Genomic DNA, 56,721 nt, shown 5'->3' on the forward strand with positions numbered 1-56,721 from the left:
CGGCCACGTTCGACGCGACGGAGGACCCGAGGTCGGTGGCCTGCTGCACGGCCTCGGTCGAGCAGCCGGTGAGTCCGGCCAGGGCGATGCCGGCAGCGACGGCGGCGATCAGCGGGGTACGGAGGGAACGCATGGCGTGACCGTAACGGACGAGCCGGGAGGCGCGGCGCGAGTTGGCTGTGAACGTGCCGTCCCCGGGGCGGTCACCTGCGCGGCGGGGCCGCCCCGGGCCTCCGTGCCGACGGACGGTTCAGGCGACGTAGGCGCGCGTCGCCGCCACCAGGGCGTCGACACCCACCGGGATCGCCGTCTCGGCCTGCGGCGCGTAGAACGGCGAGTGGTTGCTCGGGATCTCCTCGCCACGGCGGAAGCGCTCCGGGTCGGTGATGCCCGTGAACCAGTACACGAGCGGCGCGCCGGCGGCGGTGGCCAGCTGTCCGACGTCCTCCGACGCCATGGCGAGCCCGATCTCCAGGTCGCGAGCACCCGGCACCTCGGCACGGATGGCGTCGAGCACGGTGGCGGCGGCCTCGGCGTCGTTCACGGTGACCTCGGCGCCCGGAGCACGGATGATCGTCGGCTCGGACAGCCCACCGGCCGCGCTCTCGGCACGGACGATGCGTTCGATCGAGGCGATGATGCGCTGGCGGGTCTCCTCGTTGCGGGCACGGGTCGAGATCTCGATCACGGCCTCGTCGGGGATGATGTTCGCCCGTGTGCCGGCGTGGAAGCTGCCGACGGTGACGACACCCGCGTCGCTCGGCGAGACCTCGCGCGCGACGACGGTCTGCAGCCGCACGACGGCCGACGCCGCGGTGACGACCGGGTCGAGCGAGGCCTGCGGCGCCGAGCCGTGCGCCCCGCGGCCGTTGAACGTCACCGTCAGCCGGTCGCTCGACGCCATCACCGGGCCGGTGCCGACGGCGACGATGCCGACCGGTGCGGGCGCGGAGTGCTGCCCGAGCACGACGTCCGGCTTCGGGAACCGCTCGACCAGGCCGTCCTCGACCATCGCGCGTGCGCCGGAGATGACCTCTTCAGCAGGCTGGAAGACGGCGACGACCGTGCCGCGCCAGTCCCCCGTGGTCGCGACGAGGCGCTCGAGGGTGCCGAGCAGCCACGTGACGTGGATGTCGTGGCCGCAGGCGTGCATGGTCGGGACGTCCCGGCCCTCGTCGTCGGTGCCGACGTGCTCGCTGGCGTACGACAGGCCGGTGCGCTCCTGCACCGGCAGGCCGTCCATGTCGGCGCGGAGCCACACCACGGGGCCCTCGCCGTTCGCGACGACACCGACGACGCCGGTGCCGCCGACGCCCGTCGTCACGTCGATCCCCCCGATCTCGGCGAGCTTCGCGGCGATGACACCGGCGGTGCGGTGCTCCTGGAAGCCGAGCTCCGGGTGGGCGTGCAGGTCCTGGTAGATCGAGAGCAGGTCGAGAGTCACGCTGACCACGGTACAACCGCGAACGGCCCGACCACCTGTTGCAGGTGACCGGGCCGTCGGACGGAGGACGGGCCTCCGAGGGTGTTGCTCGTGCTGGTGCTTACGCGTCCTGGCGCTTCAGGCGGGCGTACGAGCGCTGGCGGGCCTGCGCGTCGAGCTCCACCTTGCGGATGCGGACGACGGCCGGGGTGACCTCGACGCACTCGTCCTCGCGCGCGAACTCCAGGCACTCCTCGAGCGAGAGTTGGCGCGACGGCGTCATCGACTCGAAGGAGTCGGCGTTCGCCGAACGCATGTTCGTGAGCTTCTTCTCCTTCGTGATGTTGACGTCCATGTCGTCGGCGCGCGAGTTCTCGCCGATGACCATGCCCTCGTAGACCTCTTCGGTCGGGTTGACGAAGAAGGTCATCCGCTCCTGGAGGTTCGTGATGGCGAACGGCGTGACGACACCCGAACGGTCGGACACGATCGAGCCGTTGATGCGGGTCTGGATCGGGCCGGCCCACTCGTCGTAGCCGTGCGAGATCGCGTTGGCGATGCCGGTGCCGCGGGTCTCGGTCAGGAACGACGTGCGGAAGCCGATCAGGCCACGCGACGGGACGATGAACTCCATGCGCACCCAGCCGGTGCCGTGGTTCGTCATGTTCTCCATGCGGCCCTTGCGAGCGGCCATGAGCTGCGTGATCGCGCCGAGGTACTCCTCCGGCGTGTCGATCGTCATGTGCTCGTACGGCTCCTGCAGCTTGCCGTTCTCGTCACGCTTGGTGACGACCTGCGGCTTGCCGACGGTGAGCTCGAAGCCCTCACGACGCATCTGCTCGACGAGGATGGCCAGTGCGAGCTCGCCGCGACCCTGGACCTCCCACGCGTCCGGACGACCGATGTCGAGGACCTTGAGCGAGACGTTGCCGATGAGCTCGCGGTCGAGGCGCTCCTTGACCATGCGGGCGGTCAGCTTGTGGCCCTTGACCTTGCCGACGAGCGGGCTGGTGTTCGTGCCGATCGTCATCGAGATCGCCGGGTCGTCGACCGTGATGGTCGGCAGCGGGCGGACGTCCTCGGGGTCGGACAGGGTCTCACCGATGGTGATCGTGTCGAACCCGGCGACGGCGACGATGTCACCGGGGCCGGCCGACTCGGCCGGGTAGCGCTCGAGCGCCTTGGTGATGAGGAGCTCGGTGATGCGGGCGTTGACGACGGTGCCGTCGTGCTTGACCCACGCGACCGTCTGGCCCTTCTTCATCGTGCCGTGGAAGATGCGCAGCAGCGCGAGACGACCGAGGAACGGCGACGCGTCGAGGTTGGTGACGTGGGCCTGCAGCGGGTGCTGGTCGTCGTACTTCGGCGCCGGGACGTGCTGCAGGATGGCCTCGAACAGGGGCTCGAGGTCGTCGTTGTCGGGCAGCTCGCCGTCGTTCGGCTTGTTGCGCGACGCGGCACCGTTGCGGCCCGAGGCGTAGACCACCGGGACGTCGAGGATCGCGTCGAGGTCGAGGTCGTCGACCTCGTCCGACAGGTCGGAGGCCAGGCCGAGCAGCAGGTCCTGCGACTCGGAGACGACCTCGTCGATGCGGGAGTCGGGGCGGTCCGTCTTGTTGACGAGCAGGATCACCGGGAGCTTCGCGGCGAGCGCCTTGCGGAGCACGAAGCGGGTCTGGGGCAGCGGGCCCTCGGACGCGTCGACCAGCAGGACGACACCGTCGACCATGGACAGACCGCGCTCGACCTCGCCGCCGAAGTCGGCGTGACCCGGGGTGTCGATCACGTTGATGGTGATGGGGCCGTCCGAGCCGAACTCGGTCGCGTGCTTGCCGTTGTAGAGCACCGACGTGTTCTTCGCGAGGATCGTGATGCCCTTCTCGCGCTCGAGGTCGTTCGAGTCCATCATGCGGTCTTCGCCCTCGAAGTGGGCGTCGAACGAGTTGGTCTGCGTGAGCATCGCGTCGACGAGGGTGGTCTTGCCGTGGTCGACGTGTGCCACGATGGCGACGTTGCGCAGGTCGGACCGGGTGGCGAGCGCCATACAGGACATCCTTCAATTTCTGGGAGAGTGTCGGGCCAGTGTCTTCACAGCACCGCACCCGCGGGCAGAACGCCCGACACGCCAGTCTACCGGTAGTTCGCAACAGACAGGAGTACTGACGATGAGCCGTCGGCGAACGTGGGTCGAGATCACCATCGTCCTGCTGCTCTCGCTCGGCGCCAGCGCCCTGTACTCGATCCTGCAGATCATCGACGACCTGTCGCAGACGACGCCGCTCGGCGAGCAGTCGACGGCCCTGAACACCTCGTCGACGACGGTGCAGTACGTCGACCTCGCCCGGCAGCTCCTGGGCATCGCGGTGGACCTGGCCCCGGTGGCACTCGTCTGCTCCCTGCTGTGGAGCACCTCGCGACCGCACCTCGGCCGGCTCGGCATCGACCGGTTCCGGGCGAAGCCGGACCTGGGCGGCCCGGCCCTGATCGCGCTCTGCATCGGGATCCCGGGGCTCGCGCTGTACTTCGCCGGACGTGCGCTCGGCATCACGGTCGCCGTCGACCCCGCCGCACTGAACTCGTACTGGTGGACGATCCCGGTCCTGCTGCTGTCCGCGATCCGCTCGGGGCTGCAGGAGGAGGTGATCGTGATCGGGTACCTCTACGCCCGGCTCGGTGACCTCGGGTGGGGCCGCTGGCAGATGATCCTGTCGACCGCCCTGCTGCGTGGCAGCTACCACCTGTACCAGGGCTTCGGGGCGTTCATCGGCAACGCGGTGATGGGCGTCGTGTTCGGCTGGATCTACACGAAGTGGGGTCGGCTGCTGCCGCTCGTGATCACGCACGCCCTGCTCGACGCGGTGGTCTTCGTCGGGTACCCCTGGGTGGCGCACGCGTTCCCGCAGTTGTTCGCGTAGGCCGCGGGGCCGCTGGCGGAACGCCGCGTCGCGGGGCCGCCGGCTCGCTGGCCCGTCGGCCGTTCAGCGCGCCACCGGGCGCATCCACAACCCCAGCACAGCGCGCCGAGGTCCGAGGGCCGAACCGCAGCCCTACGGTGAGCGCATGAGCATCCCCGCGATCGGCGAGTCCGCACCGTCGTTCACCCTGCCGGGGATGGTCGTGCGCCGTGGCGTCCGCTCCGACGACGAGTACGACCTGTCCGCCGAGATCGGCCGCACGGTCGTGCTGGCCTTCTACCCGGGCGACGCGACGGCGATCTGCACGGCCCAGCTCTGCAGCTACCAGGCCGAACTCGACGAGTTCACCGACCTCGGTGCCACGGTGTGGGGCATCAGCCCCCAGGCACTCGACTCGCACGAGGAGTTTGCCCGCGGCTCCTCGCTCGCGTTCCCCCTGCTCAGCGACACCGCGGGCTCGGTCATCCGCGCCTACGGCGTCCAGGCACCGGGGATCGGCCTGCGACGATCCGTGTTCGTGATCGGCCCCGACGGCGTGCTCCGATGGCGCCACATCGGCCTGGTCGGCCTGCGGTTCCCGAAGGCCGAGACGATCCGCGAACAGATCGAACTGCTCGTTTCGTAGCCCCGGCGTGGGAGTCCGCTGAGCTCGTCGAAACGGGGTGTTGACACCCCAACCGGGGGCGACGACCATGGACGGCACGAGGGTCCGTCAAGGATCTGCCTCCCCGGGGAATCGGGTCGTCCGGAGATACGCGCCGGTGTGTCACACCCGCTCCCCGGGCGTCTCCGGGGAGGCATCTCGTACCCTCGTCCGGTGCACACCACCATCGTCGCCCCGGGCCTGCGCGCCCTCGCCCTCGTCCTCTGGGTCGTGGCCGTCGTGCTCGTCCCGCTGGCCCTGATCGGCGGCGGAACCCCGTGGCTCGTGCCGATCCCGACCATCGCCGTCGCCTTCGTCGCGTGGGCGGTGCTGTGGCGGCCGCGGTTCGAGCTGACGCCCGAGCACCTGCGCATCGTCGACGTCCGGCGCACCAGCACCTACACCTGGTCGCGCGTCAGCGAGGTGCGCACGAAGTACGGCATCGAGGTGGTCACCAGCGAGGGCGTTCGCCGCGTCTGGATCGCGACCCGCCCGACGGCGCGTCTCGCCGCGCACACCGGTGACCGGCCAGGAGGCCCGGATCGCCTGGACGTCGACGCTGCGGCCGCGCTGATGCTGACCCACGTGCCCGCTCCGGTGACGCAGGACGGCCCGCCCCCGTCGTCCGTGACGGCTGCGCCGATCACGCACCGCACCCACGGCTGGACGATCCTGGCGCTCGTGGTCCTCGGGTTCGCCGCGTCGCTCGCGGCGGCACAGTTCTGACTCGCCCGGACGCAGAACGACACCCCCGGCGTCGTGCGACGTCGGGGGTGTCGTTCGTGTGCGGTGTCGTTCTCGTGCGGTGTGGCTACTTCTTGTAGCCGACGTCCTGCCACTTGACCGACGACTGCTGGAACTGCGCCGGACCGTAGTTCACCAGGTCCTTGCGAACGCCCCAGGCGTACGGCTCGGCGAACAGCGGGATGGTGCCGGCGACCGCGACGATCTTCTTGCCGATGGCCTGCGCGTCCTTGATGCGGGCATCCGCGTCGAGTTCGCCGTTCGCCTTGTCCCAGGCGGCGCCGAGCGAGTCGTCCGTCACGCCGCTGTAGTTCTGGCCGGCGTCGGCGGGGTAGTAGATCGACTTCAGCGACGAGATCGGGAACGGGGTGCCCTGCCATGCGAAGTACGTGGCGTCGAAGTCACGCGTCGACGTGGTGACGTACTTCGTGAAGAAGTCGTCGGTCGGGACGGTGTCGATGGTGACCTTGAAGCCGGCGAGCTTCGTCTGCTGCTGCACGAGCTGCGCGACGTTCGCCGAGTTCGGGTTGTCCGAGGGGATCACGAAGCGGACGTCGAGTTCCTTGCCGCCCTTGGTCGCGTATCCGTCCGAACCGATCTTCCAGCCGGCGTCCTCGAGCTTCGACTTCGCCTTGTCCGTGCTGTAGCCGTAGACGCTCGACGCGTCGTCCTCGTAGCCCTGCTGACCGGGCAGGTAGACGAGGTTGTTGAGCACGTCGCCCGGGCTCTTCACCGGCGACAGGATCGCCTGGGCGACGACCTTGCGGTTGATGGCCTGTGCGAACGCCTGGCGCACGTCCTGGTCCTTGAAGACGTCCGAGGTGCCGTTCAGCGTGATCTGACGCTGCGTGGTGCCGAGCGAGCGCTCGATCTTCGAGTCGGACCGCGAGTTCGCCGTCTTGAGGTTGTCGGCGCTGCCGTTCAGGTTGAACGCGTCGAGCTCCTTGTTGCCGTACGCCTGGGCGACGCCGTCACGCGAGACCGTCTTGAAGACGATCGTGTCGAGCTTGCCCGGGTCGCCCCACCACTTGGAGTTCTTCTCGAAGGTCACGACGCCACCGTTGGCGTCGAAGGACTTCAGGATGTACGGACCACCGGAGACGTAGGTCTTGCCGTCGGCGGCGTACGGACCCTTGGCCCAGGCCTTGTTGAAGTGGTCCGGGGTGTCGACGGCCCAGTACGGGTAGATCGCGCCGAGGACGCTCGCCCAGTCGGCGTTGGTCTTCGAGAACGTCATGATGACGTCACGCTCGTCGGAGCCCTGCTTGACCGAGTCCACGTCCTCCCACACGTTGGTGGCGAGGGGCGCGAAGGCCTTGTTCGTGCCGTTCAGCGCCTTCCAGTTCGCGATGACGTCCTTCGCGCTGATCGGGGTGCCGTCCGACCACACGGCCTTCGGGTTGATCTTGATCTCGACGGTCTGGGGCGAGTCCTTGGTCAGCTCGACGGAGGTCGCGTAGTCCTTGTTCGCCTCCCACTCGCCGTTCTCCTTGAACTGGATGAACCCCGGCAGGTAGGTCTGCGAGATCGTCGTGTCGTCGACCGTCCCCGAGTCAAGGTTGGCCAGCTGCCAGTTCGCCGGAGCTGTGTCGATCGGCAGGGTGATCGACCCGCCGTCCTTGACGTCGGCGCGGTCCGCGACGGTCCAGCCGGTCGACTTCAGCGACGATTCGGCGACCGCGGAGTTGTCGCCGCCCGCTTCTCCGCCGCCGGAGCAGCCCGCCAGCACGACGGCAGCTGCCGCAGCGGTGGCCAGGACCGCGATGCCCTTGATCCTCTTTCGCATGGCGAGGATTCCCTTTCGTTGTGGTTCGCGCAGTTCGCGCTGGACCGCGGCGGCCCCGCCGTCGCGTCTGTTGGTTGAGAACCCTAGCCACATCCGAAGGCTGCACAAGGGTCTCTGCGAGGAATCGAAACACGCTCGTAACGAATGTTGCATAACGTCACTTCCGTTGTCCCACCCCGCCGTCCGGACCGGCTAGCCTGTCGCCACCGACAACGCCGTCCGGACGGACGGCCGCACCCAGAGGTCACCAACCACATGCTCGCCTTCATCGCAAAGCGGATCGTCAACTACATCGTCCTGACGATCGTGGCGACCACGCTCGGGTACATCCTCGCCAGCACGACGCTCAACCCGGCCGCCCGGTTCCTCGGGCGCAACCCGGCCGTGCCGCAGGGCACCATCGACGCGTCGCTCCGCAAGCTCGGCGCCGATCCGAACACCCCCATCCTCGTCCGCACCTGGGACTGGTGGGTCGGCCTGGTCACGCACGGGTCGCTCGGCATGAGTTCGCGCGGCACCGAGGTGACGGCCGACATCATCGCCCGGTCCGGGACGAGCCTGCGACTGCTCGTGATCGGCACGCTGCTCGGTGCGCTCTTCGGCGTGCTGCTCGGCGTCTGGAACGCGGTCCGGCAGTACAAGGTGTCCGACCAGGTCTCGACCTACGCGTCGTTCACGGTGCTCGCGACCCCGCCGTTCGTGATCGCGGTCGTGCTGATGATCCTGGCGACCTCCCTCAACCAGGGCGTCGGCGCACAGGTGATCAGCTTCACCGGTGAGTACACGCCGGGGGTGAGCGGGTTCTTCCCGGTGCTCGGCGACCGACTCGTGCACCTGTTGTTACCCACGATCTCGCTGACGGTCGGCGCCGTCGCGTCGTACTCGCGCTACCAGCGCTCCGCGATGCTCGACGTCCTGTCGAACGACTTCATCCGGACCGCCCGGTCGAAGGGCCGCACGCGCGGATCGGCGATCATGCGCCACGGCGTGCGGGTCGCCCTCATCCCGATGTCGACCTTCTTCGCCTACTCGTTCGGGTTGATCCTGACGGGTGCGAGCATCACCGAGCTGGTCTTCAGCTGGCACGGCATGGGTGAGTACTTCATCCAGAGCATCACGAACAACGACATCAACGCGGCAGCGGGCACGATCCTCTTCACGGCGATCCTCGTGCTCATCGCAGGGACCCTCGCGGACCTGCTGTACGCCGCGCTCGACCCGCGAGTGAGGGTGTGACCCGTGTCTGTTCTCGACCCCACGACCACGACCACCGCCGGTGACCCCGGCGACGGCAACGCCGGGACGCCGGCGCACGTCATCGAGGTGAAGGGCGGCCGCACCCCGCTCTGGCGCAAGGTGTTCGGCACCTGGCGCGCGCGCATCGGCGGCGGTGCGCTGCTGCTCATCATCCTCTGGGCGTTCGTCGGCCCGCACCTGTACCACTGGAACGCCTCCGACTCCGACGGGCTCGCGTTCGGCATGCCGCCGAGCGCCGCGCACTGGTTCGGCACGAACGACATCGGCCAGGACATCTACGCGCAGACCCTGGTCGGCCTGCAGAAGTCGCTGCTCATCGGACTCATCGCCGGACCGGCCGCGACCCTCATCGCCGGCATCGTCGGCGCGGTCGCCGGGTACTTCGGTGGGTTCGTCGACCGTGCGCTCGTCTGGGGCATCGACCTGCTCCTGGTGATCCCGTCGTTCTACGCGCTCGTGCTCCTCAGCCCGCTGTTCAAGAACCTCAGCTGGCTCGCACTCATCGTGGGGCTGGCGATCTTCGGCTGGATGATCATGGCCCGGGTGATCCGGGGGCAGACGATGTCCCTGCGCGAGCGCGACTACGTCAAGGCCGCCCGGTTCATGGGTGTGCCCTCGTTCACCATCATCCGACGGCACATCCTGCCCAACGTGGCATCGCTGCTCATCATCGACGCGACGCTGGGTGTCGGGGCGATGATCCTCTCCGAGAGCGCCCTCAGCTACTTCGGCTTCGGCATCCAGATCCCCGACGTCTCGCTCGGCACCCTGCTCGCCGCCGGCAGCCAGTCGGCCGTCACCCGCCCGTGGCTCTTCGTCCTGCCCGCAGCGACCCTCGTCGCGACCGTGCTCTCGACCAGCCTGCTCGGCGACGCCCTGCGCGACGCCATCGACCCCACCTCCGGAGCCAACCGTGACTGAGCCGCTGCTCACCGTGTCCGACCTGTCGGTCACGTTCAACCCGAAGACCAAGCCCGTCTACGCGGTCCGGGGTGTCGACTACTCGGTCGCCCCCGGCGAGTTCCTCGGGATCGTCGGTGAATCGGGGTCCGGCAAGTCGGTGTCCTCGATGGCCGTGATGGGCCTGCTGCCGTCGTCCGCCCAGGTGCAGGGCAGCATCCGCTTCGACGGGCAGGAGCTCGTCGGCAAGAACGACCGTGAGATGTCGGCGCTGCGCGGTCGTGACATCGCGATGGTGTTCCAGGACCCGCTGTCCGCCCTGACGCCGGTGTACACGATCGGGCAGCAGATCGTCGAGGGCCTGCGCCTGCACGACCGGTCGCTGACCGCACACGCCGCGCGCACCCGCGCCGAGGAACTGCTGCGCATCGTCGGCATCCCGAACCCGGCGCGACGGCTCGACGCGTTCCCGCACGAGTTCTCCGGCGGCATGCGGCAGCGCGCGATGATCGCGATCGCCATCGCGAACGACCCGAAGCTGATCATCGCCGACGAGCCGACCACCGCCCTCGACGTAACGATCCAGGCGCAGATCCTCGACGTGCTGCAGACCGCGAAGGACATGACCGGTGCGGCCGTCGTGCTCATCACGCACGACCTGGGCGTCGTCGCCGGCAACGCCGACCGCGTCGCCGTGATGTACGCCGGCCGGATCGTCGAGACGGCACCGGTCCTGCCGCTGTTCCGCGAGCCGGTGATGCCGTACACGATCGGGCTGCTCCGCTCGATGCCGAACATGACGTCCGCCCGCACCGAGCGGCTCGTCCCGCTCGACGGCCGCCCGCCCCTGCTGACGCAGAAGCCGACGGGCTGCCCGTTCGCCGACCGCTGCCCCGCCGTCCTCGACGCCTGCCGCGACGGCGAACCCGCCCTCGTCGCGACGACGGTGCCGCAGAGCGCCGACAACCCGGTCATGACCGGCGCCGTGCAGACGATCGGCAACGGCACCCTGCTCGACGAGCACACCGCCGCGTGCATCCGCCGCGACGAGATCGCCGCGGGCACCCTCGAGCGCTCGGAGATCTTCCCCCGCCCCGAGGACGTCCCCGAGGCCAGCGTCGACCACGGCGACGACGTCGTGCTCGAACTGGACGACGTGGTCAAGACGTTCCCGCTCACCAAGGGCGCACTGTTCCGCCGGCAGATCGGCGAGGTGCACGCGGTGGACGGCATCTCCCTGACGCTCAAGCGCGGGCAGGTGCTCGGCCTGGTCGGCGAGTCCGGCTGCGGCAAGACGACGACGATCATGGAGATCCTCGAACTCGCCGGCGCCCAGCACGGCACCATCCGGGTGAACGGCGTCGACACCGCCTCGCTCTCCAAGAAGGACCGTCTGGCCCTGCGCCGCGACATCCAGGTGGTCTTCCAGGACCCGATGGCGTCGATCGACCCGCGCCTCGACATCGGTTCGGTGATCGGCGAACCCCTCACGGTGCACGGCGTCGCGAAGGACGAGATCCGTCGGCGCGTGCGCGAGGTGCTCGAGCTGGTCGGCCTCGAGCCGACCTACATCGACCGGTACCCGCACGAGTTCTCGGGCGGCCAGCGGCAGCGCATCGGCATCGCCCGTGCGCTGATCGTGGAGCCGAAGATCCTGGTGCTCGACGAGCCGGTGTCCGCACTCGACGTCTCGGTGCAGGCCGGTGTGATCAACCTGCTCGAGGACCTCAAGCACCGTCTCGGCCTGTCCTACCTGTTCGTGGCGCACGACCTGTCCGTCGTCCGGCACATCGCCGACGACGTCGCCGTCATGTACCTCGGCCGCATCGTCGAGTACGGCGACGGGGACGCGGTCTTCTCGGACCCGCAGCACCCGTACACGCGGGCCCTGCTGTCGGCTGTCCCGGTGCCGGACCCGATGGCCGAGGCCGCCCGCGGGCGCATCCTGCTCGAGGGCGACCTGCCCTCCCCCACGGAGCGCATCGACGGCTGCCGGTTCCGCACGCGCTGCCCGCTCTACCAGCTCCTCGACGAGGGCCGGCAGGAGCAGTGCCGCACCATCGACCCGGGCCTCGAGCCCGTGCACGGCCGTGGCGTCGCCTGCATCCAGACCGACCAGGAGCACCTGCTCACCGAGCGGGTCGGCGCGGTCGTCTGACGACGACGGTCACGTCGTGGACGTGACCAGCAGACGGACGGGAGGCCCGGTACCAGCTGGTACCGGGCCTCCCGTCCGTCGTGTGGTCGCGATCGCGAGCCGCGTCAGGCTCCCAGCCACAGGCTGAGCAGCGAGGCGGCGAGCAGCGCCAGCGCAGCGGCGCCGACCGCCAGTGCCGGCGCGTCCCAGCCGCGCACGGCATCACCGGTGCCGGTCGCCGCGCGGCGCTCAGACCATCGGTCGAGCAGGACCGTCATCTCGTCGGGCTGGCGCATCACGGCACGCTCGCCGCGTCGGGCGGGTTTCGGCCGCGGCAGCGACGGGCCGCCCCAGCACTGGACCTTGCGTCCGGCGACCGTCTCGATCACGATCTGCCAGCGGAGCCGGACGTCGGCGACCGCGTGCCACGGCACCACGGTGCGGCGGAGCGGGTTGAGCACCGTGACCGCACGGTCGTCGATGACGATGCACGGGCGGAAGGTCAGGACCCAGAGCGCCCAGACGAGCACGGCGATCGGGCCGGCGGCGCGGAGCACGACGTCCCAGCTCCCCCGGAACGCGGCGTCGCCCAGCAGGAAGACGCCCAGGACGGCGACGAGGCCGGCCGCCACCGCGCCCCCGCGACCAGCGCGGAGGACGAGGGGGCGTCCGGCCTCGTTCGTGTCCAGGGGGATCAGCGTCCGAACTCGAACCCGGCGCCGGGGATGGCGGCCAGGAGGTCCTTCGTGTACTGCTCCTTCGGGGCGGCGAAGACCTCGTCGGTCGTCGCCTTCTCGACGATCTGCCCACGACGCATGACGCACACGTTGTCCGCGACGAGGCGGACGACCGCGAGGTCGTGCGTGATGAACAGGTACGTCAGGCCGAGCTCGGTCTGCAGCTCGGTGAGCAGGTCGAGGATCTGGCCCTGCACGAGCACGTCGAGCGCGGAGACGGCCTCGTCGAGGACGATGACCTCCGGCTTGAGCGCCAGCGCGCGAGCGACGGCGATGCGCTGTCGCTGACCACCGGACAGCTCGTTCGGGTAGCGGTTCACCATCGACTTCGGGAGCGCGACCTGGTCGAGGAGCTCGAGCACCCGGGCACGGCGCGAGGCCTTGTCGCCCACCTTGTGCGTGGCGAGCGGCTCGGCGATCGTGTTCCCGACGTTGTACATCGGGTCCAGGGAGCCGTACGGGTCCTGGAACACCGGCTGCACACGGCGGCGGAAGTCGAAGAGGTCCTTGCCCTTCAGCGCGCCGATGTCGATGCCGTCGAACTGCACGGTGCCGCTCGTGATGCTCTCGAGCTGCAGGACGAGCTTCGCGACGGTCGACTTGCCCGAACCGGACTCGCCGACGAGCGCCGTGGTGGTGCCCTTCTGGATCGAGAACGACACGTCGTCGACGGCCTTGAGCTCCCGCGTGGCGAGGCTCTTGCCGCGCAGCTTGTAGACCTTCTCGAGGTTCTTCACCACGATGAGGTCCTCGGCTGGACGGTGCTCGCGCTCCTGGGCGCGGGCGATGAGCTCGGCGTCGTCACTGCCGGTGTCGGCGATGTCGATCCGCTGGTGCTGCACCTTCGACTGGATGCGACGGCTGGCCAGCGAGGGGGCCGCCGCGACGAGGCGCTGCGTGTACGGGTGCTGCGGGTTGGCCAGGATCTCCTTGGAGGGGCCGGCCTCGACGACCTGTCCCTTGTACATCACGACGAGCTTCTCGGCCCGCTCGGCAGCGAGGCCGAGGTCGTGCGTGATGAACAGCACCGAGGTGCCGAAGTCGCGGGTCAGGGTCTCGAGGTGGTCGAGGATGACGCGCTGGACCGTGACGTCGAGCGCACTCGTCGGCTCGTCGGCGATGAGCAGCTGCGGGCGGCTCGACAGACCGATGCCGATGAGCACACGCTGCCGCATGCCGCCGGAGAACTCGTGCGGGTACTGCTTCAGGCGGGTCGACGCGTCGCCGAGGCCGGCTTCCTGCAGGACCTCGACCGCGCGGGCGCGGACGGCGGCCTTGCCGGTCGCCATGCCGTTCGCACGGATGGCCTCTTCGACCTGGAAGCCGATCGACCACAGCGGGTTGAGGTTCGACATCGGGTCCTGGGGGACGTAGCCGATCTCCTTCCCGCGGATCTCCGACATCTCCTTGTCGCTCAGCCCGACGAGCTCGCGCCCGTTGAACTTGATCGAGCCGCCGGTGACCTCACCGGTGCCGGGGAGCAGCTTGATGATCGCCTGGGCGCTCGTCGACTTGCCGGAACCGGACTCGCCGACGATGGCCAGGCGCTCGCCCTGTTCGAGGGTGAGGTTCACGCCGCGGACGGCCTGCACGAGGCCGCTCTGGGTCTTGAAGCCGACCTGCAGGTCGGTGATCTCGAGCAGCGGGGCGCCGGAGCCGCCGGTACGGCGGCTGTTCGGCTGGGTCAGTGTCTCGCTCATCGGCGGGCCCTCGCCTTCGGGTCGAGCGCATCGCGCACCACGTCACCGAGGAGCAGGAACGCGAGCACGGTGATGGACAGGGCTGCCGACGGCCAGAAGATCGTCGACGGTGCCGTTCGGATCGAGACCTGCGCGGTCCCGATGTCGAGGCCCCAGCTGAGCGCTGAGTCCGGGAGCCCGATACCGAGGAACGACAGGGTCGCCTCGGCCACGATGAACGTGCCGAGCGACACGGTCGACACGACGATGACCGGCGCCACCGAGTTCGGGATCACGTGCCGGACCAGCGTCTTGAAGCGACTGACGCCGAGCGCGGCCGAGGCCATGACGTAGTCGGACTGCTTCGCGCTGAGCACGGCACCACGCATGATGCGAGCGATCTGCGGCCAAGCGAACGCCGCGAGGACCAACGCCACGGTGATCGCGTTCCGCGCCGGGATGACCGACATGATCACGATCGCGCCGAGCACGGTGGGGATGGAGAAGAAGATGTCCGCGATGCGGGACACGATCGTGTCGAGCCATCCGCCGTAGAAGCCGGCGAGAGCGCCGATGATGACACCGACGATCGTGACCAGCACGGTGGCGACGATGCCGACGATCAGCGAGTTCCGTGCACCCCAGATCACGCGTGAGTACACGTCGTACCCCTGGCGGTTGTACCCGAAGATGTGGCCGGCTTCCGGGCCCTCGTTGCTCTTCGCGAGGATCGCCTTCCTCGGGTCGATGTGCGTGAAGAGACCCGGGAACAGCGCCACGACGACGATGAGCAGGATGAGCACGGCGGACACCCAGAACATCGGGCGGACACGCATGGAGTCCCAGGCATCGGTCCAGGTGGACCGGGTCTTCTCGTTCTCGTCGACCTGGTCGACCGCTTGGAGCGGGGTCTCCTCGATCGGAGCGACGTAGTGCGTCGCCGAGCGGGATGCGGCGTTACTTGGCATAGCGGATCCTCGGGTCCAGGACGGCGTAGAGCAGGTCGACCAGGAGGTTGGCGAGCATGAAGATGATGACCATCACGGCGACGAACGACACGACGGTCGGACCCTCGCCGAGCTTGACGGCCTGGAACACCGTGCCACCCACACCGTGGATGTTGAAGATGCCCTCGGTCACCACGGCGCCGACCATCAGGTTGCCGATGTCGACACCCAGGTACGTCACCACGGGGATGAGCGAGTTGCGGAAGATGTGCACCCCGATCACCCGACGACGCGGAAGACCCTTGGCCGTCGCGGTGCGGACGAAGTCCGCGCTCATGTTCTCGGCCACGCTCGCGCGCGTCAGACGCACGATGTACGCGAACGACACCGAGGCGAGCACGATCGCGGGCAGCACGAGTTCGTCCCACGGCGCTTCGCCCGACACCGTCACCCGGAACAGGCCGAGGTTGATGCCGAAGACGTACTGCAGCAGGAACCCGACGACGAAGGTCGGGACCGAGATGAGCAGCAGCGACACGACGAGTGCGGTGGCGTCGAACAGCTTGCCCTTGCGCAGACCAGCGATGACACCGACGACGATGCCGGCGACCGACTCGAACAGCAGCGCCAGGATCGCCAGGCGGGCGGTGATCGGGAACGCCGAGGCGAGCTGTGAGCTGACCGGCAGGCCCGAGTACGTCACGCCGAGGTCGCCGCGGAACACGCCGCCGATCCAGAGCAGGTACTGGACGATGAACGGCTTGTCGAGGTTGTACTGCTGTCGCAGCTGCTCGATCACCTGCGGCGTCGGCTGACGGTCGCCGAACAGCGCGGCGATCGGGTCGCCGGGCAGCGAGAAGACCATGAAGTAGATGAGGAACGTGGCCCCGAAGAACACGGGGATGAGTTGCAGGAGGCGCTTGCCGAGGTACCAGAGCATCAGATCACTGCCCGGTCCGGAGCGATGTCGATCAGGTTCATTGTGGTGAGGGGTGGACGGTCCGAGGGTCGGCACGGAAGTCCGGTGCGGGAGGGCGCCCGCAGTGTGGGGGAAGGTCTTGCCGCCGCGGTACGGGGGTTCGGGGACCGTGTGGTCCCCGAACCCCCGTCCGGTGGTCGCGAGGCAGGATACCTGCTCGCGGGGTGGTCTCTACGAGACCAGGGTCAGTTCTTGACCTCGACGTCGTAGTACAGCGGCACCGAGTTCCAGCCGAACTTGACGTTCGACACCGTGTCGGCGTTCCAGACGCCGGTCACGTTGGAGTACCAGAGCGGGATCTCGGGCAGGTCCTTGAACAGGAGTTCCTGGGCCTGGTCGAAGATCTTGTTGCCCTCTTCGACGGTGGCTGCCGAACGGCCCTTGGCGAGCAGCTCGTTGTACTCAGCCGAGTCGTAGCGCGCGTAGTTGCTCGACGAGCCCTTGCCCATGGTCGGGCCGAGGAAGTTGTACAGCGACGGGTAGTCGGCCTGCCAACCGGTACGGCTGCCGCCCGTGAGCTTGTCGTTCGTCTGCAGGTCCAGGGCTTCCTGGAACGTCGGGATCGCGTTGCCCTCGGCCTTGATGCCGAGCGTGCTCGAGATCGAGTTCGTGACCGCGGTCACCCACGCCTGGTGGCCACCATCGGCGTTGTACGTGATGGTGAGGGTGTCGTTGTACTTCGAGATCTTGTCGGCCTCGGCCCAGAGCTTCTTGGCCTCGGACTTGTTGTAGTCCAGGACCTCGGAGCCCTCGAGGTCGTCGTTCCAGCCGGCGATCACCGGCGAGGTGAAGTCCTTGGCCGGGGTGCGGGTGCCGTCGAAGATCTTGTCGGTGATCTCCTTGCGGTTGATCGCCATCGAGACGGCCTCGCGACGCAGCTTGCCTTCCTCGCCCTTCCAGTGGTCGAGGTAGTAGGGCAGGTAGATGCCCTGGAAGATCGCGGCCGGCTGGTTGACGTTCGAGTCCGGGAAGTCCGACTTGTACGTCTGGAAGTTCGCGTCCGGCACGGCGTCGAGGACGTCGAGGTTGCCGCCCTGCGCGTCGGCGTAGGCGGTGTCCTGCGAGGTGTAGAACGTGATCGTCAGACCACCGTTCTTCGGCTTGCGCTTGCCCTCGTAGTCCTTGTTGGCGACGAGCTTGATGGACTGGTTGTGCGTCCAGGCCTTCTTGCCGTCGAACTTGTACGGACCGTTGCCGATCGGGTTCTCACCGAAGGCCTTGGTGTCGTCGTAGAACGAGGACGGCAGCGGCACGAAGGCCGAGTAGCCGAGCGAGAGCGGGAAGTCCGACTGGGCCGACTTCAGCTTCACGGTGAACTCGTCGTCGCTCACGACCTTGAGGCCGGTGAGCTCGGAGTCCTTCTCGGCGTTGTACCCCTCGATGTTCTCGAAGAAGTACGAGGCGCTCTGCTTGTTCGAGAACTGGGCTGCCCAGTTCCACGCCTTCGTGAACGACTCGGCAGTGACCTTCTCGCCGTTGGTGAAGGTGTAACCCGTGTTCAGCTTGATGTCGAAGGTCTTCGAGTCATCGGTGTCGATGCTCTTCGCGACCTCGTTGACGGGCTTGCCGTCGGCGTCGTACGAGACGAGGCCCTCGAAGAGCGAGTCGATGACCTTGCCGCCACCGGTCTCGGTGGTGTTCGACGGGATGAGGGGCTTCTGCGGCTCGGTGCCGTTCGTGGTGACGATCCCGGACGCGTTCGCCGAGCCCGAGCCACCCCCGTTGGAGCTGTTGCTGGAGCAGGCGGTCAGGGCGAGTGCTGTGGCCCCGAGCACGGCGAGGGCGGTGAGCCCGGCGCGCTTCTTGATCAAGGTTCCTCCTGGTGCATGGGACGCGTTCGGGCACAGCTGTGTCACCCGGGCGCGTTTGACCTTTGCAGCGTAGGCAAGGTGAACAGTGGCGTCCAAACCCTGGAGCGAACGGTTACACGCCGGTAACCAACTTGCACGATCCTTGCGAGACGATGCAAGATTCGCGCGCACTCAGGTGAAGGGTGCGTTTTTGTTGCATCCGCATGAAATCTGTTGCACTCCGGCACAGTTCTGTGCAAGTCGGGGGACGGCCGAGCATCGCTCAGGGGTACGGCTCCGGGGCACTGGTCCGCGGTCACGACATGCCGCGAGTGCACCGCCGAGTGGTCACGAATCGTCGCTCGGCGGAGGCCCGGACGACGATTCGTGACCACTCGGCGGAACTGAGCGGGGTGTCGTGGCCACCCGACGCAGCGGGCCGGGGCGAGTCGCACCCGGACCGGACCGGGCAAGGCCGGGCCAGACCGGGCAAGGCCAGCCCCCAGATCGAGACCGGGACCGGGACACAGACCGGCACCTTCCGTCCGGACGTGACCGCGCCCCGCCCGGAAGAACCGGACGGGGCACGAGGCAGGGCACGAGGCACGGGGCACGAATCACTCGGCGACGATCACCACAGGGTGTCGGCGCCCGACCGGATCAGGCGAACGCCTCGATCGGCGGGCAGGCGCACACCAGGTTGCGGTCGCCGTACGCCTGGTCGATGCGGCGCACCGGCGGCCAGTACTTCCGGCCGCTGATGCCCGGCAGCGGGTAGACGGCCTGCTCGCGGGTGTAGGCGTGCGCCCACTCCCCCGAGATCACCGACGAGGCGGTGTGCGGCGCGTGCACGAGCGGGTTGTCGTCCGCCGGCCACTCTCCGCGCTCGACCGCTGCGGCCTCGGCCCGGATCGCGAGCATGGCGTCGACGAAGCGGTCGAGCTCGGCGAGGTCCTCGCTCTCGGTCGGTTCGACCATGAGCGTGCCCGCGACCGGGAACGACATCGTCGGCGCGTGGAACCCGTAGTCGACCAGGCGCTTCGCGACGTCGTCGACCGTGATCCCCGTGGTGTCCCGCAGCGGCCGGAGGTCGAGGATGCACTCGTGTGCGACGAGCCCGTCGTCGCCCGTGTACAGCACCGGGAACGCCTCGCGCAGGCGGGACGCGATGTAGTTCGCCCCGAGCACGGCGGCCTCGGTCGCACGGGTGAGGCCCTCGAGCCCCATCATCCGGACGTAGGTCCACGTGATGGGCAGGATGCTCGGGCTGCCGTACGGCGCCGCGCTGACCGGCCCACCGGCGTGCGCCAGGCGGTCGTCGGCGTCGGCCGTCGTCGCACCGGAGCGCCGGTCGGCCTGCTGCGCGAACGGGTGCCCGGGCAGGAACGGCGCCAGGTGTGCCTTCGCGGCGACGGGACCCACGCCGGGGCCGCCACCACCGTGCGGGATGCAGAAGGTCTTGTGCAGGTTGAGGTGCGACACGTCGCCGCCGAAGTCGCCGAAGCGGGCGTGCCCGAGCAGCGCGTTGAGGTTCGCGCCGTCGACGTAGACCTGGCCGCCGGCGTCGTGCACGGCGTCGCAGATCTCGCGGATGTCGTGCTCGTAGACGCCGTGGGTGGACGGGTACGTGATCATCAGCGCTGCGAGGGTGTCGGCGTTGGCGGCGACGCGGGCCCGGAGGTCCTCGAGGTCGACGTTGCCGTTCTCGTCGCAGGCCACCACGACGACCTTCATCCCGGCGAGCACCGCGGATGCGGCGTTCGTGCCGTGCGCGCTCGACGGGATCAGGCAGACCGTCCGGTCCTCGTCGCCACGAGCCTGGTGGTACCCGCGGATGGCCAGCAGCCCGGCGAGTTCGCCCTGGCTGCCGGCATTCGGCTGCAGGGACACGGTGTCGTACCCGGTGACCTCGGCGAGCCACGACTCGAGGTCGCCGATCATGTCGAGGTACCCCTCGACGTCCGCACGCGGTGCGAACGGGTGGATGTTCGCGAACTCCGGCCAGGTCACGGCGGCCATCTCGGTCGCCGCGTTGAGCTTCATCGTGCAGCTGCCGAGCGGGATCATGCCGCGGTCGAGCGCGTAGTCCTTGTCGGACAGGTGCTTGAGGTACCGCATCATGCGGGTCTCGCTGCGGTGCGCGCTGAACACGGGGTGCGTCAGGTAGTCGCTCTCGCGCTGCAGGGCGGACGGGAGGCCCGTGGCCGCGTCGCGCACGGCTGCTTCGGTCGCGGGCACCGTCACGTCCACCGCGCCGAGCACGCCCGCCAGCGCCACGACGTCGTCGGGCGTGGTCGTCTCGTCGACGGAGAGCTGGAAGGTGTCGGCGTCCACCGTGTGCAGCAGGTAGCCGGCGTCCTGCGCTGCCGCGACGATCGTCTCGGCGCGACCGACGGCCCGCAGGGTGAGCGTGTCGAAGTACGCGTCGTGCACGATCTCGACCCCGGCGTCGCGTGCCACGGCGGCGAGCGCACCGGTGGTCCGTGCGACCCGACCGGCGATGAACCGCAGGCCTTCGGACCCGTGGTAGACCGCGTACATCGACGCCATCACGGCGAGCAGGACCTGCGCGGTGCAGATGTTGCTCGTCGCCTTCTCGCGGCGGATGTGCTGCTCGCGGGTCTGCAGGCTGAGGCGGTAGGCCATCTGGCCGTCGGCGTCGAAGGACACCCCGACCAGGCGACCGGGCAGCTGGCGCTCCAGGCCGGCGCGCACGGCGAGGTAGCCGGCGTGCGGGCCGCCGAAGCCGAGCGGGACACCGAAACGCTGGCTGGTGCCGACGGCGACGTCGGCCCCCAGGTCGCCGGGGCTGGCGAGCAGGGTCATCGCGAGCAGGTCGGCGGCGACGACGGCGATGCCACCACCGGCGTGGACGCGCTCGATGACGGACGACGGGTCGACGATGCGGCCCGAGGCGCCCGGGTACTGCAGGATGACGCCGAACGCACCGTCGAGCTGCTCGTCGCTGGGGCCGTCGACGGCGTCGAACGCGCGCAGCGTGATGCCCACGGCATCGGCACGGTGGTCGAGCAACGCACGGGTCTGCGGCAGCAGGTCGGCGTCGACGAGGAACGCGTCGCCCTTGACCTTCGAGGCGCGGCGGGCGAGGAGCATGCCCTCGACCACGGCGGTGCCCTCGTCGAGCATCGAGGCGCCGGCGGTGGCCATGCCGGTCAGGTCGGACACCATGGTCTGGAAGTTGATGAGCGCTTCGAGGCGGCCCTGCGAGATCTCGGGCTGGTAGGGCGTGTACGCCGTGTACCAGCTCGGGTTCTCGAGCACGTTCCGCTGGATCACCGCGGGCGTGTGGGTGCCGTGGTAGCCGAGACCGATCATGGCGCGTCGGACGGTGTTGCGACCGGCCTTCGCGCGGAGTTCGGCGAGCGCCTCGGTCTCGCCGACTGCGGCCGGGATCACCGAGTCGGCGACGGGCCCGACGTGGATGGACTCCGGGATCGCGGCACGGACCAGGGCGTCGAGCGACGGCTGCCCGACGACGTCGAGCATCTCCTGCTGGTCGGCCGGGGTGGTGCCGATGTGGCGGTCGGCGAAGGACGTCTGGAGGTTCTCGAACGCGGTCATGCGATGGAGGCCCGGTAGGCGTCGTGGTCCATCAGGTCCTCGGGGAACGAGGTGCCGTCGACCTTGATCTTCACGAGCCAGCCGGCACCGAAGGGGTCCTGGTTGACGGTGTCTGGGGTGTCGACGACGGCGTCGTTGACCTCGACGACCTCGCCCTCGATCGGGGCGAAGAGCTCGCCGACGCTCTTGGTCGACTCGATCTCGCCGATCTGGTCGCCGGCGGTGGTGGCGGTGCCGACAGCGGGGAGTTCGACGTAGACGACGTCACCGAGCTGCTCGGCGGCGTGGTCGGTGATGCCGACGGTGACGGTGTCGCCCTCGACGAGCAGCCACTCGTGGTCGGCCGTGTACTGGAGTGCGGTCTGGTCGGTCATGGGGTCAGCCTTTCGAGGCGCGGCGGTAGAAGGGGAACGCGGAGACCGTGCTGGGGACGGCAGTCCCCCGGACGTCGATGTGGAGGACCTGTGCCCCGTCCGACGCGGCGGCGAGCGCAGCCGGGTCGACGAAGGCCATCGCGACGGGGTGACCGAGCGTCGGCGAGAGCGCGCCCGAGGTCACCGTGCCGACGACCGCACCGTCGAGCACGACGTCGTAGCCGGCCCGGGGAGCACGACGGCCCTCGGTCACCAGGCCGACGAGCACGCGGGCGTCCGCGGACGGGGTGACGCCGGCAGCACCGACGAACTCGCCGTCCTTCGCGACGACGCGGCCCAGGCCTGCCTGGGCCGGACGGACGTCGGTGCCGAGCTCGTGCCCGTACAGGGGCATGCCCGCCTCGAGCCGCAGGGTGTCGCGTGCGGCGAGCCCGGCGGGGACGACCCCGCGGTCGGCACCGGCCTCGAGCAGCGTGTCCCAGAGCACCGGGGCGGTGTCCGGGTCGGTGTAGACCTCGAAGCCGTCCTCGCCGGTGTAGCCGGTGCGCGCGACGAGCACGTCGGCGCCGTCGAACAGCGCGTGCAGCACCCGGTAGTAGCCGAGCTCGTCGAGCGGGGTCTCGGGCTGCAGGCGGTCGGCGACGACGAGGGCGTCGAGCGTGCCGGCCGCCGCGGGGCCCTGGATGGCGACGAGGGCCGTGGTGTCGGAGTCGTCGGAGACCTCGACGTCGAAGCCGTCGGCCCGGGCGGTCAGCGCGGCGACGGCGACGTCACGGTTGGAGGCGTTCGCGACGACGAGGAAGACGTCGTCGTCGGTCCGGTACACGACCAGGTCGTCGAGGATCCCGCCGTTCTCGGCGAGCAGCAGCGAGTACTTGGCGCGACCGACCGGCATCTTCCCGAAGGACCCGGCGAGCGCGTGGTCGAGGAAGGCGACGGCGTCGGTGCCGGTCACCCCGATCTCGGCCATGTGGGACAGGTCGAAGACCCCGGCGGCCTGGCGCACGGCGTGGTGCTCGGCGAGGTCCGACGAGTAGCGCACGGGCATGCGGTACCCGGCGAAGTCGGTGAAGGTCGCACCGGCGGCCTCGTGCACGGCTTCGAGCGGCGACGAACGCTGCCCCGGAGTGGGCTGTGGGGACGGACTCATGGCGGAGTTCTCCTGGCATCGGCAGGGCCCGGCGACGATCGCCGGGTGGAACTCCCCCTCTGTCATGGGCCTGAGAGTTTCACCGCGGCCCGTGAGGTCCGGCGGCTTTCACCGTGGGCGAGACGACCGAGCGTCTGCTTTTCAGAGTGGCCTGTCCGCTGCGGTGTGGGACCTGAGAGATTGACGGGGGGATTGCTCCTTCGGTGCCGTGCGCGCGCCCGAGGGCACGATGTACCCAGAGGTACTGCACGGCGTCTCCCGCGACGGATGAACGGCCGGTGTGTTCAGTTGTCCGCGTCGAGCATACCGAGGCCGCGTTTCGGGCGTGTGTCGCGAGCGAACCTTCGACATCTCGTAGAATGCGGGGATGGCCGGACAACGATCGCGCCCCCGCGGGCAGCTGGAGCAGGCGGTGCTCGACGCGCTCCGCTCCGCCGACGCCGGGCTCACCGCACGCCAGGTCCTCGACGCGTTCCCCGAGCCCCGCCCCGCGCTGACGACCGTGCTCACCGTGCTCGACCGACTCGGCCGCAAGGGCCAGGTGGAACGGGAGCAGCACGACGACGCTCCCCTGACCTTCCGCGCCGTGCACAGTCGCGACGAGCAGACCGCCTCACTGATGTCGAGTGCGCTGGCCGCCTCGACCGACCGCGAGGCCGCACTGCTGCAGTTCACCGGGTCGCTCGCCTCGGACGACCTCGAGGCCCTGCGCCGCGCCCTCGACGCCCGCGCCCGCTCCTGACCGGCCGCACACCGTGGTCGTCGCCGGCATCGCGCTCATCGTCCTCGCACTCGCGGTGGTGGTGTTCGCGCCCCGGGTCCTGACCCGTTCCGCCTGGACGATCGACCTGCCCCGCACCGCGCTGGTCTGCTGGTCGATCGCGGTCCTGCTCGGCGTCGTCGGCTTCGTGGCCGGCATCGCCCTGGTCGTGCTCGCCGACCGTCCGGTCACCGAGCTCTTCGGCGGGGACGGCTCCCCCACGCACGGCTTCAACGTGGGCGTCGCGGTGCTCGCGGTCGTCGCGTTCGTCGTCGCGGTCCGGGTCCGCCCCGGCCCCGAACACGAGGCCGTCCGGCAGGCGATGCGTTCCGGGGTCGCCCCGCACCGCGAGATCGACGGCACCCCCGTCGCCGTCGTCGAGGCGGACCACGCACTGGCGTGCGCCGTGCCGGGCCGGAGCGGTGGGGTCCTGGTCAGCACCGGCCTGGCAGACCGGTTGCGCACCGACGAACTGGAGGCCGTGGTCGCCCACGAACGCGCCCACCTGACCCAGCACCACGCGGCTGCGGTCGCGGTCGCCGAATCGATCGAGCGTGCGGTCCCGTGGGTGCCCGGTGCGCGCGCCATGGCGCGGTCGACGCGTGTGCTCGTGGAGTTCGCCGCGGACGACGCGGCGGCCCGTCGCGTCGGACGCGACGCCCTGCGCCGGGCGGTGCTGGTGGCGGACGGGAGCAGCGCGCTCGGCGCGATCCGCGCCTCCAGGCTGTCGTGACGCACCACGTGTCGGGGGCGAGGCATATGGTGATCGGACCGTGAAGCCACTGACCGAAGCCGACATCCGATCGTCATTCGTGAACGCCACAGCCGACGAACTCGCACAGCTGCCCATCCCCGGCCTGCACGAGACCCTCTGGGACGAGCGCGAGTTCCTGGGGTGGCGCGACCCGCAGGCCGCCCGCCGCGGGTACATCGTGTCCTGGATCGACGAGCGCCCCGTGGGCATCGTCGTCCGGTCCGCCGGTGGGTCGCTGCGCCCCGGCATCGCCGCGATGTGCTCGTTCTGCCACTCCCCGCAGCCCGCGACCCAGGTCCGGCTGTTCTCCGCCGCACGTGCTGGCGAGTCCGGCCGCAACGGCAACACCATCGGCACGTACATCTGCGAAGACCTCGGCTGCCCGATGCTCATCCGCACCGCACCGCCGCACCTGAACCCGCCGGCGACCATCGCGATGCGGGGTGCGTCCCTGCTCCAGCGCGTGCAGAACTTCACCGCGGACATCATGAAGACGGCGTGAGCCGGTTCGGCACCGCCCGCTGGGCCGTGGTCGAGGAACTCGGCGACGGACGGTGGCGACTCACCCTGCGGGACGAAGCCGACGATGAACTCGGCGCGTTCGGCCTGGGGGTCGAGGGCCCGTGGGACCCCGATGTCGAACCGCACGTCGGGTTCGTGCTCGTGCAGCTCGGCCTGACGCTGCGCGGGGCCCGGCCGTGGCGCATCGACGAGCTCGGTGACCACCGGGCGCCCGTCCTGTCGCTCGGCTGAACGAGGACGCCCGACCGGCTCACGTCCGTGCACCGAGGCCGCTCGGTCAGTCCGCGGCGACGAAGTTGCGCAGGATCTCGCGGTCGTCGTCAGCGCGCATCGCCCACGCGAGCTCGCTGCGGTGGTCGCTGCCCTCGAGCGGCAGGAGCGTCACCGTGTCGGGTGCGGCGAGCGCGGCGCTCTCCGGCACCACCGTCACGCCGAGGCCCACCCCGACCAGGTGCAGCACGGTCGCCCAGGTGGTGGCCTCCTGCACGACGACGGGTCGGCGCCCACCGGCGGTGACCGGTGCCAGGTTGCGCTCGGTCGCCAGTGCTCCGGCGACCGCCGGGAAGAACACGAACGGTTCGTCGACCAGCTCGGTGCCGCGGATGCGCTCGCGGCCTGCCAGTCGGTGCCCGCGCGGGACGGCGGCGACGAACGCCTCGGACCGGAACGGCAGCAGGCGTACGGCGGGGTCCGGGTCGGCATCGCGGACGACGGCGAGGTCGAGCTCGCCGCGGACGATCCGCGCCAGCAGCGTCGACGAGTACCCCTCGGTCAGTTCCACCCGGACCAGGGGGTAGCGCTCCCGGAACGCCTGCACCCGTTCGATCGGCCCGAGGGGCAGCGCGGAGACCACGAACCCGACGTCGAGCCGACCGACCTCGCCCCGACCGACCCGGACCGTCTCGTCGAGGTCGCGCCGCACCTGCCCGAGCAACGACCGCGCACGGCCCTGCAGCACCCGGCCGGCGGCGGTCAGGGCGACGCTGCGGCTGGTCCGGACGAACAGGTCGACCCCGAGCGCGCGCTCGGTCCGCCGGATCTGCTGGGACAGTGCGGGCTGGGCCATCCGCAGCTGTTCGGCCGCTCGGCCGAAGTGCAACTCGTCGGCGACGGCCAGGAAGGCCCGCAGGTGACGGAGGTCGACGTCGGGTTCTCGATCCATGCACACAGCGTATCGATCAGCGCGAACGAGTATTGGACGCGACTGCATCGTCGATCGAGGATGGAGGCATGCCCGAAGCGACCTCCACCGTCACCATCGCCGACCTCGCCACCCCCGCCGACGCCGAGGCGTTCCGCACGCTCAACGAGGCCTGGATCACCCGGTACTTCACCCTCGAGGACGAGGACCGGGTGTTCCTCTCCGACCCCGTCGGCCGCGTCGTCGAGCAGGGCGGTGCCGTCCTGGTCGCCCGGCTCGACGACCAGGTCGTCGGGTGCATCGGGGTCGTGCCCACCACCCCCGGCGTGTTCGAACTCGTGAAGATGGCAGTCTCCCCCGACCACCAGGGGCACGGCACCGGGCGGAAGCTCATCACCGCGGCACTCGACCGGGCCCGCGAGCTCGGAGCACACCGCATCGACCTGGAGAGCAACGCGCAGCTCACCAGCGCCGTGCACCTGTACGAGGCGTTCGGCTTCCGGCACCTGCGCGAGGATGAGATCGCCCCGAGCCCGTACGTGCGGGCCGACGTGCACATGACGCTCGACCTGCGCTGACGGCGGCCGGTCCCGGTACGCTCACGGCATGGCGATGTACGAGGTGCAGGCGGTCCGCGAGGCCGGCACGTGGCAGGTGTTCATCGACGGCTTCATGGTGACCGAGGTCTCCCGGTGGCCGTCCGTCGGGTTCGTCGCCCGCGAGCTCCTCGCGATGGACCGCGACGACGACCTGCGCATCCGCGTCGTCGGCCGCAACCAGTACGTGGCCTGACCCCGGCGGGCTCGAGTGAGCAGAAGACATCGAGTGCGTGGCGCCGACCCGACGTCTCGTGTTCACTCGGTGCTGTGTAGCCGGCAACGACGCCGTTCCACCGCTCACGCGACGTGCCAGACCAGCCCCTCCTGTGCGCTCGACGGGTACGCCGACGCGATCCGGAACACGGCCTCGCGCAGGGTCTCCGGAGAACAGGCCAGGTTGAGCCGGACGAACCCCCGCCCTTCGGACCCGAACCTCAGCCCGGAGTTCAGCGCGACGTACGCGTTCTCGCGCAGCGGCACCGCGGGGTCGTCGCCGAGGCCGATGCCCCGGAAGTCGAGCCACGCCAGGTACCCGGCGCGCGGCCGCGTGTAGACCACACCGGGCAGGTGTTCGGCGAGGAGCTTGGCGAGCAGTCGGTCGTTCGCCACGATGCGCGCCACGACGTCGTCGAGCCAGTCCGTCGCCAGGGTGAACGCCGCCAGGTTCGCGTGCAGCCCGAGGATGCTTGTACGGCAGGCGACCTCTTCCCACAGGGTGTCGAGGAGCGCGGCGGTCCGGGGATCGCCGGCGACGATGACCGAACACTTCACGCCGGCGAGGTTCCAGCCCTTGCTCGCCGAGGTCACGCACACGCTCCGGGCTCCGACGGGCTCGGCGACGGCGGCGAACGGGGTGAACTGCACGCCGGGGTGGGTCAAAGGTGCGTGGATCTCGTCGCTGATGACGAGGACGTCGTACTTCGCGGCCAGTTCGGCGATCGCGACGAGGTCGGCCCGGTCGTGCACGAGCCCGACGGGGTTGTGCGGGTTGCAGAGCAGGAACACGCCGACCCCGTCGGCGAACGTCCGCTCGAGGCCCTCGAGGTCGAGCCGGTACTGCCCCCACTGCTCGAGCAGCGGGACCTCCTCGACCTGACATCGAGCTTCTTCGACGAGCTCGAAGAACGGCGGGTACACCGGCGGGGTGATCGCGACGCGGCCGCCGTCGGGCAGCGCGAGCCGGAGCGACTCGACGATCCCGACACTGACGTCGGTGGCCAGGTGGATCCGCGACGGGTCGATCTGCCAGCCCCAGCGGTCCAGCGCGAACTGCGCGAAGGCCGGTGCGAGCGGGCCGGGGCCGTCGAGGTACCCGAGGTCGGACTGCGAGACCCGTTCGATCAGGGCCTGGCGGATCGCCGGGGCGACGTCGTGGTCCATCTCGGCGACGAACAGGGGCAGCACGTCGGGCGCGTACCGCGTCCACTTGATGCTCGTCCGGACCCCGCGGAGCGTGCCGACCGGGTCCTGCTCGTCGCTCGCCATACGTCCCAGCATGCCCCTGCCCGGCGGTCCGGCGCGACTCCCGACGTCATCCCACGTCGTCTTCGGGTGGGGTCACGGCCGGGGGCCGCCCCGTCGGCCTACGCTCTGCGACATGAGCACGAGCACCGCCGACAAGGCCGTCACCCTCAAGCAGCTGCACGAAGCCCCCGATATCCTGCGCGTCGTGAACGTGTGGGACGCGATGACCGCGAAGGTCGTCAGCGACCTGCCCGGCACGAAGGCCATCGCGACCGCCGGGCACTCGATCGCCGCGTCGTACGGGTACGAGGACGGCGGCATGCCGCTCGACCTCGCCCTGTCGGGCGCCGCGATCGTTGCCGCCGCGACGGACCTGCCGGTCACCGCCGACCTGGACGACGGGTACCAGGACCCCGCCGAGACGATCCGCCGCGCCATCGGCTCGGGCATCGTGGGTGCCAACGTCGAGGACCGGCTGCGTCCCTTCGACGAGGCGGTCGCCCGCGTCGCCGCGATCACCGCAGCGGCGCAGGCCGAGGGTGTCGACTTCCAGCTGAACGCCCGCACCGACGCGATCGCCCGCGGCGGCGAGCGCCCGATCGACGAGAGCATCGAGGACGCGATCGCCCGAGGCAAGGCGTTCCTGGACAACGGCGCCGCCCTGGTCTTCGTGCCCGGCGCGATCGATCGTTCCGTGGTCGAGCGGCTCGTCGCCGGTCTCGGTCGCGGCAAGCTCTCGGTCATCGGCCTGCCCGGCGCCCTGCCCGCCGCGGAGTACGAGGCGCTCGGCGTCGCCCGCATCTCCTACGGCCCGCTCACGCAGCGGGTCGCGCTGCGCGCGCTCCGCGACCTGGCGACCGACCTGTACGCCGACGGCGTCGTGCCGGAGGACACCCCGGCCCTGAACTGAGCCCAGTGCAGACGGGAGGCCCGTGGCGGTGTCGCCACGGGCCTCCCGTCCGTCCCGTGGTCGCGTCACGCCCCCCGCACCCATGCGCACGTCGTTGCGATCCGGGGCACGTGTGCCGATCCAGGGCATGCGAACCCGGGCTGGCGGGGCGTGCTCCTGCCGCTACTGTCGTGCCATGCCGGTCGACGTCGAAGCCCTGCTCACCCCGCCCTCCCCCGTCGCTGCGCGCGCACTGGACGTCGTGCGGGCATGGTCCGAACCGGCTCTCGTCAACCACTGCCTGCGGTCGTGGGCATGGGCAGTCCTGCTCGTCCCCACGGTCGACCTCGAACCGGACCCCGAGCTGCTCTTCGTCGCGACGATGCTCCACGACCTCGGCGTGACTCCGTTGTTCGACGCCCACCGGGTGCCCTTCGAGGATGCCGGCGGCGCGGTCGGATCGGTCTTCGCGCTCGGCGCCGGGTGGGACGCCGTGCGAGCCCGTCGGGTCGGGGAGATCATCGAGCGGCACATGTGGCGGTCCGTCGCCCCGGAGCTCGACGCCGAGGGGCACCTGCTCGAGGTGGCGACCTCGCTCGACGTCTCCGGCGTGGGCTTCGACAGGTGGGCGTCGGACGACCTGCGGGACGTCACGGCCGCGCTGCCCCGTCTGGACTTCTCGGCGTCGTTCGACGGGCTGATCCACGAGCAGGCTGCGCGCAAGCCCTCTTCGGCCGCAGCCCGCCTCGACGGGTCGGGCAACGTGGCCGCCGGCGGAGACCGCTGGACGGTGTTCCTGGCCTCCTGACGCTCGGTCCGGTCGCTTGCTGGACTTCTCGGCGGGGCGGGCGTATAGTCTCTGGTTGGTGCACTGCAGCGAACCCATCTGACTCGCGCACACCAACCTCTCGACACCGACTCACCCGAGTCGCATTCCACTCGAGACACCGCTCGATCCGAACGGACGAGCTGCACGTTGAAACGCGACGTGCGCGCCCCGCACTCGATGCGTCGCGCTGGACTGAGACGTCCGCCGACACCGAGTCGCCCTGGCGCCGAATGACCAGGAAGTACAGCACCATGACCAGTAACGAACGAATCACCGTGTTCGGGACCGCACTCGCGGCCCCGACGATCACCCCCGACCGCATCGCCGAGTTCCCGGTGCGCGACGACCGCTCGCAGCGCGAGTACCTCGTCCGCATCGCGGCCGACGACCTGGGGACCTTCGTCACCCGGGGCACCCGGCTCGACGCCGTCGGCGAGGCCGGCTGGACCGTCCCCGGCCGCTCCTGGGCGGGCGAGGCCAGCCGCACCCTGCTGCAGGCACAGTCCGTGCAGGCGGGCGAGATGGCCCTCGCGGCCTAGGTCCCACCAGCACCACCACGAAGCGCCGCCGAGTCTGCTCGGCGGCGCTTCGTCGTTCCCGGTGCTCGTCTAGAGCCGAGAGCTATGGGGGAGGTCGCCATGCGGATCGAACGGGCTGCGCAGTTGATCCGCGCTGCCCGCGAAGACCTCGGCCTCTCGCAGACCGGTCTCGCTGCCGCCGCCGGCATGCAGCAGCCCACCATCTCGGCGTACGAGAGCGGACGGAAGCGGCCACGCGAGGACTCGCTCCGGCGGATCCTCGAAGCGGCGCACACCCGCCCGAGCATCCCGCTGGCCGTCTACGCCGACGCGATCCTCGACGAGGCGAAGCGTTTCCACCTCGACGACGTCCGCGTCTTCGGCTCCGCGGTGCGCGGGCAGGACACCGAACACAGTGACATCGACCTGCTGGTCCACCTGACCCCCGCGGCATCGCTGTTCGATCTCGGTGGGTTCGCGCACGAGGTCGAGCGCATCACCGGTTTCGAGGTCGACGTCCTCACCGACGACCTCGAGGACGACGAGCACTTCGCCCACGTCCTCGACGAAGCCGTGCCGCTGTGACGCCGGCTCACCGGTTCACGCCTCGGCCCCGAAACGACCGCGACCCTGGTGCCCTCGAAGAGCGGTGGCCGTCGCTGCAGGCCAGCTTCCTCGACCTGCTCGCCGGGTGCTCCATGATCGTCGAGCACGGGCGGAGCGAGTTCGACGCGACCCGCAGCCTCGCCTATCGAGCAGCCGAAGCGGTCATCATCCACTTCGACGATCTGCTCGGTCGCATCCCCCAGGACCGGGAGGCACGACTTCCGTAGGACCTGTCACTGGCGGCGGTCCGGAAGACCCGCAACATCCTGTCGCACGACTACCGGAAGGCGCGGAAGGAGATCGTCTGGGACGCGATCGAGCACCGCATCCCCGCGGTGATCCTGGCGCTCGTCGGCTGACCCCACCGGACGTCCCGACGACTCGGACCGCTCGCGTCAGTTCAGGCGCTCGAAGAACATCGTGGCCTGCACCCGGTCGCCGCCGCCGAAACCCGTGCTCCCCGAGGAGGCCGTCGTGATCGTGTGCAGCCGGTACCCGAGCGCAGCCTGCGCGTTGATCGCCTTCTCGAGCTCGGTGAGGTTGCCCGAACCCGTCCCGAAGAACTTCTCCTTGAGCACCACCTGCAGCACGACGTAGCTCATGCCGTTCTGTGCCGGACGCGGCTGACCGCCCGAAGCCGCTGCCGCCTGGATCCGGCCGATCACTCCACCGACCCCCGACGCCGCGGGCGCCTGCTGCTGCACCTGCTCCGTCCACGCGGAACCGTCCCACCACCGCATGGTGCCGGAGCCGTCGTCGTACCACCCTGCCTGTGCATTCGTCATGCGCTCATGCTGGCGCACGACGAACCACGTGGGCAGATCAGTTATTGAAGCGGAACTCCATCACATTCCGCGCATCCGTGCTATCACTGGCCTGCAGCGGCGTGCTCACGTCTCAGCCATTGGCTGTGCTGATTCGGGCAGCTTCCCCTCGTCGTCGAGCTGCCGGAAGTCGGAGAAGATGGCGCGGAGAACCCGCCGGTTCGGGAGCACCTCTTGAAGGTCGCCCGGGAGCTCCGAGCGCATCGTTCGAATCAGCGTTGCTAGAGCTGACCAGAGGTCTCCCTTCTGCGCATCGTTGAACTGCTCGCGGCCTTCCGCCACCTGCCGCATCCGAGCGCGCTCCGCCTCGACATCCCAGGTTTCGAGCGCTTCAACCACGGCGGACGAGCCCCACAGCACTGCTCTCGCCCTGTCTGCCGCCATCGCCTCTTTATCGATCTCCTCAACCACGAACTGCTTGAGGACAGACACGGCGATGGTGTCGTACTGACCGGCTCTAATCTTCCAAGCTTCGAACTTGCGGTCGCTGTCCCGCCGCTCTCGCTCGACTATCTCGTCCCGCGCCCGCTGCTTACGCCAACTGCCTGAAGCGGTTAGAGCGACGAGGCCCGCGACTCCCCCGACAACAAGGGTTGCTCCCGCTGGGGCAAGAGTTGACGGCCAAGCAGTGACGACAACCGCACCCGGAGGTGCCGGGATACTCCCAAGGAGAACAACGACGCCGACCCCAACCACTAGAGACGCGAGGAAGTACAACCAGCGCCTGTCGTCGTCAACGACTCTCGAAGAATCCGACGGACTAGCCTCTTCGGTCACGGGTTCAGTCACAAGTTCAATCTTAAGACTGCGCGTCGCAGATGTTGGGTCCGTTGCGGCCGATCCTTCTCGACGTAGCGCTCGCCAGGCTTCCGCACTCCATGCTCGTTTGCACCCATAGACAACACGCATGTCCCATGCCCCTCGTTGAGTGGTTGAAGTGCGCCACGCAGCTCCTGACGCGCCCATCGGGGCCTTGTCCGCTCGCCTGGAGAAACACGTCGAACGTGTACACCGGCTGACCGGCCCTATACGCACGCGGCTCACTCGTAAGCTCCCAGCCGACGTAGGTAGAAAGTGCCTTCGGGTCGGACTTCGGAACGACGAGGATCGCTGAGCGGCGGCGATCGTGACGCCGAAGCATGCCCAGCCCATTGTCAGCCTGCCCAGTCCTCGGTGGGGGGGGGGGGGGGGGAGCAACGTCTCCTCAACCGTTGCGCATCGCTTCCAACTGCGCCAAACTCTGACCTACTTTTCACCGAAGCCGTGGAGGCTCGACAAACCCATGCCCGTACCTACACCACTTGAGATTGCAGAGCGAGTCGAGGGCAAGCGAGGCCGCGGATCCCTCGACGCCATCACGGAAGCCCTCAATTCTTCGTTTGGCCGTGCCGTCTGGGTGGCCGAGCAAGCCGGATCAGACGTACGTGAAGAGCTGCGCTCCTGGATCGCCCAGGCCGGAGGTGAGGCTGTCGCGGATTGGGTTTCCTCCGGAACGTCCGGCGCGCAGATAGCGTACCGATGGAAAGAAAGCGCCGCAAGAACTTCCCCTTCGCTTCTCGCTTGCCTAGTCGAAGAAGAACAGCTGTCGACGAACGCAGCCCGCGTCGGTACTTATCTCCGTGGATTCAGTCTGAATCTACAAGATTCCCTTATGTTAGTCCGCGAACGAGTCGCTCGCTCCGCGCTCGACGCCGCGTTTCAAGCCTCGTGGGCGCGGCGCACTGTCTTCGCGCGAGCGCTGCAGGTTGCTCGGACTTACCTTAGCTTTCTCATCGAAGCCGCACGGCTCGAAGGCACGGAGCCGCGCCGGTCTCTCGTGTCACGCTTCGGAATCGCCACTGTCCTTTCTGCCCGCTTTGCTCCGACAACCCAAGACGAACTCACAAAAGCCTGCGAATCACTCCTGTCCGCCCACGAACTTGGAGCGGACAACGCCCTGACTTACTACCTCGAGGGCTGCATCTGGCGTTACGACCTCTTCGGAGAGGAGGACGCCCTCGTACAAGCGTCACAGCAGCTACGTGACTTCAATGCTTCCATTACAACCTCGGTGGCCTGGTATCTGAACTCGTCCGAAGTTTGGTCAAAATTGATTGGAACGACCGCCAATTCTCAGGTTCGAGCGGCACTCCTTCGGAGGGCGCATGGAGCAGTCGACGACGCCGGCAGATTCGGCAATTTGACGGCAGAAGAAGCAGCGCGACATGCGATGCAATCGAGTCTGCTCGAAGCTTTCGACGAGTGGATTCGCTCGCCGCACAGCGATTTCAAGACCCAAGGCGTGAGCTTTCCATTCGGTCATAGAACCTCACATCTTGAAGTCCCCGCAGCGTACCGTCGCGCTGCCCCCGCTATCGCGGAAGCCCTAAGTAGACATCCCCGGTCGACGGAGTACGTCTTTCGGGACGTGAGAGCAGAATTGCATTCATACCTAGCGCGACGGGAAGAACTCAACCATAACGACAAGTTATGGAATCTCCGAAAGGCAATCCAGCTCCGGGAAGGGTCTAAGGGGAATGCGAAGCTCCGAGGATCGCGCGTCGAACTTGCGCTCGCCGAGGATCAGCTTCGACTCGCGCACCTTGCAGGCGACGTAACCTCGCGGCGGGAAGCACTGAGCTTCCTTGCTACGCGCGACGACGACGATTCAATTGACGCGGCAAAGCTTACAATTCTTGCCCACGACCTCGAGACACAAGGCGGGCTACTCGGATCACTCCTCAATGTGGATTCGGATCTGGCGATCGCGATACGCAACGGGGAGGCAGCCGTTGTCTATGAAGAAGCCGCAAGCCTCGCTATCAGAAGCCCTGATGTGACGAGAACAGAGCTCGGGGGACGCGGCGGCGTCGTTGCGCTCCGTGATTCTGACAACACGGCCGGCCAGACCTTTGTCTTCAAACAGATGTCCGAAATTGCCCTCCAACGAGATTCTGCACGGACCGAGGAACTTGCCCGACTGATCGATAGCCGTCACCTCGGCAGTAGATTCGGTGTAATTGAGCACATCATGGTTCTCCGGAGCCCGATACCGGGCCTGCCGATCGGCCCCGAAAACGCGATCGTCTCGATTCGACGATTCCGCAGTGGTGCGACCCTGAAAGAACATATCCGGTCGACTCACGATGGGCGAGCGGCCCTGCGCGATGTCGTCGAATACCTCGCGTTCATGCATGCGACCGCGACAAACGGCACCGACTCGGGAAATATTCGAAAACTGCTTTGGGAACGCGAAGTTGGACGCTGGCTCCGCCCCCTCGGGTTCGAACAAGATCGTCGCGCCGTGTTCGAAGAATGGTGGAGCGCTCTCGAAAACGTTCCCCTGCTTGGGAGGCGTGATGCGCACGCTATGAATTGGCTCGTCGCGAACGACGGAAAGATTCTCGCCGTCGACCTCGACGCAACTGGCGCGCGTCCATTTGGATACGAGCTGGCACAGCTGATCGAGGATTCTCCGATTCTCTCCCCGGACGACTGGGATTCGCGGCAAGATTTGCTTACCCATTATTGCAACTCGCTGCTCAAGTACGATTACCGCCTGGAACTATCATCGAATCAGATCACACTGGCGTACCGAGCGAGCATGCTCGCTCGGGGCCTATGGGCATTGTCCAGTCCCGATTCAACAGCATCTGAACGCCTTCACGCAGGCAATCTCCTCCGTTCGATTTATAGAACGAGTCCGCCTTCACGCCTAAGAGACGTTGCGCTCCGCATCTCCCAGCGCTGGGCAGAAAAGATCGGAGTCGCGGCTAACGAGCAAATAGAGCAGCTCCCTGAGGCCGAGCGACGCCGCATTAGTCGAGCAATGGCGTATCATCTACGACACGATCCAGCGGTTCCGGCTACAAGAGATGGTTGGGTCCATGTCGAAGAGCTCACTGACCTGCTGATCGCTAGTGGCCACAAGGTTTCGTCGCAACAGTTGCTTTTCATCGCCGGCGCACTGGGCGAACCGCGTTTCGAACTCGAAGGGCCAGAAATCAGAGCATCCTATGGGCATTCCCGCCGCACTGAAATTCGGTACGAGACAAAGAAGCCACCGATGTTTCTCTACCACGCAACACCGATGGAAAATATTGCATCGGTGCTCGAAGCGCAGGCCGGCCTCGTTCGCGGAAAGCGTTTGTGGGTACATTTGACCGACAGCTGCGAAGTAGCCGAACGTGCGTCACGGAGACAGGGAAAGCCGGTCGTCATTTTGCGCATACATGCCGCTAATATAGACACACTGGTCTTTGCGTCAGGACGCACTTGGCTCGCGGAGCATGTAAACACTGCCGCTATCGAGGTCATGCCGGTCGGGGCGGTGGCCGACTTACTCCGCTCAGAGTCATCTACCGTCTGATGATTGAGCTGCAACAAGTCGGTAAGCCGATGATGGGCAACCCTGTCGACGTGCTGGCGACCGTCGATTCAAGATCCTTCAGGCAGCATGACGCGAATGGTTCGCCGCCAGGCAGGTGAGCCGGAGTGCTCGGGCAAATCGCAGAAGCTAGTTGTTGAAGCGGAACTCCACCACGTCGCCGTCCTGCATGACGTAGTCCTTGCCCTCGATGCGGGCTTTGCCGGCAGCGCGGGCCTCGGCGATCGAGCCGGTCGCGACCAGGTCGTCGAACGAGATGACCTCGGCCTTGATGAAGCCCTTCTCGAAGTCGGTGTGGATGACGCCGGCAGCCTGGGGAGCCTTCCACCCCTTGCCGATCGTCCACGCACGGGCTTCCTTCGGACCGGCCGTCAGGTAGGTCTGCAGCCCGAGGGTGTCGAACCCGATGCGGGCGAGCTGGTCGAGGCCCGACTCGGTCTGCCCGGTCGACTCGAGCAGTTCGGCGGCGTCGGCGGGGTCGAGGTCGATGAGCTCCGACTCGACCTGGGCGTCGAGGAAGACAGCCTGGGCGGGGGCCACCAGCGCGGCCAGTTCGGCCTTGCGGGACTCGTCGGTCAGGATCGCCTCGTCGACGTTGAAGACGAAGATGAAGGGCTTGGCGCTGAGCAGCCCGAGCTCGGCGATCGGCGACAGGTCGATCTTCGTGGCGGACAGCAGCGTGCCCTGCTCGAGCGCGGCACGGGCCTCGCGAGCGGTCTCGAGCACGACCGGCTCGGCCTGCTTGAGCTTGAGCATCTTCTCGTACCGCGGGAGCGCCTTGTCGATGGTCTCCATGTCGGCGAGGATCAGCTCGGTGTTGATGACCTCGAGGTCGTCCTTCGGGGAGACCTTGTTCGCGACGTGCACGACGTCGTCGTCGGTGAAGCCACGGACGACCTGCGCGATGGCGTCGGCCTCGCGGATGTTGGCGAGGAACTTGTTGCCCAGCCCTTCGCCCTCACTCGCGCCCTTGACGATGCCCGCGATGTCGACGAACGACACCGGCGCCGGCACGGTCTTCTCCGAGTGGAAGAGCTCGGCGAGCTGGTCGAGCCGCGAGTCGGGCAGGTTCACCACCCCGACGTTCGGCTCGATCGTCGCGAACGGGTAGTTCGCGGCGAGGACCTGGTTCTTGGTCAGGGCGTTGAACAGGGTCGACTTGCCGACGTTCGGGAGACCGACGATTCCGATGGTGAGAGCCACGGGAGAACAGCCTACCGGCGGCGGCCTGTCGGAGCCGACCCGGGCCTCCAGTCCGTCCGTCAGGCCAGCGGACGTGACCCACCCTTCCGGGGCCGCAGGGCCGTGATGCGGCGCTCGACGACGTCGAAGACGTCGGCCTGCAGCCGCTGCGAGAGCCGCCAGTCGCCAGGCACCTGCAGCGAGTGGTCGGCACGGTCAACGGTCTGGAGGCGCGCAGCCGTCCCCGAGACACGGTCGGGCCGCCACATGGTGTCGGCTCCACCCCCGATCGCGTCGTGCGCGTCAGTCGCGGCGGCGAGCGCCGTGGCCACATCGTCGTGCGTGAGCACCGGGGTGAGCCAGACCCCGGGCACGTCGTTGCGGATCGCCCAGGGCAGGGCGAAGCAGCCGAACGACTTCGCGACGACGAGGTCGGGCAGCCGGTCCCCCAGCGCCGCGGCGACAGCGGCCTCGACGAAGCCGACCGGATCGGCTCCGGCAGCGTCGTCGACCTGCCATCGTGGCGCGATGACCTCGCACCCCGCAGCGAGCGCGATCTCGCTCGTCCACCAGAGCAGCGGCGCCTGCTGCCCGTAGCCGGTCCCGGCGAGCACCAAGACGAGCGGACGTCGGTCGGCGTCGTTCCCCATGCGCTGAGAGTAGCCACACGCAACGCCGAGGGGAACGGACGGCGATGTCGGAACCCCGTGCGACGATCGGGACCGTGCCGTTGAACTTCACCGCGATCGACTTCGAGACCGCCAACAGCTCGCCCGCCAGCGCCTGCTCCGTCGGGCTGGTGAAGGTCCGCGCCGGCCGGGTCGTCGATCGGGCGTCGTGGTTCATCCGCCCGCCGTTCGGGCACGACGCGTTCCTCGAGTGGAACACCCGCATCCACGGCATCGTCGCCGAAGACGTCGCGCGCGCCAAGACGTGGGAGCAGCAGTACCCCGACCTGGTGGCCTTCGCCGAGGGCGACGTCCTGGTGGCGCACAACGCCCGCTTCGACATGGGCGTCATCGCCGGTGGGTGCTCCGCGACGGGGATCGACCTGGCCGAGCACCACTCGCTGTGCTCCCTGGCGGTCGCCCGCAAGACCTACACGCTCGACTCCTACCGCCTGCCGGTCGCCGCGATGGCCGCCGGGTTCGAGGGGTTCCAGCACCACGACGCCGCTGCCGACGCCGAGGCCTGCGCTGCGATCGTGGTGCACGCCGCCGGGCACCACGGTGTCGAGACGGTCGAGGCACTCGGCGCGGTCACCCGGGTGACGATCGCCCCGGTCCGTGCTCGTGCCGAGAAGCCGAAGGCCGCGAACCAGCCGCGGCTGTCGAACCGACCGATGGTCTTCGCCGACTGACGGGGTTCGCCGACTGGCGCAACGCCCGTTGCGCTCGGCCGGGGTGCCACATCCCCGGTGGTATTGTCACGACAATGCCGTCGGCACCGTCGCCGGCATCTCCGCACGTGTGAAGGACCGCGATGACCAACGAAGGCCAGCTGCCGTCCGACCTGTTCATGGACCTGGACCGGTCGGGTCCCATGCCCCTCTACTTCCAGGTCGCCTCGCGCATCGAGGAGTCGATCCGCTCCGGCGCGATGCCGCCAGGGGCCCGGCTCGAGAACGAGATCGCCCTCGGTGAGCGTCTGGGCCTGTCGCGGCCGACGATCCGTCGCGCGATCCAGGACCTCGTCGACAAGGGTCTGCTGGTGCGCCGCCGCGGCATCGGGACCCAGGTCGTGCACGGCCCGGTCACGCGCAAGGTCGAGCTGACCAGCCTGTACGACGACCTGGCCCAGGGTGCGCAGGCTCCGGCGACGAAGCTGCTGCAGCGCGACGACGTCCCCGCTCCCGACGACGTGGCCGCAGCGCTGAGCGTCGAGCCGGGCACGATCGTCGCGCACATCCGACGGGTGCGGTTCGCCGAGGACGTCCCGATGGCGATCCTCGAGAACTACCTGCCGCCGGAGTTCCTCGACCTGACGGACGATGACCTGCAGGCGCACGGGCTGTACCAGCTGCTCCGCGGCCGGGGCGTCACGATGCGGGTGGCCAAGCAGCGGATCGGCGCCCGGGCGGTCACCGACGAAGAGGCCGGTCTGCTCGAGATCGAGGACGGCGACCCGGTGCTCACGATGAGCCGTACCGCGTACGACGCCTCGGGCCGCGCGGTCGAGTACGGCGTGCACTGCTACCGCCCCGACCGGTACTCGTTCGAGGTCACGCTCGTCGACAAGTAGGTCGCTCGTCGAGCGGTCACGACTCGCCGTCGGCAGTGCGCCGAGTGGTCACGAACTGTCGCCCGGACGCCCGGCAACCGACACTTCGTGACCACCCGACGGAACTGAGCGGGGTGTCGTGACCGCGCCGCCCCCGCACGGCCTCAACCGAGCGCGGGCACCCCGAGCTCGCCCGTCACGTACTGGGCCCGTCCGAAGCCGAACGACCAGTCCTGCGGCCCGTTCTCGACGTAGCCGATGAAGACGTCCTCCGACGCGACACCGATCGCCGCGAGGGCGTCGTGGATCGCCCGGTACAGTGACGCCTTTGCCTCGTCGGTCCGTCCGCGCTGCGTGAACACCTGGATCATCACGACACCCTCGGTGCGCTCGAACCCCAGACCGGCGTCCTCGGCGATGATCTGCTGCGCCGGGTGCTCGGTGATCACCTGGAACCGGTCTCGCACCGGGATCCCGTACACGTCGACGATGGCCTGGTGGATGGCGTCGGCGATGCCACGGACGGCCTCGGGCGTGCGGCCGGTGGTGAGGTCGATTCGGACGAGCGGCATGGTGCCTCCTGGTTGCTCGGACTTTGTCCTTACATACTAACAAGGGAGCGGCACCGCGTGTCTAGATCCTGGGTGTCGGCGCCCCGTACGTCAGCGGCCCGTCGACCAGGGCGACATCGTGCCACGCACCGTCGACCAGCGAGGCCTCCGCCGCCTCGACGATCGACGCGGCAGCGAGCCCGTCCGCGACCGACGGCGCCAGCTGCTCCCCGCGCCGGACACTCGCGATGAACTGCGCCGCCTCGATCGTCTTCAGGTCGTCGTAGCCCATCGCCGTGCCGGCGCCGGGCTGGAACCGACCGAAGTCGCCGTCACCGGGAGCGACGTAGTGGGTGGCGTACCCGTCGACCTCTTGTCCGTCGAGGTACACCTCGAGCTCGTTGAGGCGCTGGAAGTCCCACCGGACCGAACCGCGGGTGCCGTAGATCTCGAGCGCGTACTCGGCGTGCGGCCCACGCATCACCCGACTCGAGTCCATCGTGCCGACCGCACCGTCCTCGAACCGGAACAGCAGCGCGGCGTAGTCCTCGTTCTCGACAGCGCCCAGTTCACCGGTCGCCGCCGCACTGCGGTCGACGATGCCGGCAGCAGGCCGCGGACGCGACTCGATGAACGTCTCCGCGAGCGCACTGACCGAGGCGATCCGCCCGACCACGTACTGCGCCAGGTCGAACCCGTGTGACAGCAGGTCGCCGAGCACGCCCGATCCTGCGCGCTCACGCTCGAAGCGCCAGGTCAGCGGGGCCGCCGGGTCGGACGAGTAGTCGGCGAGCAACGAGCCGCGCACGTTCGTGATCCGGCCGAGCCGCCCGCTGCGGACGAGTTCACGGGCACGCTCGATCGCCGGGGCGTGCCGGTAGTTGAACCCGACGCTCGTGATGACGCCCGCCTGTTGCACCGCCTGGTGGATGGCGCGGGAGTCGCTGGCGTACCGCCCCATCGGCTTCTCGATCCAGAACGGCTTGCCCGCCTCGGCCGCGGCGACGGCCATCTCGCGGTGCAAGAAGTTCGGCGAACAGATCGACACGACGTCGACGGCCGGGTCGGCGAGGACCTCCTGGTAGTCGGCGACGGCACGTTCGTACCCGAGCCGCGTCACCGCCTGGTCGCGCGCCGCCTCGACCGGGTCGGCCGCGACGACGAGCCGCGGCTGGACGCCGAGCTCCGGGAAGTGGTCCGGCAACGCCCGGTAGGCCCGCGAGTGCAACCGCCCCATCCAGCCGACCGAGATCAGCCCGACGCCGATGCTGTCCATGGGGAACTCCTTCGTTCAGGTGACGCGCGTTGGAGCGCGACAACGACCCTAGCCGATGCTGCGGACTTTGTCAGCACATGCCGCAACTGCCTGGAGGCCCGGTGCCGGTCTCAGGGACCGGCACCGGGCCTCCAGGCTGGTGCGGCAGCGCCCGGGGCGCGACCCCGCGGTTCCGACCGTGGATCGCGCTGCGCAGCTGGTCACGTCTCAGTTCGCGGGGACGATGATGTCGCGGACCAGGGCATCGAGCTTCGCGTCGGCGTCCAGGAACTGCCGGAGCGTCGTCACGGTCGCACCGAAGCGGTCGAACTCGTCGATGGCCATGCCGTCCACGTCGTAGCCGCGGGCGAACTCCGGCGTCGCGGCCCGGAGCGCCTCGATGACGTGCACGGGGACCTCGTCGTCGATGGCGTGCGGGCGGAACGGGAACGCGTTGTCGTTGATGTCCTTCGTCCACTGGAACGGCGGCGAGACGACGAGGTCACCGCCCTGGAACTCGGACCACTGCAGCGCGTTGCGGAACGCGGCGACCAGCACGCGCGAGCGGAACCCCCGCTCCTGGAAGACGCGGTAGGCGTTCTTCACCGCCGCGACACCGGCCCACTCGAGGATGCCCGGGTCCACCATCACGTGGTCACGCTTGACGACGGTCTTCAGCCAGTCGTCGAAGCGGCCGGCCATCAGGGTGACGACGTGGCCGAACTCCTGCTCCGGCTTGCCCTCGGCAGCACGACGGTCGAGGGCACGCTCGATGGCTTCGCCCACGGCGACGACCTGCGGCACGGTGAAGGACACCGTGGCGTTGATCGAGACCCCGCGGTAGGCGGCTTCCTCGATCGCGGCGATGCCGACCTTCGTGGCGGGGATCTTCACGATGATGTTCGGCGCGAGCTGCGAGAACCGCACGGCCTGCTCGACGAGCGCGTCCTGGTCGCGGTGGAACCGGGGATCGGTCTGCATCGACAGTCGACCGTTGCGGCCGCCGGACGCCTCGAACGCGGGCAGCAGCTGCGCCGCGGCGGCGATGGAGAGCTCCTCGACGGCCTTCCAGCCGATCCAGGACTCCCCCGCCGTCGGGTGCTCGGCAGCGATCGCACGGATGCGGGGGACCCAGGTCTCCGGGTCCTGCTGGATGCAGGTGTACGCGATCACCGGGTTGCATGTCGCCCCGACGGCACCGTACTGGTGGATCGCGGTCGACAGCTCCCGCGGGTCGGCGGAGTCGTTCCACAGGGCGGTCGGGGTCTGTTCCGCGGCCTGCAGGGTGACGGGACGGGAGTCGGCGTCGGTGGACGCCTGCGTCTCGAGGGTGGTGGTCATCGGTGGAGTCCCTTCGTGATCGTGTCGAGCTGGAACCGCGACACCGCGTCGGCGTTCTCGTCCTCGGCGAAGACGCTCGAGACCGCGACGGTGTCCGCGCGCGCCGAGAAACCGACCCGGTCGAGTGCCGCCCAGAAAGCGTCGAAGTCGACGTCCGCCTGCCCGGCCGGCAGGTGCTGGTGCACGCGGACCGGGTTGCCGGGCGGGTTCGTGATGTAGCGCAGGCCGTGCGAGCGACGGTGGTCGTACGCGTCGGCGACGTGGACCAGCTGCAGCGAGTCACCGGCGGCGTCGATGATCTCGTCCATGTTGCCGCCGTAGTGGAACGTGTGGCAGGCGACGTACACGAAGCCGACGTGCTTCGAGTTCAGGCCGCGGATCACCCGGAGCGCCTCGAGCCCGTCCTCGACGAAGTCGTCGGGGTGCGGGTCGATGAGCACCCGAATGCCGGCGTCCTCGATGATCGGCAGCAGTTCCTCCATCGACCGGTAGAACTGGTCCTCGGACTCCTCGGCGCGCTCGGGGCGGCCGGAGAACTCCGTGTTGATGGTGTCCACGCCGAGGCGCTTCGTGATCTCGATGACCCGCTTCCACTTCTGCACCGCAGCCTGTCGGGCGTCCTCGTCCGGGCCCGACCAGCGCAGCACCGGCAGCACGCTCGCCACCTGGACCCCGGCGTCACGGCAGGCCGCGGCGAACGCGTCGACCAGGTCGTCGTCGGCCTTGGGGTGTCGGTAGAAGGGGATGAAGTCCTTGTGCGGGGTGAGCTGCAGGTACTCGTACCCGAGCTCCGCGACCTTGCGCGGGAACTCGAGCAGCGACAGGTCGTGGTGGAACGGGGTGGGGTCGAGCGCGATCTTCGGCATTGATCAGGCCCCGGCGAGCGCGGCGGTGTCGCTCGTCGCGTCGCTGGTCTCGTCGTAGAACGCCGGCTTCGTGACCGCGTACTCCACCACTTCGTGCGCGCCGGACTGCTGGGCCCGGACCGCGACCTCGGCGACGACGGAGGCGGTGTAGCCGTCCCAGGCGCTCGGCCCGTCGATGCCACCGGTGCGGGCCGCGTCGACCCAGCGCTGGACCTCTTCGTCGTAGGCGGCACCGAAGCGCTCCTTGAAGGACGGCGTGACGCCCTGCGAGGTCGCTCCGGCTGCGACGAGCGAGAGCGACGTGTCGCGGCCGATGTACGCGACACCGGACTCGAACACGGCGTCGGTGGTGACCTGGTAGCCGAACTGGGCGTTGACGTTGATCTCGACGATCGCCATCGTGCCGGACTCGGTGGTGAACAGGACGAACTGCGGCTCGGGCAGGTCGGCCGGCGCGAGGGAGTTCTTGCGCGGCTTCTTCACCTCGACGCTCGTGATGGCTTCGCCGGTCAGGAACGGGATGATGTCGATCTCGTGGATCACCGAGTCGTGGATGAGCATCGACTCGCTGAAGTTCGGCGGCGTCGTCGGGTTGCGGTGCGCGTGGTGCAGGGCGAGCAGGGCACCGTTCGCCCCCGACTCGCGCAGGGCCTTGAGCTCCTGGTACCCGGCGTCGAACCGGCGCATGAAGCCGACCTGGATGACGGGCCGGGCGGCGTGCTGCTGCTCGAGCTCGACGATGCGCAGCGAGTCCTCGGCGCTGGTCGTCAGCGGCTTCTCGCACAGGACGGTGAGGCCGCGCTCGAGCGCGGTCACCAGGATCGGCTCGTGCAGGAAACCCGGCGTCGCGATGATGACGGCGTCGATCTCGGTCTGCTCGAGCGCCTCGTCGAAGGACGCGGCGGTGATCGCACCGGGCGCCAGGGTGGCTGCCGCAGCGGCACGGGCCTGGTCGGGCTCGACGACGGCGACGACGTCGGCGTTCGAGATCTTGGCGGTGATGCGGCGGACGTGGTCGGCGCCCATCATGCCGGCACCGACGACGGCGACGCGGAGGTTCTGTGTGGTGGTCATGGTGGTGTTCTCCTGGTGGTTGTTGACGCTGCGTGGACGGCGCGTCAGGAGGCGCGGGCGGCCGAGGTCGAGCCGAAGATGTGCTGGAAGGTGCGCTCGGCGATCGGGCCGGGGGCGTCGACGGAGCAGCCGTACATGTCCTGCTCGACGATGCCGAAGACGTCCGGGTTGATCGCGGCGACGGCCTCGATGATCGGGGCGAGCTCGGGGGTGCCGTGCGGCGGCTCGGTCATGATGCCCTGCGACACCGCGGTCGCGAACGGCACGTCGTTCTTGAGCACGTCGAACAGCAGGTCGGTGTCGACCTGCTTCAGGTGCAGGTAGCCGATGCGCTCCGGGTGGGCGGCGATGAGCTTGAGGTTGTCGCCGCCGTAGTAGGCGAAGTGGCCGGTGTCGAGGCAGAGGTTCGTGTACTCGGGGTTCGTGACCTCGAGGAACCGGACGGTCTCCTTGTAGGTGCCGACGTGGCTGTCCGCGTGGGTGTGGAACTGCTGGTGGACGCCGTACTCCTCGAGCAGCGCCTTGCCGAGCTGGTCGTGTCCCTTACCGAGTCGCTCCCACTGCTCGTCGGTGAGCGTGCGCGCCTCGAGCACCTCTTCGGTGGCGTCCGAGCGCCACAGGTCGGGGATCGTCACCAGGTGCTCGGCACCGAGCTTCGCGGCCAGGCCGGCGACGGCGACGGCCTGGTCCCACGCCCGCTGGAACTGGTCCTCGCCCTTGTGGAACCCGGTGAAGACCGTGCCTGCCGACAGCTTGAGCCCGCGGGACTCGAGCTCGTCGGACAGCTGGGACGGGTCGGTCGGCAGGTACCCGTACGGACCGAGCTCGATCCACTCGTACCCGGCAGCGGAGGCCTCGTCGAGGAAGCGCTGCCACGGCACCTGCTTCGGGTCGTCCGGGAACCAGACGCCCCACGAGTCAGGTGCGGTGCCGATGCGGATCGAGGCGGGCGCCGCGTCGGTGGCGGGGCTGCCGATGGGGGTGGCGGTGTCGGTCATGACGTCGCTGTCGCTTTCTGTCTCGTGAACGGTTCAGCCGAGCAGCGGACGCTGCGTGGCGACCTGCTGCTCGTACTCGGCGCGGGCGGCCTGGGTGCGGGGGAGGGTGGAGGTCTGCGCGACCGGCACGTCCCACCAGCCGTCGCCCTCGGGGGCGTAGACCAGCGGGTCGGAGTTGATGTGCACCAGGGTGGTGTGGTCGTTCGCCTTCGCCTGACGCAGCGCGGCCTTCAGGTCCTCGATGCTGTCCGGACCGGGCTGCACCTCGATGACGTCGACGCCGTACGAGCGGGCGTTGGCGGCGAGGTCGACGGGCAGGGGCTCGCCGTTCTCGAACGACTCGGTCTCGTCGAGGTAGCGGTACTTCGTGCCGAAGCGCTCGGAGCCGACGGTCTCGGACAGGTGCCCGATCGACGCGTACCCGTGGTTCTGGATGAGCACGACGATGATCTTGATGCCCTCGGCCACGGCGGTGACGAGCTCGGTGTGCAGCATGAGGTAGCTGCCGTCACCGACCATCACGATCGCGTCGCGGTCCGGCGCCCCGCGCCGGACCCCGATGCCGCCGGCGATCTCGTAGCCCATGCACGAGAACGCGTACTCGACGTGGTATCCGAGCTCGTCGCGCACCCGCCAGAGCTTGTGCAGGTCGCCGGGCAGCGAGCCCGCGGCCTGGATCACGACGTCGCGCGGGTCGGAGACCGACTGCACGGCTCCGATGATCTCCGGCTGGCCGGGCAGATCCGCGCCGGACGGCGCGAACGCGCCGTCGACGGCAGCGTCCCACGCCGCCTTCAGTGAGGCGACCTCGGACGCGTAGCCGGGCTCGACGACGTACGCCGTGTCCGACGTGAGCGACTCGGTCAGGGCGACCAGGGCCTCCCGGGCGTCCGCGATCAGCGGCAGCTTCGATCCGTGCTTGTAGGCGTCGAACGCGGCCACGTTGACGTTGACGAACGTGACGTCGGGGTTCTGGAACGCCGTGCGCGACGCCGTGGTGAAGTCGCTGTAGCGGGTGCCGATCCCGATGACGACGTCGGCCTGGGCGGCGATCGCGTTGGCGGCGGCGGTGCCGGTCGCGCCGATCCCGCCGAGGTACTGCGGGTGGTCCCAGACCAGGGACCCGCCGCCGGCCTGCGACGTGCCGACCGGGATCCCCGTGGCCTCGACGAAGGCACGGAGCTCGTCGGCGGCGTCGGAGTACAGGACCCCGCCGCCGGCCACGATGACCGGACGCCGGCCGGCACGGATCGCGGCCACGGCACGCTCGAGCGGGCCACGCTCGGGCAGCGGACGGCGGATGTGCCACTCACGCGGCTGCAGGAACGCGACGGGCACGTCGAACTCCTCGGCCTGGACGTCCTCGGGCAGGGCGATCGTCACCGCACCGGTCTCGGCCGGGTCGGTCAGGACCCGCATCGCGGCGAGCGCGATCGAGAACAGCTGCTCCGGACGCTCCACGCGGTCGAAGTAGCGCGACAGCGGACGGAAGGCGTCGGTGACCTGCAACGACGTGTCGTGCGGCAACTCGATCTGCTGGAGCACCGGGTCGGTGGTGCGCGTGGCGAAGGTGTCCGACGGCAGGAGCAGTGCCGGCAACCGGTTCGTCGTGGCGAGTGCTGCGGCGGTCAGCATGTTGGCGGCACCCGGGCCCACAGACGCGGTCGACGCGAACGTCGCACGGCGGCGGTGCATGCGGGCGAAGCCGACGGCCTCGTGCACCATGGCCTGCTCGTTGCGGGCCTGGTGGTAGGGCAGCAGGCCGGGCTGCTCGACGTGGAGCTGCTTGATGGCCTGACCGACCCCGGCGACGTTGCCGTGCCCGAAGATGCCGAAGATCCCCGGGATGGTGCGTTCGCGGACGTCGCCGTCGACGGTCCACTGGTTGGCCAGGAACTCGACGAGTGCCTGGCCGACCGTCATCTTCCGCGTGGTGGTGGTCACGCCTGCTTCCTTTCGTAGGGCAGTCGTGGGTCGATCGATTCCGATGCCCACGCCCGGCGGACCCAGCCGTGGGCCGGGTCGTCGGTGATGTTCCAGACGCGCTCCGGGTCGGGCCCGGCCATCACGTTCAGGTAGTACATGTCGTAGCCGGGAGCGGCGACAGCGGGACCGTGCCAGCCGTACGGCACCAGGGCGACGTCACCGGTGCGGACCTGCCGGAACTCGTCGATGGCGCGGTCGTCCGAGGCGTAGGTGCGGTGCAGGGCGAACGGGTCTGCGGCCTCGGGAGTGATCGACTCGAGCCCGCGGGACACCGCTGCCTCGTAGTAGTAGATCTCTTCCAGGTTGGACTCCGACCCGGGCACGTTCGTGTCGTGCTTGTGCGGCGGGTACGACGACCAGTTGCCGGCCGGCGTGATCACTTCGCACACGATGAACTTGACGGCGTCGAGCGCGGCCGGGGTGCCGAAGTTGTGCACCTGGCGGCTCGACTGCCCGGCGCCGCGGAGCTCCACCGGCACGTCCGGCCGGGCCACGTACGTGGTCGGCTTGACGATGTCCGTGGGGGCTTCCGCGACGGCGAACCGACCGTCGCCGGTGATGGTGGCCGCCGAACCGGAGCCCAGGTACAGGACGTCGGTGGGACCGTCGAAGACGCTCCCCCGCCCCTGCAGGTCCTGCTCGCCGTCACCGGCGGCGCCCGAGTGGGTCACGTGGAACGACCCGGCGAGCGGCACGATGATGCGCTCCACGGCGTCGGCCGGGAGGCGCAGCTCGCCCCCGTCGGAAACCGCGCCAGTCCGGAGCCCGGTGTGCGCCCATCCCTCGATGCGTCCGTCGACGACGTCGGTCCAGCCCGCTTCGGGCCGGGAGCCCGCCGGGATGAACCACTGGTCGTGCTGGTGCTGTTCGTTCGCCATGCTGCGGCTCAGTCGTTCGACGGGAAGCCGAGGTTGATGCCGCCGTGCGACGGGTCGAGCCACCGGCTCGTGATCGCCTTCTGGCGGGTGAAGAAGCTCACGCCGTCGGCCCCGTACGCCTTGTGGTCACCGAACAGCGAGTTCTTCCAGCCACCGAACGAGTAGTAGGCGACGGGCACCGGGATCGGGACGTTGATGCCGATCATGCCGACCTGCACGTCGCGCTGGAACCGTCGGGCCGCGCCGCCGTCGTTCGTGAAGATGGCGGTGCCGTTGCCGTACGCGCCGGAGTTGATGAGCTCGAGGCCCTCTTCGTAGGTGGCGACGCGCACGACGCTCAGCACCGGCCCGAAGATCTCCTCGGTGTAGACGCGGCTGGTGGTGGGCACCTGGTCGATCAGCGTCGGGCCCAGCCAGAAGCCGTTCTCGTCGCCGTCGGGTCGGACGGTGCGGCCGTCCACCACAACCACCGCACCGTCCTGCTCTGCGACCTCGATGTACGAGGCGACCTTGTCACGGTGCTGCTTCGTGACGAGCGGCCCCATGTCGCACCCGCGACGACCGTCGCCGATGCGCAGGGTGGCCGCGCGGTCCTTGATCTTCTGGATGAGCTCATCGGCCACCGGCTCGACGGCGACGACGACCGAGATCGCCATGCAGCGTTCACCGGCCGAACCGAAGCCCGCGTTGATCGCGTTGTCGGCGACCAGGTCGAGGTCGGCGTCGGGCAGGACGAGCATGTGGTTCTTCGCGCCGCCGAGGGCCTGCACGCGCTTGCCGTGCTTCGTGCCGGTCTCGTAGACGTACTGCGCGATGGGCGTGGAGCCGACGAACGAGATCGACTCGACGTCGTCGCTGGTGAGCAGACCGTCGACGGACAGCTTGTCGCCGTTGAGCACGTTGAAGACGCCGTCGGGCAGCCCGGCCTCCTTGAACTTCTCGGCGAGCCAGATGGCGGCCGACGGGTCCTTCTCGCTCGGCTTCAGCACGACGGTGTTGCCAGCGGCGATCGCGATCGGCAGGAACCAGAGCGGCACCATCGCGGGGAAGTTGAAGGGGCTGATGATGCCCACGACGCCGAGCGGCTGGCGGATCGAGTAGACGTCGATGCCGGTCGAGACCTGGTCGGAGAACTCGCCCTTCATCAGGCTCGGGATGTTGGTGGCGAGCTCCACGACCTCTTGCCCACGGGCGATCTCCCCCATGGCGTCGTCGATGACCTTGCCGTGCTCGCTCGTGATGATCTCGGCCAGCTCGGCCTTGTCACGGTTCAGGATCTCGCGGAACGAGAACAGGATCGCCTGGCGCTTGGCCAGCGACAGGTTGCTCCAGCCGGGGAACGCCGCCTTGGCGCTGCCGATGGCCGCCTGGATCTCGGACTCGTCGGCCAGCGCGACCTGCTTGGTCGCGACGCCCAGCGCCGGGTCGTACACCGGTGCCGTCCGCCCCGACGAGGACGGGACGCGAGCCCCGTCGATCCAGTGCCCGACGGTGGTGGTCGTGTCGGTGAGCGTCATGCGTTGGTTCCTTCCGAGATGGACGAGTCCATGGTGGTGGCGCCCGCGAGCCGAGCGGCTGGGTCGTGGGCATCTGTGGAGAACCCGGCCCGGGCCTCCTGGCTGTGGACGAGACCGGCGGCCACGTCCACGGCGGCGGCGACGTCGCCGTCCGAGGGGTAGAGCAGGGTGCGCCCGACGACCAGGCCGCGGACGCCGGGCAGGGCCAGGGCGTCAGCCCACTTGGCGTACGTCTCCAGCGGGCGCGAAGCCGGGTCACCGCCGAGCAGCAGCGTCGGCAGCGTCGTCGCGGCCATCACGCGCTCCATGTCGTCGACGACGGGGATCTTGAGCCAGCTGTAGGCGCTGGACTCGCCGAGGCCGGCAGCGATCGCCATCGAGGTGATCACGGCATCGGCCGACAGGTCGTTGACGACCCGGCCGTCCCGCCACTCGGACATGAACGGCTCGAGCATGATCGGCAGCTGGAGTGCCGCGGCCTCGCTGACGGCGCGGGCCGTGGCCTCGAGCGTCGGCGCGGTGCCCGAGTCCTCCAGCGCGATGCGCACCAGGAGCTTGGCGAAGTCGAGCCCGGAGTCCTTGATCGCCTGCGCCGAGTACGCGGTGTACCGGTCGTCCATCTCGAACGTCGCGCCGCGGAGTCCGCCGCGGTTCATCGACCCGACGACGACCTTGCCGTCGAGGGCGCCGAGCAGTGCGAGGTCCTCGAGGATGTCGGGGGTGCCGAGCACGCCGTCGACCCCAGGACGACCGAGGGCCGTGACGAGCCGCTCGAGCAGGTCGTAGCGGTCCGCCATCGCGGACTCGTCGTCGCGCACCGCCAGCGCACCGCGGGCGGGGTGGTCGGCGGCGACGATGAAGAGCTTGCCGTCGTCGGCGAGCAGGGAGCGCTTGCGGCGGGCATCGAGCGTGGCACGCACCAGGTCCGGCTGCCCGGCACGGATGTCGCGGAGGCGCTGGAAGTCAGCGGGGCTGAGCTCAGGCATGGGTCTTCTCCTCGGTGTGCGTCTCACCCGTGTGGTTCGTTCCCTCGGCCGGGTTGTCGGTCAGGAACTGCTCGATCTCGTCGCTCGTCGGCATCGCCGTCGAGCACTCGAACCGCGTCGCGACGATCGCGCCGGCTGCGTTGCAGAACGCCAGGATCCGTTCGAGGCTCCAGCCCTGCAGCAGGCCGTGGGTCAGCGCGCCGCCGAAACCGTCGCCCGAGCCGAGCCCGTTCACGACGTCGATGTGGTGCGGACGGAACTCGACGAACTCGTCGCGGGTCTTCGCGAGCACGCCCTTCGGTCCCTGCTTGACGATCGCGATCTCGACACCGCGGTCGAGCAGGGCGTCGGCGGCACGGACCGGGTCGGTCTCGCCGACCGCGACCTCGCACTCCTCGCGGTTGCCGACGGCGACGGTGGCGTGCTCGAGGGCGATCGCGACCTCGCGCGTCGCGGCCTCGGGGCTCGACCAGAACATCGACCGGTAGTCCAGGTCCAAGACGGTGTGGGTCTTCGTGCTGTTCTGCGCGGCGGACCGGGCTTCGTACGCCACGTGGTGCGCCTGTCGGCTCGGCTCCTCGCTGAGGCCGGTCACCGTGGTCCAGAAGATCTTCGCGCGCTCGATCTCGTGCAGCGGCAGGGACTTCGCCGTGATCATCAGGTCCGGTGCCTTCGGGGCCCGGTAGAAGTAGAGCGGGAAGTCGTCCGGCGGGAAGATCTCGCAGAAGGCGACGGGGGTGTTCAGCCCCTCCACCGTCTCGACGAAGGCGTTCGCGACGCCGAACTCGGGCAACGTGCGGGCGATGTACCGGCCGAAGGGGTCGTTGCCCGTCCGGGTGATGACCGCGGCGTCCGCGCCGTGGCGAGCAGCGGCGATGGCGACGTTCGTGGCGCTGCCGCCGACGGACTTCGAGAAGGTCGAGACGTCCTCGAGCGGGCCGGTCTGCTGCGGGTAGATGTCGACGCTGACGCGTCCCATCGTGATCACGTCGTAGGCGTGGGGAGCTTGGTTCGTCATGCGACGCGGTGGACCTTCCGTGCGGCTTCATCGGCGGACGATCACGACTGTACACCCTGTTTGCCCTAATGTCATGACATGGATTCCACGGTCCGCCACGCTGGTCCCGTGGCGGCAGTCAGGCCGGGTCTGCGAGGCGCGTCGGTGTGCCGGGAGGCGCGGTGTCGGTGGGTTCTGCCAGGGTCGCGACATGCAGATCCTCGCCCTGGTCATCGGTCTCGTGATCGGCGTCGCCGTCGGTGCGGTCGTCGCCTGGTCGCTCGCCCGCTCGCGCGCGGGCATCAACGCCGCGTCGGCCCGCGCGACGGCCGAGGCGCTCCGCGGCCAGCTCGAGGCGGCCCGACGCGACGCCGAGGAACGCCTCGACGCCCAGGACACGCAGTACCGCCGCCAGGTCGACTCGCTCGAACGGCGCTCCGCCGAACTCGAGCACCTGGTGCAGCGCATGCACGGCGTCGACGCGGCACGGAACCAGAACGAGTCCAAGGTGCTCTCCGCGCTCAGCCCCGTGGCACAGACGCTCGACGTGATGCGCACGAAGATCGCCGAGCTCGAGCAGTCGCGGAGCGAGCAGTACGGCGCGCTGTCGGCGCAGCTCCGGTCGGCCGCCGAGTCGGAAGAGCGCCTGCGTGCCACCGCCGACACCCTGGCCAGCGCCTTGTCGTCGAACAGCACGCGCGGCGTCTGGGGCGAGACGCAGCTGCGCAACGTGGTCGAGGCCGCCGGGCTGCTCGAACGCGTCGACTTCGACGTGCAGTCCTCCGTCACCACCGCCGTCGGCTCCGCCCGCCCGGACATGGTCGTGCACCTGCCCGGCGGCAAGACCATCGCCGTCGACGCCAAGGTGCCGTTCAGCGCCTACCTGCAGGCCGCCGAGATCCCGGCGACCGCCACCGGTGCCGAGGCAGCCCGACGCGACCAGCTCATCGCCCAGCACGTCAAGGCGCTCCGAGCGCACGTCGACGCCCTTGCCGCACGGGAGTACTGGACCGGCTACGACGCCTCCCCCGAGCTCACCGTCGCCTTCATCCCGTCCGAGTCGCTCATCTCGAGCGCCCTCGCCGCCGACCCCGGCCTGCTCGACCACGCCTTCCGCAAGCGCATCGCGCTCGCCTCTCCCGTGACCCTGTGGTCCGTGCTCAAGACCGTGGCGTTCTCGTGGCAGCAGGACGTCGTCTCGCAAGAGGCGCACGAGCTCTTCAAGGTCTCCCGCGAGCTCTACGGCCGGCTGGCCACGATGGCCGGGCACGTCGACAAGCTCGGCCGCTCGATCCGGGGCTCCGTCGTCGACTACAACCGCTTCGTCGGGTCCCTGGAGCGCCAGGTGCTGCCGAGCGCCCGTCGGCTGTCGTTGCTCGACGAGTCGAAGGTCATCGCCGACCCGTCCCCGATCGAGGACGAGCCGCGGCTGCTCACGGCGCCGGAGCTCGTCGGCGCCGGCGACGAGGACTGACGGCCGCCGCGGCGCTCCTTGCTGCGAACGACGGTGCGAGTGGTCAGAGGGCCGCGCGGACCGACTCGAGATCCGGGAACCCGCGGAGCCGGTAGCGCGTCGGGCGGACCTCGAGTTCCTCGATCAACCCGGACGCCAGCTCCCGCAGCCGACCGAACGGCACGGGCTGCGTCTGCCCGTCGGGGGTCACGAGCACGATCGTGTCGACCGCGGCCACGACGCTCTCGACGTCCTCGGTCCACGACGAGTACGAGAAGGCCGGGTCGTCCTCAGCGAGTCGGGCGACCGAGACCGTCCCGACCTGGACGTCCTCGCCCCGACGGTCGAACGACTCCTGCAGGGCGTCCTGCTGCAGGTTGGCGGCGGTCGCGGTCCAGAGCGCGCGGATCGTCCGGAGCTCGCCGTCGAGCGACGGGTGCTCGAACCGGACCCACCCGTCACCGCGCAGCACCATGGGCGGTCCGCTCAGGACCTCGCCCTCGTCGTCGGCCAGGATCTGCTGGGCGACACCGGCCGCGACCTGGAGCCCGTCCTCGTCCTGGTCGCCGGTGACGATGAACGTCGTCGGCGCGACCGGGAAGACCACTGCGCTGCCGCGGAACTCGATGCCCTGGAACGCCTGCGGTGCGAGTACGAGCACCACCGCGAGGTCGGGGTCCTGGATGACGATCGTGCCCGGCTGGATCACCGCCACGTCGCCTCCGGCCTGCTCCTGCGCGGCGGCGACGGCTGCACGCAGGACGTCGTCGTCCGCCCAGCCCATCTCGGCGAGCGCCGGCGCGGTGAGGATCGCACCGTCCTCGTCCGCCAGGATCACGCCGAGGTCGGGCGCAACCGGCACGACGTGCGGCAGCCGGTCGGCCGTGCCGTCCGCCTGCGCGTGCAGCGTGCGGATGCCCGCGGTGTCCAGTCCGACGATCCGTGCCGTTGTCGCAGTCATGCGTCGAGCCTACGCAAGGGCTCGCACAACGGGGCGCCGCCGGAAGACCGGCGACGCCCCGAAGCGGCAGACGATCGTCCGGCCTAGAACCACTTCTCCGCACGGTGGTCCGCCTGGATGCGGCGGATCGTGTTCGAGCGCGAGCGGAGCACGAGCGAGTCGGTGTGGATGACGCCGCGCGAACGACGCACGCCGTCGACCAGGACGCCGTCGGTGACGCCGGTGGCGACGAAGAACGTGTTGTCCCCCGTGACCAGGTCGTCCTGGTCGAGGACCTTGTCCAGGTCGTGGCCGGCGGCGATGGCGCGCTCGCGCTCCTCGTCGTCCTTCGGCTGGAGCTTGCCGAGGATCACGCCGCCGAGCGCCTTGATCGCGCACGCCGTGATGATGCCCTCGGGGGTGCCGCCGACACCGACGCACATGTCGATGGTCGAGCCGGGCAGGGCGGCGGCGATGCCACCGGCGACGTCACCGTCGAGCAGCAGTCGCGTGCCGGCACCGGTCGCACGGATGGCGCGGATCAGTTCGTCGTGGCGCGGGCGGTCGAGCACGGCGACGACCATGTCCTCGAGGTCCTTGCCCTTGGCCTTCGCCAGCGCGCGGATGTTGTCGCCGATCGGCTTCTCGAGGTCCAGGACACCGCGCCCCTCGGGGCCGGCGGCGATCTTGTCCATGTAGAAGACGGCGGACGGGTCGTACATCGAGCCACGGTCCGAGACGGCCATGACGGAGATGGCGTTCTGGCGGCCGGCGGCGGTGAGCGAGGTGCCGTCGATCGGGTCGACCGCGATGTCGCAGGCCGGGCCGTGACCGTTGCCGACGTGCTCGCCGTTGTAGAGCATCGGGGCGTTGTCCTTCTCACCCTCGCCGATGACGACGACGCCGTCGAAGTTCACCGTGCCGAGGAACTTTCGCATCGCGTCGACCGCGGCGCCGTCGGCGAGGTTCTTCTCGCCACGCCCCACCCACGGCTGCGCACGGATCGCGGCGGCCTCCGTCGCACGCACGAGCTCGAGCGCGAGGTTGCGGTCGGGCTGGAGGAACAGGGAGCCGGTCTCAGTCGTGGGAGTCACGAGCCGAGCCTACCGACCGGCGGCCGACCCACGGTCCGGACACCGGGTCCGTGCACGCATGTGCACGCCGGACGTGAGCCGACCGCGTAACCCGGACCGCGCCTCCAGTCCGGCTGACTACGATCGGCGGGGACATCACCGAAGTCGAAGGAGATCCACGTGCCCATCGCAACGCCGGAACAGTACGCCGAGATGATCGAACGCGCGAAGGCGGGCAAGTTCGCGTACCCCGCGGTCAACGTCTCCTCCTCGCAGACCATCAACGCGGTCCTCCAGGGCCTGCAGGAAGCCGGTTCCGACGGCATCCTCCAGGTCACGACGGGCGGTGCCGACTACTTCGCCGGCCACACCATCAAGAACCGCGCAGCGGGTGCCCTCGCGATGGCGAAGTTCGCCCACGAGGTCGCCAAGAACTACGACATCACGGTCGCGCTCCACACCGACCACTGCCCGAAGGACGCCCTCGACGGCTTCGTCCTGCCGCTCATCGCGGCGAGCGAGGAAGAGGTCCGGCAGGGACGCAACCCGATCTTCCAGTCGCACATGTGGGACGGTTCGGCCGTGCCGCTCGACGAGAACATCGAGATCGCGAAGACGATGATCGAGAAGACGCGGAACATCAACGCGATCCTCGAGGTCGAGATCGGGGTGGTCGGCGGCGAAGAGGACGGCGTCCAGCACGAGGGCACGAACGACGCGCTCTACACCACACCGAACGACGTCGAGAAGGTCGTCGACGCGCTCGGCCTCGGCGACAAGGGCCGCTGGATCGCGGCGCTCACCTTCGGCAACGTGCACGGCGTCTACAAGCCGGGCAACGTCAAGCTCCGTCCCGAGCTTCTCGGCGAGATCCAGGCGTCCGTCGCGGCGAAGCACGGCACCGGCGAGAACCCCCTCGATCTCGTCTTCCACGGCGGCTCCGGCTCGACCGACGACGAGATCCACGAGGCCGTCCGCAACGGTGTCATCAAGATGAACATCGACACGGACACGCAGTACGCGTTCACCCGCTCGATCGCGGACTCGATGTTCCGCAACTACGAGGGTGTCCTGAAGATCGACGGCGAG

Annotated in this window: 54 protein-coding genes and 2 riboswitches (2 of these 56 cut by a window edge); of the genes, 23 read left to right on the forward strand and 31 right to left on the reverse strand. The window is 69.1% G+C overall.

From position 1 onward, the window contains the following. The 3 genes from QRN30_RS09085 to typA form a co-directional block, all read right to left on the reverse strand. Positions 1-133, reverse strand: partial view of a hypothetical protein gene (locus tag QRN30_RS09085; RefSeq protein WP_071251921.1) — the 5' end (the start) only. It extends 416 nt beyond the left edge of the window; the window shows 133 of its 549 coding nt (coding positions 1-133); its start codon is at positions 131-133; the stop codon falls past the left edge of the window. A gap of 117 nt (positions 134-250) precedes the next feature. Beyond that, positions 251-1,444, reverse strand: coding sequence for an amidohydrolase (locus QRN30_RS09090; protein ID WP_236559551.1), 1,194 nt, complete (start codon positions 1,442-1,444; stop codon positions 251-253). A 100-nt stretch (positions 1,445-1,544) separates the two neighbouring features. After that, entirely contained in the window at positions 1,545-3,467 is a 1,923-nt protein-coding gene (gene typA, locus QRN30_RS09095; RefSeq protein ID WP_017887064.1) for a translational GTPase TypA, read from the reverse strand. Between the two features lie 121 nt (positions 3,468-3,588). Here typA and QRN30_RS09100 point away from each other — a divergent pair, with 121 nt between their 5' ends. From QRN30_RS09100 to QRN30_RS09110, 3 genes are all read left to right on the forward strand, one after another. After that, a complete protein-coding gene (locus tag QRN30_RS09100; RefSeq protein WP_214518711.1) occupies positions 3,589-4,338 on the forward strand; it encodes a CPBP family intramembrane glutamic endopeptidase in 750 nt (249 codons plus the stop codon). A 145-nt stretch (positions 4,339-4,483) separates the two neighbouring features. Beyond that, the gene (locus QRN30_RS09105; protein WP_159557579.1) at positions 4,484-4,963 is read left to right on the forward strand and encodes a peroxiredoxin; all 480 of its coding nucleotides are present in this window, start codon (positions 4,484-4,486) and stop codon (positions 4,961-4,963) included. 192 nt (positions 4,964-5,155) lie between these two features. Then, positions 5,156-5,707 (forward strand): PH domain-containing protein, encoded by a 552-nt coding sequence (locus QRN30_RS09110; RefSeq protein WP_284760929.1) that lies wholly within the window; start codon positions 5,156-5,158, stop codon positions 5,705-5,707. 85 nt (positions 5,708-5,792) lie between these two features. On the opposite strand, the gene QRN30_RS09115 is transcribed toward QRN30_RS09110, so the two are convergent. After that, positions 5,793-7,511, reverse strand: a complete 1,719-nt coding sequence (locus QRN30_RS09115) for an ABC transporter family substrate-binding protein (protein WP_017887069.1) — start codon at positions 7,509-7,511, stop codon at positions 5,793-5,795. Between the two features lie 255 nt (positions 7,512-7,766). Between QRN30_RS09115 and QRN30_RS09120 the strand changes: the two genes are divergently transcribed. The 3 genes from QRN30_RS09120 to QRN30_RS09130 are packed head-to-tail and all read left to right on the forward strand — an operon-like array spanning position 7,767 to position 11,826. Continuing rightward, positions 7,767-8,747 (forward strand): ABC transporter permease, encoded by a 981-nt coding sequence (locus QRN30_RS09120; RefSeq protein WP_017887070.1) that lies wholly within the window; start codon positions 7,767-7,769, stop codon positions 8,745-8,747. A 3-nt stretch (positions 8,748-8,750) separates the two neighbouring features. Then, positions 8,751-9,689 (forward strand): ABC transporter permease, encoded by a 939-nt coding sequence (locus tag QRN30_RS09125; protein ID WP_017887071.1) that lies wholly within the window; start codon positions 8,751-8,753, stop codon positions 9,687-9,689. Next, complete coding sequence (locus QRN30_RS09130) at positions 9,682-11,826, forward strand: ABC transporter ATP-binding protein (protein ID WP_017887072.1); 2,145 nt, start codon at positions 9,682-9,684, stop codon at positions 11,824-11,826. Before QRN30_RS09125 ends, QRN30_RS09130 begins: the two co-directional genes overlap by 8 nt. 104 nt (positions 11,827-11,930) lie before the next feature. On the opposite strand, the gene QRN30_RS09135 is transcribed toward QRN30_RS09130, so the two are convergent. The 8 genes from QRN30_RS09135 to gcvT form a co-directional block, all read right to left on the reverse strand. Beyond that, positions 11,931-12,437: a PH domain-containing protein gene (locus tag QRN30_RS09135; protein ID WP_042539361.1), complete on the reverse strand. Its 507-nt coding sequence runs from the start codon at positions 12,435-12,437 to the stop codon at positions 11,931-11,933. Positions 12,438-12,499: 62 nt separating this feature from the next. Next, entirely contained in the window at positions 12,500-14,242 is a 1,743-nt protein-coding gene (locus QRN30_RS09140; protein ID WP_017887074.1) for a dipeptide ABC transporter ATP-binding protein, read from the reverse strand. Beyond that, positions 14,239-15,189, reverse strand: a complete 951-nt coding sequence (locus tag QRN30_RS09145) for an ABC transporter permease (RefSeq protein ID WP_017887075.1) — start codon at positions 15,187-15,189, stop codon at positions 14,239-14,241. The genes QRN30_RS09140 and QRN30_RS09145 overlap by 4 nt, the downstream gene beginning before the upstream one ends. Further along, positions 15,179-16,108, reverse strand: a complete 930-nt coding sequence (locus QRN30_RS09150) for an ABC transporter permease (protein WP_017887076.1) — start codon at positions 16,106-16,108, stop codon at positions 15,179-15,181. The genes QRN30_RS09145 and QRN30_RS09150 overlap by 11 nt, the downstream gene beginning before the upstream one ends. A gap of 224 nt (positions 16,109-16,332) precedes the next feature. Next, on the reverse strand, positions 16,333-17,958 hold the full coding sequence (locus QRN30_RS09155) for a peptide ABC transporter substrate-binding protein (protein ID WP_056072930.1): 1,626 nt from the start codon (positions 17,956-17,958) through the stop codon (positions 16,333-16,335). Positions 17,959-18,597: 639 nt separating this feature from the next. Continuing rightward, a complete protein-coding gene (gene gcvP / locus QRN30_RS09160; protein ID WP_284760933.1) occupies positions 18,598-21,519 on the reverse strand; it encodes an aminomethyl-transferring glycine dehydrogenase in 2,922 nt (973 codons plus the stop codon). Beyond that, entirely contained in the window at positions 21,516-21,893 is a 378-nt protein-coding gene (gene gcvH / locus QRN30_RS09165; RefSeq protein ID WP_017887079.1) for a glycine cleavage system protein GcvH, read from the reverse strand. Before gcvH ends, gcvP begins: the two co-directional genes overlap by 4 nt. A gap of 4 nt (positions 21,894-21,897) precedes the next feature. Next, on the reverse strand, positions 21,898-23,043 hold the full coding sequence (gene gcvT, locus QRN30_RS09170; protein WP_031259689.1) for a glycine cleavage system aminomethyltransferase GcvT: 1,146 nt from the start codon (positions 23,041-23,043) through the stop codon (positions 21,898-21,900). Positions 23,044-23,092: 49 nt separating this feature from the next. Further along, positions 23,093-23,194: riboswitch (glycine riboswitch) on the reverse strand. Next, positions 23,195-23,314: riboswitch (glycine riboswitch) on the reverse strand. Positions 23,315-23,410: 96 nt separating this feature from the next. On the opposite strand from gcvT, the gene QRN30_RS09175 reads away from it, so the two are divergent. From QRN30_RS09175 to QRN30_RS09190, 4 genes are read left to right on the forward strand one after another with little or no spacing between them, the layout of a single operon-like run. Further along, positions 23,411-23,785 carry a BlaI/MecI/CopY family transcriptional regulator gene (locus tag QRN30_RS09175; RefSeq protein WP_031259691.1) on the forward strand — a complete coding sequence of 125 codons (375 nt, stop codon included), beginning with the start codon at positions 23,411-23,413 and terminating at the stop codon, positions 23,783-23,785. 13 nt (positions 23,786-23,798) lie between these two features. Continuing rightward, complete coding sequence (locus tag QRN30_RS09180) at positions 23,799-24,536, forward strand: M48 family metalloprotease (RefSeq protein WP_017887082.1); 738 nt, start codon at positions 23,799-23,801, stop codon at positions 24,534-24,536. Between the two features lie 40 nt (positions 24,537-24,576). Next, entirely contained in the window at positions 24,577-25,059 is a 483-nt protein-coding gene (locus QRN30_RS09185; protein WP_017887083.1) for an FBP domain-containing protein, read from the forward strand. Then, positions 25,056-25,310: a hypothetical protein gene (locus QRN30_RS09190; RefSeq protein WP_017887084.1), complete on the forward strand. Its 255-nt coding sequence runs from the start codon at positions 25,056-25,058 to the stop codon at positions 25,308-25,310. Before QRN30_RS09185 ends, QRN30_RS09190 begins: the two co-directional genes overlap by 4 nt. 46 nt (positions 25,311-25,356) lie before the next feature. Here the strand turns inward: QRN30_RS09190 and QRN30_RS09195 are convergent, their stop codons facing one another. Then, positions 25,357-26,241 (reverse strand): LysR substrate-binding domain-containing protein, encoded by an 885-nt coding sequence (locus tag QRN30_RS09195; RefSeq protein ID WP_262118456.1) that lies wholly within the window; start codon positions 26,239-26,241, stop codon positions 25,357-25,359. Positions 26,242-26,309: 68 nt separating this feature from the next. Between QRN30_RS09195 and QRN30_RS09200 the strand changes: the two genes are divergently transcribed. Both QRN30_RS09200 and QRN30_RS09205 read left to right on the forward strand, forming a co-directional pair. After that, positions 26,310-26,798 (forward strand): GNAT family N-acetyltransferase, encoded by a 489-nt coding sequence (locus QRN30_RS09200; protein WP_056072913.1) that lies wholly within the window; start codon positions 26,310-26,312, stop codon positions 26,796-26,798. 28 nt (positions 26,799-26,826) lie between these two features. Further along, a complete protein-coding gene (locus tag QRN30_RS09205; RefSeq protein WP_071251915.1) occupies positions 26,827-27,012 on the forward strand; it encodes a hypothetical protein in 186 nt (61 codons plus the stop codon). A gap of 104 nt (positions 27,013-27,116) precedes the next feature. Here QRN30_RS09205 and QRN30_RS09210 read toward each other — a convergent pair whose 3' ends face one another. Then, positions 27,117-28,304 carry a MalY/PatB family protein gene (locus tag QRN30_RS09210; protein ID WP_284760936.1) on the reverse strand — a complete coding sequence of 396 codons (1,188 nt, stop codon included), beginning with the start codon at positions 28,302-28,304 and terminating at the stop codon, positions 27,117-27,119. Between the two features lie 112 nt (positions 28,305-28,416). Between QRN30_RS09210 and QRN30_RS09215 the strand changes: the two genes are divergently transcribed. The 6 genes from QRN30_RS09215 (at position 28,417) to QRN30_RS17635 (ending at position 31,484) form a co-directional block, all read left to right on the forward strand. After that, a complete protein-coding gene (locus tag QRN30_RS09215) occupies positions 28,417-29,193 on the forward strand; it encodes an isocitrate lyase/PEP mutase family protein (RefSeq protein WP_284760937.1) in 777 nt (258 codons plus the stop codon). Positions 29,194-29,368: 175 nt separating this feature from the next. After that, complete coding sequence (locus QRN30_RS09220; RefSeq protein WP_284760938.1) at positions 29,369-29,980, forward strand: HD domain-containing protein; 612 nt, start codon at positions 29,369-29,371, stop codon at positions 29,978-29,980. Positions 29,981-30,252: 272 nt separating this feature from the next. Next, a complete protein-coding gene (locus tag QRN30_RS09225) occupies positions 30,253-30,540 on the forward strand; it encodes a hypothetical protein (RefSeq protein WP_017887091.1) in 288 nt (95 codons plus the stop codon). Positions 30,541-30,639: 99 nt separating this feature from the next. Further along, positions 30,640-31,104: a helix-turn-helix domain-containing protein gene (locus QRN30_RS09230; RefSeq protein WP_284760941.1), complete on the forward strand. Its 465-nt coding sequence runs from the start codon at positions 30,640-30,642 to the stop codon at positions 31,102-31,104. Further along, positions 31,101-31,352: a hypothetical protein gene (locus QRN30_RS09235; RefSeq protein ID WP_284760942.1), complete on the forward strand. Its 252-nt coding sequence runs from the start codon at positions 31,101-31,103 to the stop codon at positions 31,350-31,352. Before QRN30_RS09230 ends, QRN30_RS09235 begins: the two co-directional genes overlap by 4 nt. Positions 31,353-31,361: 9 nt before the next feature. Further along, positions 31,362-31,484 (forward strand): HepT-like ribonuclease domain-containing protein, encoded by a 123-nt coding sequence (locus QRN30_RS17635; protein WP_350225048.1) that lies wholly within the window; start codon positions 31,362-31,364, stop codon positions 31,482-31,484. A 36-nt stretch (positions 31,485-31,520) separates the two neighbouring features. Here QRN30_RS17635 and QRN30_RS09240 read toward each other — a convergent pair whose 3' ends face one another. Beyond that, the gene (locus QRN30_RS09240) at positions 31,521-31,910 is read right to left on the reverse strand and encodes a DUF2510 domain-containing protein (protein WP_284760943.1); all 390 of its coding nucleotides are present in this window, start codon (positions 31,908-31,910) and stop codon (positions 31,521-31,523) included. 105 nt (positions 31,911-32,015) lie between these two features. Continuing rightward, on the reverse strand, positions 32,016-32,738 hold the full coding sequence (locus QRN30_RS09245) for a hypothetical protein (RefSeq protein ID WP_284760944.1): 723 nt from the start codon (positions 32,736-32,738) through the stop codon (positions 32,016-32,018). 493 nt (positions 32,739-33,231) lie between these two features. Between QRN30_RS09245 and QRN30_RS09250 the strand changes: the two genes are divergently transcribed. Then, complete coding sequence (locus QRN30_RS09250; RefSeq protein ID WP_284760945.1) at positions 33,232-36,297, forward strand: RNA 2'-phosphotransferase; 3,066 nt, start codon at positions 33,232-33,234, stop codon at positions 36,295-36,297. 147 nt (positions 36,298-36,444) lie between these two features. Here QRN30_RS09250 and ychF read toward each other — a convergent pair whose 3' ends face one another. Together ychF and QRN30_RS09260 are read right to left on the reverse strand one after the other, a co-directional pair. Continuing rightward, complete coding sequence (ychF, locus tag QRN30_RS09255; protein WP_017887094.1) at positions 36,445-37,518, reverse strand: redox-regulated ATPase YchF; 1,074 nt, start codon at positions 37,516-37,518, stop codon at positions 36,445-36,447. 59 nt (positions 37,519-37,577) lie between these two features. After that, on the reverse strand, positions 37,578-38,147 hold the full coding sequence (locus tag QRN30_RS09260) for a hypothetical protein (RefSeq protein WP_284760946.1): 570 nt from the start codon (positions 38,145-38,147) through the stop codon (positions 37,578-37,580). Between the two features lie 44 nt (positions 38,148-38,191). On the opposite strand from QRN30_RS09260, the gene QRN30_RS09265 reads away from it, so the two are divergent. Further along, a complete protein-coding gene (locus QRN30_RS09265) occupies positions 38,192-38,857 on the forward strand; it encodes an exonuclease domain-containing protein (RefSeq protein ID WP_017887096.1) in 666 nt (221 codons plus the stop codon). Positions 38,858-38,979: 122 nt separating this feature from the next. Continuing rightward, positions 38,980-39,738: a GntR family transcriptional regulator gene (locus QRN30_RS09270; protein WP_017887097.1), complete on the forward strand. Its 759-nt coding sequence runs from the start codon at positions 38,980-38,982 to the stop codon at positions 39,736-39,738. 143 nt (positions 39,739-39,881) lie between these two features. On the opposite strand, the gene QRN30_RS09275 is transcribed toward QRN30_RS09270, so the two are convergent. The 11 genes from QRN30_RS09275 to iolC form a co-directional block, all read right to left on the reverse strand. After that, positions 39,882-40,289 carry a tautomerase family protein gene (locus tag QRN30_RS09275; RefSeq protein WP_017887098.1) on the reverse strand — a complete coding sequence of 136 codons (408 nt, stop codon included), beginning with the start codon at positions 40,287-40,289 and terminating at the stop codon, positions 39,882-39,884. 61 nt (positions 40,290-40,350) lie between these two features. Beyond that, positions 40,351-41,544, reverse strand: a complete 1,194-nt coding sequence (locus QRN30_RS09280; RefSeq protein ID WP_259496576.1) for a Gfo/Idh/MocA family protein — start codon at positions 41,542-41,544, stop codon at positions 40,351-40,353. Between the two features lie 207 nt (positions 41,545-41,751). Further along, positions 41,752-42,864: a transaldolase family protein gene (locus QRN30_RS09285; protein ID WP_284760947.1), complete on the reverse strand. Its 1,113-nt coding sequence runs from the start codon at positions 42,862-42,864 to the stop codon at positions 41,752-41,754. Further along, on the reverse strand, positions 42,861-43,730 hold the full coding sequence (locus tag QRN30_RS09290; RefSeq protein ID WP_159557533.1) for a sugar phosphate isomerase/epimerase family protein: 870 nt from the start codon (positions 43,728-43,730) through the stop codon (positions 42,861-42,863). The genes QRN30_RS09285 and QRN30_RS09290 overlap by 4 nt, the downstream gene beginning before the upstream one ends. Before the next feature lie 3 nt (positions 43,731-43,733). Further along, positions 43,734-44,804 (reverse strand): Gfo/Idh/MocA family protein, encoded by a 1,071-nt coding sequence (locus QRN30_RS09295; protein WP_194590252.1) that lies wholly within the window; start codon positions 44,802-44,804, stop codon positions 43,734-43,736. 44 nt (positions 44,805-44,848) lie between these two features. After that, on the reverse strand, positions 44,849-45,802 hold the full coding sequence (locus tag QRN30_RS09300) for a sugar phosphate isomerase/epimerase family protein (RefSeq protein WP_017887103.1): 954 nt from the start codon (positions 45,800-45,802) through the stop codon (positions 44,849-44,851). Positions 45,803-45,835: 33 nt separating this feature from the next. Continuing rightward, positions 45,836-47,725 carry a 3D-(3,5/4)-trihydroxycyclohexane-1,2-dione acylhydrolase (decyclizing) gene (gene iolD, locus QRN30_RS09305; protein WP_284760960.1) on the reverse strand — a complete coding sequence of 630 codons (1,890 nt, stop codon included), beginning with the start codon at positions 47,723-47,725 and terminating at the stop codon, positions 45,836-45,838. Positions 47,726-47,742: 17 nt separating this feature from the next. Continuing rightward, positions 47,743-48,666, reverse strand: a complete 924-nt coding sequence (gene iolB / locus QRN30_RS09310) for a 5-deoxy-glucuronate isomerase (protein WP_284760949.1) — start codon at positions 48,664-48,666, stop codon at positions 47,743-47,745. Between the two features lie 8 nt (positions 48,667-48,674). Continuing rightward, positions 48,675-50,183 carry a CoA-acylating methylmalonate-semialdehyde dehydrogenase gene (locus QRN30_RS09315; RefSeq protein ID WP_259551937.1) on the reverse strand — a complete coding sequence of 503 codons (1,509 nt, stop codon included), beginning with the start codon at positions 50,181-50,183 and terminating at the stop codon, positions 48,675-48,677. Then, a complete protein-coding gene (locus QRN30_RS09320; protein WP_017887107.1) occupies positions 50,180-51,169 on the reverse strand; it encodes a class I fructose-bisphosphate aldolase in 990 nt (329 codons plus the stop codon). Before QRN30_RS09320 ends, QRN30_RS09315 begins: the two co-directional genes overlap by 4 nt. Further along, entirely contained in the window at positions 51,162-52,187 is a 1,026-nt protein-coding gene (gene iolC, locus QRN30_RS09325; protein ID WP_017887108.1) for a 5-dehydro-2-deoxygluconokinase, read from the reverse strand. The genes QRN30_RS09320 and iolC overlap by 8 nt, the downstream gene beginning before the upstream one ends. 190 nt (positions 52,188-52,377) lie before the next feature. Between iolC and QRN30_RS09330 the strand changes: the two genes are divergently transcribed. Then, entirely contained in the window at positions 52,378-53,640 is a 1,263-nt protein-coding gene (locus QRN30_RS09330; protein WP_284760950.1) for a DNA recombination protein RmuC, read from the forward strand. Between the two features lie 43 nt (positions 53,641-53,683). On the opposite strand, the gene QRN30_RS09335 is transcribed toward QRN30_RS09330, so the two are convergent. Beyond that, on the reverse strand, positions 53,684-54,580 hold the full coding sequence (locus tag QRN30_RS09335) for a hypothetical protein (protein ID WP_284760951.1): 897 nt from the start codon (positions 54,578-54,580) through the stop codon (positions 53,684-53,686). 83 nt (positions 54,581-54,663) lie between these two features. Next, positions 54,664-55,653, reverse strand: a complete 990-nt coding sequence (glpX, locus tag QRN30_RS09340) for a class II fructose-bisphosphatase (RefSeq protein ID WP_017886722.1) — start codon at positions 55,651-55,653, stop codon at positions 54,664-54,666. 159 nt (positions 55,654-55,812) lie between these two features. Here glpX and fbaA point away from each other — a divergent pair, with 159 nt between their 5' ends. Beyond that, positions 55,813-56,721, forward strand: the 5' portion of a protein-coding gene (gene fbaA, locus QRN30_RS09345) for a class II fructose-bisphosphate aldolase (RefSeq protein ID WP_017886723.1). The gene runs 120 nt beyond the window's last position; the window shows 909 of its 1,029 coding nt (coding positions 1-909); it begins with the start codon at positions 55,813-55,815; the stop codon falls past the right edge of the window.

The sequence above is a fragment of the Curtobacterium sp. MEB011 genome (genome assembly GCF_030209655.1).
Classification (GTDB): Bacteria; Actinomycetota; Actinomycetes; order Actinomycetales; family Microbacteriaceae; genus Curtobacterium; species Curtobacterium poinsettiae.

Bases quoted from the DNA above. Each gene is read 5' to 3' on its own strand.
- typA (WP_017887064.1), bottom strand. From the start codon at position 3,467: ATGGCGCTCGCCACCCGGTCCGACCTGCGCAACGTCGCCATCGTGGCA.
- QRN30_RS09100 (WP_214518711.1), top strand. From the start codon at position 3,589: ATGAGCCGTCGGCGAACGTGGGTCGAGATCACCATCGTCCTGCTGCTC.
- QRN30_RS09105 (WP_159557579.1), top strand. From the start codon at position 4,484: ATGAGCATCCCCGCGATCGGCGAGTCCGCACCGTCGTTCACCCTGCCG.
- QRN30_RS09115 (WP_017887069.1), bottom strand. From the start codon at position 7,511: ATGCGAAAGAGGATCAAGGGCATCGCGGTCCTGGCCACCGCTGCGGCA.
- QRN30_RS09120 (WP_017887070.1), top strand. From the start codon at position 7,767: ATGCTCGCCTTCATCGCAAAGCGGATCGTCAACTACATCGTCCTGACG.
- QRN30_RS09140 (WP_017887074.1), bottom strand. From the start codon at position 14,242: ATGAGCGAGACACTGACCCAGCCGAACAGCCGCCGTACCGGCGGCTCC.
- QRN30_RS09145 (WP_017887075.1), bottom strand. From the start codon at position 15,189: ATGCCAAGTAACGCCGCATCCCGCTCGGCGACGCACTACGTCGCTCCG.
- QRN30_RS09150 (WP_017887076.1), bottom strand. From the start codon at position 16,108: ATGCTCTGGTACCTCGGCAAGCGCCTCCTGCAACTCATCCCCGTGTTC.
- gcvP (WP_284760933.1), bottom strand. From the start codon at position 21,519: ATGACCGCGTTCGAGAACCTCCAGACGTCCTTCGCCGACCGCCACATC.
- gcvH (WP_017887079.1), bottom strand. From the start codon at position 21,893: ATGACCGACCAGACCGCACTCCAGTACACGGCCGACCACGAGTGGCTG.
- gcvT (WP_031259689.1), bottom strand. From the start codon at position 23,043: ATGAGTCCGTCCCCACAGCCCACTCCGGGGCAGCGTTCGTCGCCGCTC.
- QRN30_RS09175 (WP_031259691.1), top strand. From the start codon at position 23,411: ATGGCCGGACAACGATCGCGCCCCCGCGGGCAGCTGGAGCAGGCGGTG.
- QRN30_RS09195 (WP_262118456.1), bottom strand. From the start codon at position 26,241: ATGGATCGAGAACCCGACGTCGACCTCCGTCACCTGCGGGCCTTCCTG.
- QRN30_RS09200 (WP_056072913.1), top strand. From the start codon at position 26,310: ATGCCCGAAGCGACCTCCACCGTCACCATCGCCGACCTCGCCACCCCC.
- QRN30_RS09205 (WP_071251915.1), top strand. From the start codon at position 26,827: ATGGCGATGTACGAGGTGCAGGCGGTCCGCGAGGCCGGCACGTGGCAG.
- QRN30_RS09210 (WP_284760936.1), bottom strand. From the start codon at position 28,304: ATGGCGAGCGACGAGCAGGACCCGGTCGGCACGCTCCGCGGGGTCCGG.
- QRN30_RS09215 (WP_284760937.1), top strand. From the start codon at position 28,417: ATGAGCACGAGCACCGCCGACAAGGCCGTCACCCTCAAGCAGCTGCAC.
- QRN30_RS09220 (WP_284760938.1), top strand. From the start codon at position 29,369: ATGCCGGTCGACGTCGAAGCCCTGCTCACCCCGCCCTCCCCCGTCGCT.
- QRN30_RS09225 (WP_017887091.1), top strand. From the start codon at position 30,253: ATGACCAGTAACGAACGAATCACCGTGTTCGGGACCGCACTCGCGGCC.
- QRN30_RS09230 (WP_284760941.1), top strand. From the start codon at position 30,640: ATGCGGATCGAACGGGCTGCGCAGTTGATCCGCGCTGCCCGCGAAGAC.
- QRN30_RS09240 (WP_284760943.1), bottom strand. From the start codon at position 31,910: ATGACGAATGCACAGGCAGGGTGGTACGACGACGGCTCCGGCACCATG.
- QRN30_RS09250 (WP_284760945.1), top strand. From the start codon at position 33,232: ATGCCCGTACCTACACCACTTGAGATTGCAGAGCGAGTCGAGGGCAAG.
- QRN30_RS09260 (WP_284760946.1), bottom strand. From the start codon at position 38,147: ATGGGGAACGACGCCGACCGACGTCCGCTCGTCTTGGTGCTCGCCGGG.
- QRN30_RS09265 (WP_017887096.1), top strand. From the start codon at position 38,192: ATGTCGGAACCCCGTGCGACGATCGGGACCGTGCCGTTGAACTTCACC.
- QRN30_RS09270 (WP_017887097.1), top strand. From the start codon at position 38,980: ATGACCAACGAAGGCCAGCTGCCGTCCGACCTGTTCATGGACCTGGAC.
- QRN30_RS09275 (WP_017887098.1), bottom strand. From the start codon at position 40,289: ATGCCGCTCGTCCGAATCGACCTCACCACCGGCCGCACGCCCGAGGCC.
- QRN30_RS09280 (WP_259496576.1), bottom strand. From the start codon at position 41,544: ATGGACAGCATCGGCGTCGGGCTGATCTCGGTCGGCTGGATGGGGCGG.
- QRN30_RS09285 (WP_284760947.1), bottom strand. From the start codon at position 42,864: ATGACCACCACCCTCGAGACGCAGGCGTCCACCGACGCCGACTCCCGT.
- QRN30_RS09290 (WP_159557533.1), bottom strand. From the start codon at position 43,730: ATGCCGAAGATCGCGCTCGACCCCACCCCGTTCCACCACGACCTGTCG.
- QRN30_RS09295 (WP_194590252.1), bottom strand. From the start codon at position 44,804: ATGACCACCACACAGAACCTCCGCGTCGCCGTCGTCGGTGCCGGCATG.
- QRN30_RS09300 (WP_017887103.1), bottom strand. From the start codon at position 45,802: ATGACCGACACCGCCACCCCCATCGGCAGCCCCGCCACCGACGCGGCG.
- iolD (WP_284760960.1), bottom strand. From the start codon at position 47,725: ATGACGGTCGGCCAGGCACTCGTCGAGTTCCTGGCCAACCAGTGGACC.
- iolB (WP_284760949.1), bottom strand. From the start codon at position 48,666: ATGGCGAACGAACAGCACCAGCACGACCAGTGGTTCATCCCGGCGGGC.
- QRN30_RS09315 (WP_259551937.1), bottom strand. From the start codon at position 50,183: ATGACGCTCACCGACACGACCACCACCGTCGGGCACTGGATCGACGGG.
- QRN30_RS09320 (WP_017887107.1), bottom strand. From the start codon at position 51,169: ATGCCTGAGCTCAGCCCCGCTGACTTCCAGCGCCTCCGCGACATCCGT.
- iolC (WP_017887108.1), bottom strand. From the start codon at position 52,187: ATGACGAACCAAGCTCCCCACGCCTACGACGTGATCACGATGGGACGC.
- QRN30_RS09330 (WP_284760950.1), top strand. From the start codon at position 52,378: ATGCAGATCCTCGCCCTGGTCATCGGTCTCGTGATCGGCGTCGCCGTC.
- QRN30_RS09335 (WP_284760951.1), bottom strand. From the start codon at position 54,580: ATGACTGCGACAACGGCACGGATCGTCGGACTGGACACCGCGGGCATC.